Below are 57538 nucleotides of genomic sequence, written 5' to 3'. Positions count from 1 at the left end.
GCCCTTGAGGCATCGGTGGGCTCGGCGCTGATCAGTGCGGTGGGGTCCGAGACCAGGGCGTCGGGGGCGGTTTCGCGCCGAGCGAGCAGTTCGCCCTGGGAGAGGGGCCGCATCGTGGCGACGTGGGCGCGTCCGGTCAGGGACTGGCCGGTCGCGGGCAAGGTCTCGTATCGGGTGGACCCCGTCAGCAGGTAGCGGCGGAGCTCACGACGATCAGGAGTCATGACGCCCGATCGGCCGCCCCGGAAATGCCACAATCGTCGGGCCTGTTTTGCTCAATCGGCCGGACGTTCGTACGCCGGATCGGCTGGTAGCCCGGGTGCCCGGAGGCGACGGCGGACACGGACGCGACCGGCCGCGCCGCCGCCTTCGACAGTGCCGCACGCATCCCGCCAAGGGTGGCTTCGTCCGCCTCCCGGTACCGGAACGCCGGGCCGCCCAGGACGGGCGCCGACCGGCTGTGCTGGAGTCGGTGGCCGGCATGGCCGCGCGTGGCCGTCGTCGTACGCTGCCGCAACTGCATCACGTCGCTCGTCGGTTGGGAGTGCCCGCGTGAGTGTTTCGCCAGAGGGACCGTTCCTGTACGTCGTGGTGTGCGCGGCGGGCGTGGCCCCGGATGTGGGGACGCTCATCTCGGCTGCTCAGGAACAGGGTTGGGGCGTGGGCGTGGTGGCCACGCCGTTGGGGCTGGGCTTCATCGACGAGGCGGCGGTGGAGGCGCGGACGGGGTATCCGGTGCGTTCGGCGTGGCGCCGGCCGGGTGACGTGCGCCCGCTGCCGCCCGCGGACGCGATCGCGGTGGCGCCGGCGACGTTCAACACGATCAACAAGTGGGCGGCGGGGATCTCGGACACGCTGGCGCTGGGCATCCTGTGCGAGGCGTACGGCCTCGGTATCCCGACGGCCGTACTGCCGTACGTGAACAGCGCGATGGCCGCCCACCCGGCGTACGCCGAGAGCCTGGCGCGCCTGCGGTCGATGGGCGTACGGATCAGCAGCTACGAGCCGCACCCTCCGAAGTCGGGAGGCGGGGCGGACCGCTTCCGATGGGAAGAGGCCCTGGAGTTGCTGGCCCCGAACCTCCGTCCCGATGCCTGACCCTCCCAGCGCTCCGTTCCGCCCGCTCCGCGGCTTCAGTCGTCGGCTGCGACGAGGAGGGTGATGCGGGCGGCTCGGCGGCTGACGAGGATGAATTCGTGAAATTGGTCGTGTACGCCTCCCCAGTCGTGGAATTCCGCGTCGTCCAGCTCGCGCAGGTAGTAGACGCGGTCCGCGACGGATATGGGGGTGAACACGTCGCGGCGGAAGTCTGCGTTGAGTTCTGCCGGGATATCCGGTCCGAGCCACGCCCGGGTTTCACTGGCATCCACCGCTGGTCAGTGGCGCGTTTCGCTCCGAGGAGCGCATGTGCGCCGGTTCCGTTGCCGACCGCGGCTGACCGCCCCGTACCGCTGCACCTGGTGCGGATGTGGCGCGGCGGCCGCGCCCTACCGGTCGTGGAGGACGGTGGGCCGGGTGACGGGAACGACGGTGAGGAGGCCGTCGAGGCCCTTGTAGTCGTCGGGGTTGGTGGTGAAAAGGGGCAGCTCTTCGGCGATGGCGATGGAGGCGATCATGAGGTCGGCGACCCGGCGCCGTGGCTTGCGTCCGGCTCCGATCACGGCTGCGCAGACCCTGCCGTATATGCGGGCGGCTTCGGCGTCGAAGGGGATGGGATCGAACTCGTTCTCGGCGCGCTGGAGGATGTCCAGGCGTCGGCCCCTTTCCGCGTGCTCGTCGTAGTCGCTCTGTTCCTCGTTCCTGCGCACCTCGTGGGGCCCCGCGGAGAGTTCGGCGAGGGTGATGGCGCTGATCGCCACCTCGGCGGGGAGTTCCGCGGGGTCGAGCCACTTGCGCAGGATCACGGTGTTGGTGTCGAGCAGGCCCTGGGCGTACTCAGCGGGCATACGGGTCGTCCGTCCCCTGCTCGGCGGTGGCGTCCTGATCGGCCCGGAACGCCTCCAAGGAGACGTCCGACGCGGTGCGGGACATCGCGGCGAACTCCGAGCGCGGTACGAATCGCCGACGCCGACGGAGCGGGATCAGCTCCCCGATCTGGTGCCCGTCGCGGGTGACGGTGAAGGACTGACCGCCCTGGACGGCGTCCATGATCTCTTTTGAACGGCTGCGCAGGTCGCGCTGCGTGATCTCGGGTTGCGCTGGCATTTCTTCAGCGTAGCACCCGGTAGCACCATGTGATCCGCGGTGCGGATGCGAGCACTGTCAGACCCCTTCGGCCGGATTCCCCGCGACAGGCGGGCCGCAAGCACGGGACCAGCGCCCGGAGGCCGAACAAGCCCGGCGCCCCACGGGAAAACCCCACCGCCGCCCGGTGGGGTGTCCACTGTGGACTGAAACCCCTTGCCGGCAAGGGCCCGGTTCGGTGGGATGCAGGGGTTTCGACGGCGGGATGGGGCAGCTTGGCGGTGTTCGGGTGTGCGGCGTGTGGGGGCGTACTGACGGCGGGGGTGTCGCAGGTGACACTGCCGGTGCACCTGCGCGACACCTACTGGGAACAACTGCACCCGCCGCTCCTGGAGGCGGGGGCCTACGCCGTCGACCCCGAGCCCTACGGGCCGCCCTGGCGGCTGTGGGAGGAGGTCGGAGCGCTGGAGGCCGCCGGGCGTGGGGTCTTCGCGCCGGTCGCCTGCCTGTCCTACGGGCCGCGGGGCACCGTTGTGCTTGCGCCCGGCGACATGTGCGGCACCGGGCTGATCGCGGAGCGGACCGAGGGCTACTGCAGGGGGATCAACGGCAGCGGCGGCCCGAACCTCGCCTGCCTGGGCTGTGGAGTGCCGGTGGGGACCCGGATCGACGACTGCGGCCAGTGGCAGGTGGTCCGGCTCCTCCCGCAGGCGGTGCTCCGCCTGCCCGGGCCGCCGGAGCGGCCGGTCATGGACTGGGCCGAGCTGCCGGCCGAGGGTGCGCTGTGGCAGGGGCTGAGCGGGTATCGGGACATCCCGGCGGGCGTGGCTCTCGCCCATGTGGTCGTGGCCGCCCGGGGCGAACCGGTCCAGGCGGCAGCTGGTCCGGTCGCAGAGATCTTCGGCCGGGCACTGGCGGCGCTGCTGCCCGGCAGGGAGTGCGCCAAGCGGCTGGATCTGGCGGGGCCGGGGCTCGGCGAGCCGGCTGCCGAGTTGGCGTTGGTACCGGTCCATCCGCAGACCGGAGAGGTCTGGCAGCCGAGTGGCGGCGCCGAGGCCGTGCCCGTCGAGGCGGCACTCTGGGCCGAGTTGGCCTTCCCGCCCCATCGGACGCGGCTCCCGGTGGTCGGCGGTCTGCCGGAGGGTGAGGAGCGGGACGATCCGCTGCCCCCGCACCCGCCGACGGCGTTCCGGCCGTCCGGCGCTGCGTTCCGTTACACCCTCGCGCGCATGCCGGCCGTCCGCGAACCGTGGCTGCGTGCGATCCACGACCGCGACTACTGATTTGTCGGCGGGCCTGTCCGACCAGGCGTCGAGTCCGACGTATCCGAGGCGCCGGGTGTGCGCGCCAATTGACCGCCAGATGTGGTGCCGTAATGGTGCTGGTTCTTCAATTAGTCGGACAACAAAAAGGCCCCAAGTCCATGACCTGGGGCTTAAGAATGGAGCGGATGACGGGAATCGAACCCGCGCTCTGAGCTTGGGAATCACAGGGGCTCTGCCGAGGTACCTGCTGTTCAGATGCCCGCGTGCTGTCCGGCGCGTCCGCGCGCCCGTGTCGGCCCGTGGCTGTCCGCAGCATGCCGCTGGAGCTGGTGCGGAAGTGGTGCGGGTGGCGCCTGCGCGAGCGCTGCAGCCATCTGGGCGGTCGTCACCCGGCGTTCCATGTGGCCGCCGTACTGTGTTCGTTGGGGACGTGGGTGATGATGCCGCGGACGGAATGTCCTTTTTATCGCTTTCTCTGAAGTTGGTTCCATGCGGGTCCACCCGGTAGCAAACTCGCAGGTCAGTCAGACTGCTCCCCGCACCCGCGGGGATGGACCCATCAGGCAAGGCCTAGCCGTCCCCAGTGCGACGCGCCGGATGTTCGTCTCCGGCGCCCTGTGTGCCACAAGCGCCTGTTCTTACTGCGACGACTCGCCTGACACAGTGTCGTTCTTCACCTAGCCTTAAGGTCGACAAGGCTGAGGGGGTCCCTTGCTTCACACTCGCATGACGCGTGCACGGCTCTATGTACTCGTGGACTCGTTCGAATCTGATGTACGGCAAATGATTCTGCGGTTCATCCTCGACCACATGGGTGAGGCCGAGGCATTGGGTGATTGCTTCACGCGGGCGGCTGATCGCCGTCGTGCCGACGCCAGCGACGACGAGCTCTCTATTGTCGAATATCTCGACATGCGTGAAGCGTACGACATTCTAAACCGTCATCGAGAAGCGCTCCCGGTGGAGCTGGCACGGGAACTGCGTCTCGGCACGCCGCGGATGGACACTCTCGTACCGATTCGTAATCGTGTCATGCATGGGCGCCCACTGCAGGCTGGAGATGCAGAGAAGGCGGTAAGTTCATGCCGAGAATTCAAAAGCCGATTTTGGCCAACAGTGCGCGACATCTTGGACAGGTTGAGTGCTGAGCCGGAATGGGAGCCGGCGTTCAATGGCGTAGATCGGCGCCATTCTGACCGGATTCTCCATAACCTTCCGCCGTTCGATTATGACGACACTGGCCTCATCGGAAGGTCTCAGTCGTGCAATGCCATAGTGAAACACCTCTTGAGGCGCCGTGAGCCAATGATCACTATCACGGGAGAGGGTGGAATCGGTAAGACGGCGCTCGCTTCCGATGTGGCTTACTCGCTCCTGGACAACCCCGACTCTCCTTATGAGTGCATTCTGTGGACATCTTTGAAGACCGAGCGACTAACGGCCAACGGGGTCGTTGAAATTGCTGGTGCTGTACGCGATATCACAGGCGCGACTCAGAGCTTGGGTAAGGTCCTAGCGGATGACTTCAAGGGCGGCGCTGAAGAGCTAGCCGAAGCATTGCAGGGAATTGAGACCCTCCTTATCATCGACAACCTCGAAACTGTTAGCGGTAGCGAGATCGTGACGCTTTATGAAACACTTCCAGATAATGTCACGTATCTTATGACTAGCAGGATCGGCGTGGGGCAAATTGAGCGCAGAATCCCACTTCCACCGTTGGAGAAAAAAGACGCGCAGACGCTTTTTCGTTCTTTCGCTAGAGTGCGCGGAGGGCGGGCGGAGTTTTTGGCAAGCCTGAAGCAGGAAACTGTGGAGCAGATTGTCGCTCGTCTTCGCTTCAGCCCCTTGGCCATCCGATGGTACATCCTTTCTGTTGAATCTGGGCGAGAACCGCACCCCACTTTGACTGATCAGGACGAGTTGATTGACTTCTGTGTGCGGTCGGTATTTGATGCCCTGAGTGAAACGCCCAAAGCTATCCTATCCGTCCTTTATGCTCTTGATCGATCTTCGACATTCGACGAACTAGCAGTCCTGACCGACTCGCCAATCGATTCCTTGAATCTAGCAGTCAAGGAACTAAGCGCAGGCTCGCTCGTAAGTCAGAAGCCTGACCCGACTGACGAGTTGATCTGGAGAGTTCAGATAACTGAGGCAGCCCGACACTTCTTGCGTCGAGTTGCGCCGCCGCCCAAAGCAGACATCAATAGGACGCTGCTGCGAGAGCAAGAATTCAAGCGCTCAGAGGAGCAGCGTCGCGCTGATGAGAGCAAGCGTCAACTCGCCCCCAACGTTGTCAGGGTTCGTTCTCCGCATGATGAGCCCACGGCGCATCTCCTGCGGCTAGCTTTGGCGCAATCGCGGGCAGGAGAAATTGAGCGTGCTCAAGGCTATCTGACGCGTGCTCGGGCACTGAATCCCGATTTCTGGGAGGTCGACCGGGTGGAAGCGTTTATTCTTTCCCAGAATGATCAGATCGACCAGGCTAGCTCTCTTTACCGCGCGGCTTTGCGCAAAGCTGACGATGCCGGTAAAGCCGTGATCTCCTACTATTTTGCTGGGCACCTTGCTGGTCGCGGTCACGACGTAGATTCCGCTCTGCCTTTGGCTAAGTCGGCACATGAGCACTTTCAGACTGCTGACACTGCCCAACTGCTTGGGAAAATCAATCTATGGGCGCGTAACTATGAAGAGTCCCAGATTTACCTTGAGTGGGCTCTAGAGAACATGACTGGTAGAGGGCGACTCCGACTGATTATTCTGACCAGCCTGGTCGATTCTTGGCGTCGGTGGTCTGAGTCACTGCTTGACGACGACCGACGTCCGATAGAGGCTGCCCACAAAGCATCAGCGGGGTTCTCTCAAGGAATCAAAGAGCTCGACTTGGGGGCATGGGATCAAAGGCTAGCTGAAATACTTCTTGAGAGCGCGAATGCTTTCCTGCGAGCGATTGGCGAGCCCGGTTTGTTTTCTCCTGTATTCGAGAACGATGCAGTCCGCATTCTGAAGGGAGTGAAACGGCATGCTGTCCTTTTTGAGCGCTGCATTGCGTGGCGTCACTTCCCCGGGCGGGTTGGCAGGTTGTATCGCTTGACAGGCATTAGTGAGGAAGTTTCAAGCCTTTGTGAGAGCTTGGTTACTGTGGCTAAGCCGAGACAAGGTGGTAGCTCAGATGCGTCGCCTAGGGGCATAGTCAAGGCCTGGCGCGGAACGTTCGGTTTCATCTCGCACCCCGACTATCCCAGTGATGTCTTCTTTCCTGGGTCGGCGGTGAAAGAAGGGCGCGGCGTGAGATGGGACTCCATTAATCCTGTCGGCATGCACGTGGTTTTTGAAGTTGACGAGCACGGTAAAGGTGATCGCCCGCGTGCCAACTATGTATCTCCCATATTCGGGGATGAGTAGGAGATCAACGCAAGGAGGAAGAAGCAGACTTGGGTTGGAGCTGCTTCGGCGCGAGTCATTATGGTTCCGTAAACGTTCGGCGCGCGTCGGGCCTCTGCGGACCGGCCTGCTGCAAATAAGAGGTTAGGGCCGTGATCTGAGAGGCTCGCGTCATGGGGGCTAGATCGTCTTGCAGTGAACACGGACCCGCTTCCTGTGGGTATTAAATTGCTCACAGGTCGGGGCTTGGGCACGAGGTGGGCTGGGGAGGCCACCTACTGACACTGGCCATAAGAAGGTTTCTATTTGAATGCCGTCATATACACGCTCGCCCACTCCCGCTTCGGGTTGGCGATCGTCGCGTCGAAGGGCCACGGCTCGATGTGGGTGAAGCCGGCCTCCGTGAAGAGCTGGGTCAGCTTCTCCGCGTCGTAGGCCCAGTAGTGGGGGTTGTAGGTGGGGTCGTCGTCCTGGTCGCGGAAGACGTAGTTGATCAGGTCGAGGTAGGTGGTGATGTCTGCGCGGCACGTGCGGCTGGCGTACCAGCGGTCGATCATCTCGACTGCCTCAGCCAGTGGGGCCGGGTAGGGGGTCAGGACGTGAGCGGCGTCGGGGACGCCGGTGATCACCTGGCCGCCGGGGGCCAGGACGCGGTGGGCCTCGCGGGCGAAGTGCTTGGCCGAGCGCGGGTAGTCGATGTGCTCCAGGAAGTGCTCGGAGAAGAGGACCTGGGCGGTGGCGTCCTGGAGGGGGATGCCTTCGCGGACGTCCCAGAGGAGGTCGGCCGGCGGGACGGCGTCGATGTTGAAGAAGCCGTCGATGCGGTGGGCGCCGCCGCCGATCTGGACGTGGGTGGGGGTGTCGTCGATGCGGCCGTTCGGCGAGGCCCTCTGGCTGGCGTGGTGGTGACGGGCGAGGTTGATCTCCTTGGCTGTGGCGCGGAGAGTGCGGGCCAGGCCGTGGGGGGTGGACGGGTCCGCCAGCAGGGCGGTGACGTGATCGGCGAAGGTGTCGAGCTGAGGGCGGCTCGCCTCGGAAATGGGCATGGCGGGGCTCCGTACGTGAGGGGTGCGGGAGGTGGAGCGGGGCGCGCGGTCGCAGGCCGCAGGGGTCGTTCGGGGGGGACCTCAGGCCGGAGTCGGGGTCGTCGAGGGCTCGGCCCATTTGTTGTTGCGCATGAGCGTGTACTTGATGTCGACCAGCCGCGGCGCGATCGTCAGGTTCAGCTCCTCGGCGCGGTGGAGGAGGCCGGAGGCGTCGCGCTCGGCTCGCCACACGCGGTACTTCAGGTCGGGGTAGGCGGGGTTGATGCCCACCTCGCCCTTCGGGAAGGTGCCGTTGAAGGGGACCACGATGTCCATGTGGTTCCAGTAGTTCCAGGCCTGAAGCGCCTTGTGCTGGTCGTAGTAGAAGTAGAAGTCGGGGTAGCGGCCGAAGGTGCGCAGTTCGCGGTGGATGAGGTGGCCGAGGAGCGGGCCCAGCTCCTTGGTGAGGCTGTCGAACTCCCACCGCCGGTGGTGCCAGGCCGAGGGCGTCTGGCCCGGGGTGAAGAGCCGGGACGCTACGAGGTGGCTGATCCGCTCCACGAGGTACGTGCGCGTGTGTTCCGGGTCGACGGTGGTGTCGATGCGGGTGAGGAGCACGTCCAGCTCCGCGGGCGACGGGCGGAACTTCGCGAGGTCGAAGCGGCCGGCCATGTGCGGGAAGGTCGCGAAGAGCATCTCCTTGTAGAGCCAGTTGTTGAACTCGCCGGCCGCGGCCCGCTCGCGGGTGGGCGTGCTCGTCGAGTGCAGCATCAGGTACTCCGCCAGCGACTCGAAGTAGAGGTAGCCGAGGATGGGCAGGCGGGGGATGGCCTCGTCCAGCAGGCGCAGGAAGGGCTCGGGCCGCACGCGGGTGCCCTCGAAGGCGACGCTGGCGGCGAGGGCGAGGAAGGCCGTGGAGTTCTTGGCGCGGCTGACGACGGTCTCCCGCAGGCGGTGGCGCTCGGCCTTGGAGAGCAGGTATTCGAGCCGGCTGTGGATCTGGAGGTGGATCGACCCGAGGCGCAGGTAGTCGATCCCCGCCAGGCCCCGGTAGGCCTGGGCGGGGAGGGTCACCTCGAAGATGAGGGGAGTCGGCCTGTGCCCGGCCAGGTTCATCCGGGCGACGAAGGCCGGCGCCTCCTTGTCGAGCACGTACGCGCCCAGGTTGTGCATGCGGAACCCGCTGCCCGTCGCGGTGAGCGGCGTGCAGTAGATCGCTCCGACGAGGCAGCCGCCGGAGGGGTAGAGAACACCGTGCTCGGTGATCTGTTCCAGTGCGTGGGTGACGTGCAGCAGGTGCAGGGTGTCGCCGCTGCCGAGGGAGTCGAAGAGGGCGTTGCCGCGCAGCAGCGCACCGTTGGGGGTGCCCTGAGAGAGGCGGACCTCCCACGCCCGGCTCTGCTCGTCGAGCGGGTCGGCCGACCGGCGATCCGGCGGGCCGGGTATGAGCGCGGTGTCGAAGAAGGCATGCGCGTCGGCCCACTCCTCGTAGGTGTCGAGGAAGTCCATCAGGACAGCAGCCCCTTCTGGCGTAAGGCCTCGTGCACGGACTCCCCGCCACCGCGCCCGTCGAGGTGCGCGTTCTCTGACCGCAGCACCAGGTCGAAAGCCGTCGCCCGGAAGCGGTCGAAGGCGCTCACGCGGACGTGGGCCGTGTCGGGCCACCAGTTGACCTTCGGCAGCCGGTAACGGTCGAGGGCGTCCGCTGCCTTGACCAGGTCGCAGAGCTGCCGCGCCTGGTCGTAGGCCGTGTGTTCATCCGCGGTGAAGGAGCTGTACGGCACGTCGTGCAGCCCCACGGCGACGGCTGCCCGGTGCGTACGGCCCGCTGACGGGACGAGTCCGAAGTGCCGCCAGACCATGTCCGCGTTCTGGACCAGCCAGGCGGCGGCACGGGCACCGTGACCCCGGTCGTCCTGGTCGTGGACCCGGCGGCAGTCGTGTACCGCCGCGGCCACGACGAGGTCGCCGGTGTCGGCCGCGTCCAGCCCGGCCGCCCGCGCCAGCAGTGCCGCGAGGGCGGCCGTACGCAGCGCGTGCCGGACGCCGTGCAGGGAGTCGGCGACGCGGCCCTCAAGCCACCACTCGGCCGGGACCGCGGCCCGGTGAAGGAGCCGCCGCGTCGCCTCCGGCAAGGGCGCCAGCGGGATTTCCCGCAGGTCCGGCCGGTTCGCGGCGATCCATCGCACCGTGGCGCGGTCCATGTGCTGGTGCCGCGGAAGCTGCTTTCGAGCGGCCAGTTCGACCAGGCTCTCCGCCTGCGGCGTCGTGTCCGTCACGTCGTCCCCCCTCTGTACGGCGGCGGATCAGCGGGCGGCGGCGGCCGGCTGAGCGGCGGACTTTCGCTCGCGCTCCGCCGCCTCGAACGCCGCGGTGAAGTCGGCGAGCTCCTGCTCGCTCATCAGCGGTACGTCCAGTTCCTCGGCCACCGCCCAGATGCGTGCCTCGGCCTCCTCGTGCTCCGCCTCCGTCGGCCGGTCGCCGAGCAGGATCTCGAACTCGGCGTGGTGCCCCCACGCCTCGCTCCACTTCACGGCGATCTCGACGCCGCGGAAACGGAAGTTGTGGCGGCGGTTGAACGCCTCGTGCCTGACGCCGTCGAAGCCGAGCTGGTCGAAGATCCGCACCGCCGCCGCGACGTCCTGCCGGACGATCTGGACCTCCGTCTCGGGGAAGGCGGAGCCCTGGCCGATCCTGCTGTCCTTCAGCGTGATCTTCGCCGTGCCCGCAGCGGTGTTGTCGGTGACCTTCAGGAGCTTGTCGGGCAGCACGTAGAAGTGGATGAGCTTGTCGTCGCAGCCCAGGTCCTCGCCCTCGGCTCCGAGGCGGGAGAGGAGCCGGTCGTGCGCCGCCTCGTCGAAGCGGGCGCGCATCTCGATCTCGATGGCCACGGTCTCGTTCCTTTCGGGAGTGGGGTGCTGACCGGAACAGGCGAAGTGATCCTCGGCTGTTCCGGGAAGGGTGGGGCCCCGGGGCTGCCGGTCTCGCGGCGAGCAGCACGGGACGGAGGGCGGCAGGCAGCCGCCGCAGTAAGTCAGACGAGCTGTCCGAAGCGGTCGCGGACGACGCCTTCGTGCAGGTAGCCGGGGAGCAGTACCCCGCCCACCGACACGCGGCTGGTGGCGACCTGCTCCTCGCTCTCGCCGGGGAATCTGTCAAGCAGATGCAGGCATTGCGCGACCCAGCCGCGGGAGTTGTCCCACTCGCCGGCCTCGCGCGTCCGCACCGCGAGCGCGTACGCCGTCTCCGCCGCGGCCCAGCGGTCCGTCGCCAGCTCCCGCCGGAAGCTCGTCTCCAGCTCGGAGACGGAGGCGGCGCGGGTCGGGTCGGTCATCGTGCTCTCTCTCGTCGGTGGTGGTGATCGGCGGGCACACCCGGTCGGGCTCAGTACGTGAAGGTCTCGGTGAGCGTGCGGTAGTCGTGGAGTTCGCCCTCGTCGAACCACAGGTCGACCTCGTGAGCCGCCTCCTCCTTGTTGCCGGAGGCGTGCACGAGGTTCGCGACCGCTTTGCCGGTGGCCGCGCTCGCGCTCCGGCTGTAGTGGGAGAGGTCGCCGCGGATCGTCCCGGCCGCCGCCTCGTCGGGGTACGTGCTCCCGACGATCTTGCGGACGGTCGCCACGGCGTCGAAGCCTTCCAGGACCATCGCGATCACGGGCCCCTGCCGCATGAAGGTGGCGGTGAGGTCGTAGACCTCGGAGCCGAGGCGCTCTTCCAGGTCGAAGTAGTGCCGCCGGGCGAGGTCGGCGTCCATCTGCCGCATCTTCACGCCGATGATCTTGAGGGCCGCGTCCTCGAACCGGGTGATGATCTTCCCGGCGACACCGCGGACGACGGCGTCGGGCTTGAGGAGAACGAGCGTGCGCTCCACCGTCGGTACCTGGCCCTGCGGCATGATCTCCCTTTCGATCTCCAGGCGGAGGGGTGTGACGAGCAGCCATCTCCGCGTTTCGCCGAGAAGAAGCCGCCCGCGCGGCGGGGCGAGCCCGTGCATGCGACTTCCGGCGCGTGATTGACCCGTCCGGTCGGATCACGTGCCGTCGAGTACCTGCCCGGCCCGGCGCTCGGAGCGTCCGGCGAGGGGCTGCTCCGATGGCAGCGGAGCCATCCTGACCGTGTCCGCGGCGCCTTTCGAGGACTTCCACAGGTCGCCGGGAGGACTTTCGGACGCCGCGGGTTCCCGTTTCCGGCTGAGAGGAACATTGAGGGTCCTCCGGCGGGGCGTGGCGGTTACGCTGCCTCGCATGATTCGCGCAGTGGTGTTCGACGTCGGTGAGTGCCTGGTCGACGAGACCAGGGAGTACGGCACGTGGGCGGACTGGCTGGGCGTGCCCCGGCACACCTTCGCCGCGGTGTTCGGCGCCGTCATCGCGCAGGGGCGGGATTACCGCGAGACCTTCCAGGTCTTCCGGCCCGGCTTCGACCTCACCGCGGAGCGCGAGCGCCGGGCGCAGGCCGGGAAGCCCGAGTGGTTCGGTGAGGACGACCTGTACCCGGACGTACGGCCCGCCTTGTCGGCCCTGCGCGAGGCTGGGTTGTGGGTGGGCATCGCCGGCAACCAGACGGTGCGCGCCGGCGGCCTCCTCCGCGGGCTCGACCTGCCCGCCGATCTCATCGCGACCAGCGACGACTGGGGCGCGTCGAAGCCGGACATCGCCTTCTTCGAGCACGTCATCGAGGCGGCGCCGGCCGCCCCGGGCGAGATCCTCTACGTCGGCGACCGGCTGGACAACGACATCCGCCCGGCAGCGCGGGCCGGGATGCTGACCGCGCTCATCCGCCGCGGGCCGTGGGGGACCATCCAGCAGAACGATCCCGACGCGGCGGCGGTCGCGACCGTACGGATCGACTCCCTCGCCGAGCTGCCGGACGTCGTCGCCAAGCTCAACGCTGAAGGGCGCTGACGGTCGTCCCCCAGGCGTAGAGGCGGTCGTCGAGGTCGCGCACGCAGTCCTCGTTCTGCCACTTGGCCAGTGCGCGGCGGACTTCCCGTACCCGCTCCATGCCGGTGGCATACCAGGTCAGAGCGAGCTGCTCCAGGGCGCGGGCCGCGTAGGCGCAGGCAGCCTGCGGGTCGTTCGCCGCCGCCTCGACAGCGGCCAGATCGCCCAGCAGGACGCTGCGCTGCTTCTCGGCCTCGGGGAGCAGGTCGTCGAGCGCGGCGCTGAGGGTGGCTCGGGCCTGGGGGAGGTGGCCCGCCTTCAGCTGGACGTTGCCCTTGAAAGCGGCCAGCCGGGCGGGGCTGAACCAGTCCATCCAGGGCGGCGTGACGTGCTCGGAGCCGGTGGCGAGGATGTCCTCGGCGTGGTTGACGAAGTTGAGGGCGGCCCGGGTGTCCCCGCAGCGGGTCGCGCACTCGGCCTCCACCGCGTCCAGCCACGCCAGGAACTCCGCCGACACGGGGCCGCGGCGCGCGTACGTCCGTGCCGCTATCATCCGCTCGGTGGCGCCGTCGCGGTCTCCGGCCCAGCCCGGGATGAAGGCGGTGTGCGCCAGGATCGCCGCGCCGAGCAGCGGGTCGTCCGCCTCGCCCGCTGCTTGCAGCGCCCGCAGGAGCGTCTCGCCTGCGCGGTCGGGCCGGCGCAGGTCGAAGAACTCGATGCGGCCGGCCAGGAGATACGACTCGGCCAGTGCGGCGGCGAGGGTGCGCCGGGCGGGCTCGGCGAGAGCCGGGAGCAGCGCGCAGCCCAGGCGGGCGTGTTCGAGGATGGCGGGATGCAGGTCGGCGGGCGCGACCGACCAGTACAGATGCCGATGGGCTCGCGTCACGGCCTCGAAGTCGCGGCCGACGCTGGCGGGCTGCGTCGTGGCGACGACCTGGTTCGGGACGTTGGCCAGCCGGGCGGTCGCCGCCGGAGCACGCCGCGGGGTGCCGGTGGACTCCCCGCCCGTCTCCCACGGCGGAGTGAACCCCAGCTCCTCCATGGACTGCCCGAGCAGATGCGTGAGGACGCGGTGGACGTCGGGCTGAGGCCACGGGGGATTCGCCGACTCCCACCGCCTGACCTGCCGGACGCCGACGGCCAGTCCCCGTATTCCGAACCGGGGCGCCGCGGCGGTGACGGCGTCCGCCAACGCCTGCTGCGAGTTGTAACCGGCTGCGACTCGTGCGGACTTCAGCCGGGTGTTTCCTGCGGGACGCGACATTGTTGCCTCCGGAGGTAGCGCTCGTCCGTGAGCCTGCCAGGGGTGTCCCCCTTGCGGCACGACTTCACGCGCAATCAGTCATCTGAGCCCTCTCCGCGACCTGTTGGCGTCCCCTCTGAGTCCTCGAAACAGCCCTTGGGAGTGGCCATCATTGCTGCTCCACTGCCCCCAACGGCAAGGAGCCGTTGCCATGTCCGTCGACGCTCTCCGAGGACCCGCGACCGAGACCATCGCCGGCTACCGGATCCACGCCGCCGGACACGCATGGGACGCCGTCCGCGTGGACGCCCCCTTGGCCCGGAAGGCCCTGCTCGCCCTCGGCGACCGCAGCGGCGCTGTCATCGAGGACTCCCGCGAGCCCGCCCTCTACTGGTTCGTCACCCCGGGAGCCACGGCCGACTGGGACGTCCCGGGAACCCGTTCCCTGGGCCTGGACCAGCACTTGGTCGTCCCCGCCCCGTGCCGCAGGGGCGGCCCCGGCCCGTGGTGGCGCATCCAGCCGAAGGAGGGTGCGCTGCTGACGGACGCGGGTGCGCTGCTTCGGGCTTTACGGATGGCGGCGAGGTGTAGTGGTAGTGGCGGCGAGGGGGGGGAGGGACGTGACCGGCTGATTGTGGGCATCGGTGGAGCCATACGTGCCGATCGGCAGACCCTGGTGGGCCGATGAGGACGCCCGCCGAGCCGGACGACCAGGGTGGCGGCAACAAGTTGCGAACCTTCCCGGGCTGATGAGGACCCGCGTTCAACCGGCACGCCCGCGAGCTCGTGAAGATGTTCCGAACCCTCCGGGCTGATGAAAACTACCTCGACTACTCGCCTCGTGGCGGTTGCCAGGCTGTTGCGAGCCCCCCCCAGGGGCTGATTAGGACGGTAGACCCGGTGCCAGCGGAAGGACCACCGGACGGGTTGCGAGCCCTCTCGGGTTGATGAGGACCGACTACGGGCCGCAGGTCGCCACCAGCATCCACATGGTGTGAACTCTCCCGGGCTGATGAGGACCGGAACGGTCCGTGCTGCGGCGCGCGCTGGTGCTGTGATTGCGAACCCTCCCGGGCTGATGAGGACGGGGATCAGGTCCCCGCCCAGGCGCGCGTTGACCTGTTGCGAACTCTTCCGAGCTGATGAGGACTCCAGATGAGGCGCCTGACCGCCTCCCAGATCGCGGGTTGCGAGTTCTCCCGGGCTGATGAGGACCTGGACGGTGCGCTGTCTGCGGCGTCGGGTGGCGGGTTGCGAACCCTCCCGGGCTGATGAGGACCCCCGACGTGGCCCGCTGCCACCTGTACGGGGGCACGTTGCGAGCCCTCCCGGGCTGATGAGGACCCCGCACCGGCCTCGACTGGCGCACTGTCCAGCGCATATTGCGAGCCCCCCCGGCCTGATGAGGACCGACACGGTCGTCCTGCGCGTCCTCGACCCGCAGTAGTTGCGAGCCCTCCCAAACTGATGAGGACGGCACGGCTCGGCCGCTGCGCAGTCGACGGCGTCGCGTTGCAAGCCCTCCCGGGCTGATGAGGACCTGGCAGGCCGCGCTCGCGGTGCAGCTCGGGGTGACGTTGCAAGCCCTCTGGGGCTGATGAGGACCGGGAGGAGGTAGACGCGGCCCGTACCGCCGAGCTGCCGTTGCGAGCCCTCCCGGGCTGATGAGGACCGCTGTCGGTCGGCGAGCTGGTCGCCACGGTGGACCTGTTGCGAGCCCTCCCGGGCTGATGAGGACGGCCGCCCCGGAGCCGACCGGCCAGTGGGGGCCGGCGTTGCGAGCCCTCCCGGGCTGATGAGGACGCTGGTACAGCCGTACCGCCGACACCTCACCGGCCAGGTTGCGAGTCCTCCCGGGCTGATGAGGAGGTACGCGAGCACGGTCCGGATTAACGGCGTGACCTGATTGCGAGCCCTCCCGGGCTGATGAGGACCTCGCACCAGCCGTAGGCGTCCTGTGGCTCGGCCTGTTGCGAACCCTTCCGGGCTGATGAGGACCCGGCCGCGCAGCCGTCCCCGGGAGATCGTGGTCTCGGGTTGCGAACCCTCTCGGGCTGATGAGGACGCGTCGTCGGCGTCTCCAACACCAACACCCTGCACGCGTTGCGAACCCTCCCGGGCTGATGAGGACGCTCGCCCGGCGCATCGTCGTACGCACGACCGGCGTGTTGCGAGCCCTCCCGGGCTGATGAGGACCTGCGGGCCTAGCAGCCCCTCGAACACCCAGACCCCCACGTTGCGAGCCCTCCCGGGCTGATGAGGACCTGATGAGGACCCCGGCACGTCCACTACCTGGTGCGGGCGCTGTAGTTGCGAGCCCTTCCGGGCTGATGAGGACCCACTGCCCGCCGGACAGGTCCCGGCCTCCCCACTGGTTGCGAGCCCTCCCGGGCTGATGAGGACCGGAGTCGAACCAGGCGCCACACTCGGCGCACTGCCAGTTGCGAACCCTCCCGGGCTGATGAGGACGGGAGTCCGGCGTCGGCGAGCGCGGCCAGCAGCGCCGGTTGCGAACCCTCCCGGGCTGATGAGGACTCTGGTCCAGGATCACCAGGTCCAGCGGTGCCTCGTGTTGCGAACCCTCCCGGGCTGATGAGGACTGGGCCGGCGCCATCGTCCACCAGACGAAGCGCATGTTGCGAACCCTCCCGGGCTGATGAGGACTCCGGGTCTCGATGCGCCCGTGGTCGCGTTCCTTCGGTTGCGAACCCTCCCGGGCTGATGAGGACCCGAGGGTAAAGGCGCAGGTCAGTACCTGTCCACGAGGCCACACGCGGAGCGATTCTGCAGCGGCTCGGCGGTAATGCATCACTGCAGGTCAGAGCGTTTTGGGGTGGCCGCACCGTGTGCCTCAGCCTAGTGGTCGTCAGTGCAAGGGAGCTGTGGTCGGGGTCGGTTGTCAGTGGGAGCGGCTAGCTTGCCGTCTTCGACGTGACTCCCGGCTGCGCCGCTACATCCCTCCTGGGATGCATAGCATAAATAGGGAGTCATCATGATCTTTCATATGAAAATGCCCTCTAGGGGCATTCCCAATGCTAGGTTGCTCGCCATGGATGTCGCCTTAACCCCGTTCGTCGGGCACGGCCGGGAGCACAACGGCAGGTGGCCATGCGTTTGAGAGTTGATGTCGCGTCGGACGCGAAGTCCCTCGCCTGGGATGACCTGCACGGCCCCGCCCGCGGCGTGGTTTACGGTCTGCTCCGTGAGCACGACCCCGTGCTCGCCCAGTCGTTGCACGACGACGGATGGCGCGGACAGCCGATGAAGCCGGTCGGTGTGGCGTGCCCGCGGTTTCGGGGGGCGCGGCGGAAGAAGGGGGTCTACACGACCTCGCCTGAGGGGTCGGTGTGGTTCGCCTCGCCCGTTCCGGAGATCGCCTCGGCGCTGGTGGCCGCGTTGGCTCGGCGGACGGAGATCGAGTGGGGTGCCGTCAAGCTGCGGGTGCGCGGCTTCACCGTCGACATCGGGGACGGGATCGCGGCTGACGGGCCCGTGGAGGTGGCCACCGCGACGCCGGTCGTGGTCCGGCATGACGGGCAGGACCTCCTGCCCGGTGACGACTTCTACCTGGAGCGCGTGACGCACAACCTCGCACACAAGGCGGACGTGCTCGGCCTGCCTGCTCCGCGCGGGCTCCGGGTGTTGGAGTCCGGGCCGCGACGGCGGTTCGCGGTGCGGGGGGCGCCCAGGATCGGGGCTCGGGTCCGGCTCGCGATGGAGGCCGACGCCCGGTTCGTGGACGCCCTGCGCTCATGGGGTGTCGGGCTGGACACGATCCAGGGGTTCGGGTGGGTGGAGTGACGGCGGCTTCGGCGCTGGTCGCCACGAGCCATCCGCTGCAACGAGCCGGTGCCTGGGCGACGGCGGTCATGGCAGGGCGGGGCCGGCCGGCGGACGTGACGGCCGACGACCTCGACGCGGTGGCGTCGCGTCTCGTGGACGACATCTGCGAGGCGGCGACCGCTCCGAAGGACAAGCCGGCCTACGACTGGTGGAAGGTCCTGTTCGCGCTGTATCCGAACTCGAAGGCCACGCACAGCAAGCGTCCTTCGGATCGGGACGTGCTGCGTCCGGACATCGAGAATCTCTTCGCCCCCGACGCATCGGAGGCGCCCTGCCACCCGTGCACCTTCTGCGGCGCGGACGCCGGCGCGGTGTGGGCGAAGTCCAACCTGCCGCTGTTCGACACGAGCAAGGCGCTCAACACCCTGCCGCCCGGCGTTCGCGGCTGGCCGGTGTGCCGCGGCTGCCGGATCGCGATGTGGGCTCTGCCCTACGGCTCGTGGGTCACCGCTGGCTCGGCGACCGTGCTGTCGTGTGAGAAGGACATGGCGGAGCTGGAGTTCGCCCGCCGCAACGTCCAGCGGGCCCGGCGCATCATGCATGCGGGGTTCAGCGGTCTCGCGGCCGGCGCGCGCGCCGAGCTGGTCGCGGTCACCGCTCTGCGCGACGCGGCAGCTTCGGAGCTGTGCGCCACGACGCTGTGGGCGTTCAAGAACGACAACCAGGAGCCGTGGCTGCGGGTTACCCGCACCCGCCGCGCCGTCTCCGTCTTCCTTGCGACGGTCGACGGTAACGCCTCGCTGCGGCGCGGCTGGAATGTGCTGCGGCGCGCGCTCACGCGGTACGACGCCGAGGGCGGCGTCACCGCGGGCGGGGCGGGGGAGGCCGCGCGGCTGCTGTTCGAGGCCGAGGACGGCCGGAGCCGGTCCCTGCTGCTGCAACTGCACTACCTGCTGCGGGAGACGGACGACTCCTGGCACCTCGGCGACCGGGACGCCCTGACCCGACTCGCCTACACCTACGCCGAAGAGGTCTACGGAATGACAACAGACCTGGAGCCCGTGGCCGTCCTACTCGCCGAGTGGATCGCTCGGGGCAGCAGCCCGCGCGGGCGGCTTGCCGAGTACAAGAAGGCCGCCCTGAGCGACTACAACCTCGGGCAGCTCCTGATGCAGGCGTCCGTGCGCCTGCAGATGGACGACACCGGTACGCCCGTGGCCGGGCCCGAATACTGGGCGCCGCTGATCGGGCGTCGCCCCCGGGCGTGGGAGCAGCGGATGCTGCTCTTCGCGCGGGTGCTGGTACTCCTCCAGCAGCGTGGTGTCGCGGTCGGTGCGAAGGTGGCCGACCCCGAACAGGAGAGGCAGATCGAGGCCGAACTGGATAGGCCGCCCTTCGACGAGAACCACGACCAGGACTTCGAGGCAAGCGACTACAGCATGGGACCGGCGTAATGAGCTATCTGGCAGGAACCGTTGTCCTCGCTGTCCAGGCGGGCGCCCCCAACAACGGCAAGAGTGAGGACACCACCGCGCGGGTGAAGTACGCCCAGGTGCGGGGGCGCAGGCATCCGTACGTCTCCGCGCAGGCGGTACGCCGCTGGATCCGGGACGGCATGGTCGAACTCGGTTCCGTGCCCTCCCCGGTGACCAGGGTCGGCAAGGCGCAGGGCAAGGCTCAGAAGGCCAACACCGAGGCCGATCCCGTCAGGTTCGCCGACGACGACCTGTTCGGCTACATGCGGGCTGGCGCCAAGCGGGACGACTCGGCGACGACGTTGCGCGACAGCCCGTTCCTGCTCGGAACGCTGATGTCCGTCGAACCGGTCTACCCGGCGGTGGACTTCGGGGTGATGTCGCGTGGGGTGACCGAACCGGTCCTGCACGGGCACGAGTTCTACACCGCGGACCTTGCGGCGCCGTTCCTACTGGACCTACCGCGGATCGGTACGTTCACGCTGCCCGACGCCGGCGGGGTGGGACGCCCCAACTATCTTTCCGAGGAGGAGGCGCTCCAGGTGGCGGAGGCCACGGCCCTCGGCGCGAGCACGCTGCGCTTCCGGGGCCAGCCGGCCGTGCGGCTCCCGCTGAAGGAGCGCGCCCGGCGGGCCGCGTTGCTTCTGGAGGCAATGGCCCACCTCAGCGGCGGTGCCAAGCAGGCGCTGCACTACGGCGACCGGGTGCCGTCACTGCTGGTCCTCGTGCCGTTCAAGGGCGGTACCAACCCGCTGGCCAACGTCATCGACAGCGACATGGACACCGGCGTGCGGCTGCGCGGCGACGTCCTGCGCCAGGAGCTGGAGGCGTGGCAGGGGGAGTGGGAGACGCCGGTCCGCATCGGGTGGCGCCCTGGCTTCCGCGACCAGGCCCGCGAGGACTTCGAGAAGCAGTGCGCCAAGGAGATCGCCGACGGCACCATCGTGATCGGCCACCCCCGGACCGTGCTGCTGAAGCTGGCGGAGGAGTTGCGTGACGGCGCGCTCAACGCCTGGTTCGACGATCCCGTACGGCACGCGGTCCGGTGATCCCGTCCCAGCGGACATCGCCCGCACCCGTCCCGGCCTGGCGCGCGGAGTTCTACGCGCCGGTGGCGTCCTTCCGTGACCCGCTCTTCCCTGGTCTCACCCGCGGGCTGCCCGCGCCGCCGCCGTCGACCGTGCGCGGTCTGCTGGCCGCGGCGACCGGGGAGCCGCAGGAGCCGGTCGTCCTGGGGATGGCCGCCTGGTCCGAGGGCGGCGGCGTCGACACCGAGACGTACCACCCCATCTCGGCCGACGGCACCAACCCGTCCTCGGGCGGCCGGGTACGCGCGGGCAAAGGCGGGATGACGATCAGGGACCGCCCCTTCCTCGTCGGCGTGCACCTGACTGTGTGGCTTCCCGAGCCGGACGGGGAGCGCATCGCCCGCGCGCTTCGCCGCCCGCGCTGGCCGCTGCGTCTGGGCCGCTCGCAGGACGTCGTCCACCTGAAAGAGCTGGACCGGGTGGACCTGGAGTCGGCCACGGCCGCGGTCGTGGACCATGCCCTCGCGCCGCAGGACGGGCACGGGGTGGGTACGGCGTTTTCGTACCGCATGGCGAGCCGCGTGTCCCTCGACCGGCTGACGACGTCGTGGTCGGACTACCTGTGGTGCGACGAACCCACCGGCGAGCGTCCGGTGTTCGGCGCTCTCCGTGACCCGGACGGAGGCCGGGCCGTATGGCTGCTGGCCCCCTGACACCGGGCGCACAGCACCGCAGCCTCGCCGACCTGCGTGCCAAGTCCCGCCCGGTCCAGGATCCGGAGCGGCTGACCACGCACCTGCGGGCGGTGCACGACGCCGTGGCGCAGATCGAGGCGCGCATCGCCGCTCCCGGGCCGATCGGGACGTATCCCGGCTTCTGGGCGGCCGTACGCCGTGCGGCGCTCCTGCACGACGCGGGCAAGATCGCCGAGGGGTTCCAGCGGCAGGTCGAGACCGGCGGGACGGTGTGGGGCGAGCGGCACGAAGTCCTCTCGCTCGCCTACGTCGACCTGCTCGCGCCGGTCGCGGGATGGAGCGCCACCGAACGGCTGCTGATCGCCACCCTGGTCGCGTCCCACCACCGCGCGCTGCACGCAGCGTCCTCGCTCGGCGGCGGGAAGCCGGCGCTGTCGCGCGTGTACAACGAACGGACGCGGTGGGACGAGGCATTCGGCGCCACGCCCGGACCGGGCGGCACCGTGGTGCAGGTACCCCGCTACCTGCACCAGCAGCTCCTCGCGTGGCTCACCGGCTTCCTCGCGATCGACCCACTACCGGCCAGTCGCGAGGACCCGCCGCTGGCGCACCGCGCCAACTGGACCCTCACCGACATCCTCGACGCCTGGCGCGGCCCGGTGAAGCCCCACGCGGGACTGCTGGCCGTCCTCGCGCAAGGAGCCCTCACCCTCGCCGATCACGCAGGCTCCGCCCACGAGGCATTGCAGACGCACATGCCGCTGCTGCCCGACTACCTCGACCGGCTCCCGTACCCCGCCCACAGGCACCAGCGCGAGGCGGGATCGACGCTCGGCCACCTCGTCCTCGTCGCGCCCACCGGCAGCGGCAAGACCGAAGCCGGCCTCGCGTGGGCGGCCAGGCAGACCACCACCATGCCCGGCCAGCCCCGCGTCGTGTGGACCCTGCCTTACCGCGCCTCGCTCAGCGCCATCCGTCGCCGCTTCGAGAAGGGACTCGCCCCCGCGCCCGGCGAGCGCACGGCCGACATCGGCCTACTCCACGGTGCGGTGGCACGCACCCTCCTCTACCAGGCCGTCGAGGAGGACTGCGGTGCGGAAACCCCCGCGCGTGCTCCGGACAGGAGCGATGCCGTCAAGGCGAAGGTCCGTGCCAACGCCATGCGCCTGTTCACCGAGCGGGTACGCGTCGCCACGCCGCACCAGCTCCTCAGCGGCGCCATCGCAGGGCCCTCGCACTCCTCCGTGCTGCTGGAGCAGGCCAACTGCCTGTTCGTGATGGACGAGCTGCACGCCTACGAGCCGGAGATCCTGGGACGGGTCTGCGCCGCCGCCCGGTTGTGGGAGCAGCTCGGCAGCCGCTTCGCCGTGCTGTCCGCCACGCTCGCACCGCAGCTGCTCACCCTGATCGACGAGAGCGTCGAGCAGCACGTCACCCTTCACAAGGCGCCGCCCGGCACCGCACCAGTCAGGCACAGGCTTGTCCTCGACGACCGTCCGATCGGTGACCCCGACAGTGTCGGGAGGTTGGGGGACTGGCTCGACGAGGGCCACAGCGTGCTCGCCGTCGTCAACACCGTCGACGCCGCACAGAAGCTGTTCGCCGCACTCGCCGATCAGGCCCGCGATGCCCGCCCCGGCGACCCGCACGCCGCGCTGCTGCTCCACTCGCGCTTCAAGAATCGCGACCGGGACGCCATCGAGCGCCAACTGCTGCGCCGGCACCCCGAGCGGCGGGAAGGCGATCCGGAGTCCCGCGGCGGACTGGTCGTGGCCACGCAGGCGGTCGAGGTCTCCCTGACGCTGGACTTCGACCGCGGTGCGGTGCAAAACGCGCCGGTCGAGGCTGTTGCCCAGCGGGCCGGACGAGTCAATCGGCGGGGACTCCATCCGCAGGGCCCGGTGGAATTCCGCGTCCACCGTGGGTCCGGTTTCCGCCCGTACGAGCAGGGTGCCGTCGAGGCCGCCTGGTCCGCGCTGAGTGCACTCGTCGCGGAAGGCGCCGACACCCTCGGCGAGCAGGACATCGACCGGCTGCTGGCCCTCGCGTACGACACCGAGTGGGGGGAGAAGTGGCTCAAGCGGGCTCGCGACGCACGGGACGCCTTCGCGGCGGAGTTCCTGACCTTCACCGACCCCTTCCACGACCGAAGCGAGTACGCCAAGGCGCTCAGCGAACGCTTCGACACCGCCGAGGTGCTGCTCCGTGACGACCTCGTCGAATACCGCCGGCTCGTGTCCGCCCGGCACGGTGACCCCCTCCTCGCCTCCGGGCTGCTCATCCCGCTGCGATACGGCCAGCTCAAGCTCTACGACGCCGAATTCGACCGGCACCTGGGGATGTTCCTCATTGAGGGCGCCTACGACCCGGTGCTCGGCCTGCGCCCACCGCCCGAGCCGGAGACCATCCTGTGAACGCGATGCCGCTCGACCCCGCCGAGGACGACCAGTCGCTCGGCGGCGTCCACATCAAGTACCTGCACCACTGCCCGCGCCAGCTCTGGCTGTACATGCGCGGCTACCGCCCCGAGGCCCGCAGCGACCTTGTCGCCTTCGGTGAGGTCGTGGACGAGACCACCTTCACCCGCCGCCGCGACATCGACCTCGGCGAAGCCCGCATCGACTGGGTGACCACCGGGGCGATCGTCCACGAGACGAAGTCCTCTCGCACCCCGTCGGCTGCCCACGACGCCCAGGTCCGCCACTACTGCCTGCTTCTGGAGCGCCGCGGCATCAACGTCCGCGGCGGCATCGTCCACTACCCGCTGATTCGCCGTACTACGGACGTTCCGTGGGACGACGAGGCACGCGACCTCGCCGAGGCCGCGGAAGAAGAAGCACGCGCTGTCATCATCGCCGACGCCCCGCCGGACCGCCTCGCCCGGGGGAAGTGCCGCGGGTGCTCGTACACCGACTACTGCTGGGGAGACTGACCCATGGCCGCCGTCGGCCGAACCTACTGGCTGACCGAACCCTGCCGCATCCGCCGCGAGGACAACAGTGTCCGCGTCGAACGCCCCGACGGCAGCCCGGTACGCATCCCGATCACCGACATCCGCGATCTCATCGCCTTCGACCACGTCGACGTCAACACCTCTGCGATGTCGCTCCTGAGCCGCAACGGCGTCACCCTCCACGTCCTCGACCACTACGGCAACCACGCCGGCCACTTCGCGCCCGCGGAGTCCATGGCCTCCGCAGGCGTCGTACGCCGCCAGGTCGAACTCACCGCCGACCCGGTCGCGCGCCTCGGTGTCGCTCGCTCCCTCGTCCTGACCACCGCCGAGAACCTGCGTTGGGCCCTGGACACCGACCTCCTCGACCCGGCGCTCGAAGCCCTGCGCACCGCGGTCCCCGCCTGCGAGGACACCGACGCGCTCATGGGACAGGAGGGCAACTACCGCCGTACCGCGTGGGCCGTCCTGGACACCCAACTTCCCCCGTGGCTGCGCCTCAACGGCCGTAGCCGCCGACCGCCGACGAACGCGGGCAACGCGTTCGTCAGCTACCTCAACTCCCTGGTCTACGCCCGGGTCCTGACCGCGCTGCGCAGCACGCCCCTCCACCCGGCCATCGGCTTCCTGCACGCCGACACCGACCGCCGCCGCAACACCCTCGCCCTCGACCTGGCCGAGCCGTTCAAGCCCCTCTTCGCCGAGCGCCTTCTGAAGCGCACGGCAGCGCAGAAGCACCTCAAACAGAGCGACTTCGAGACGGACGTCGGCCGCGCCTCGCTGAGCAAGGACGGCCGCAAGAAGATCGCCGCCCTCGTCCGCGAGGAGCTGGCGGCGACCGTCCAGCACCGCACCCTGAAGCGCCAGGTCTCCTACGAGGAACTCATCCACCTGGAGGCCCTCAAGCTCGTCCGCCTCTGCCTGGAGGGCACGCCGTACAAGCCCTTCCGGCCGTGGTGGTGAGCCGGTCGTGTTCGTGATCCTCGTCTACGACACCGCCGTCGAACGCAATCCGAAGGTCCTCAAGACCTGCCGCAAATACCTTCACTGGACCCAGCGCAGCGTCTTCCAGGGCGAGCTCACCGCCGCCCAGTACCGCGCCCTGATGGCGGCCCTCGGCGTCGTGATCGACCCTGACCACGACAGCATCGTGACCTACACGGCCCGATCCCCCGAGTTCGTCCAGTCCACGACCCTCGGCGTCCCGCTGGGCGGGCCCGGCGACATCCTCTGACCTGCGACGATGCATTACCGATGCATTGCTGCAGAATGGCACCTTCGGATGCGCGTAGAGGGCCTTCTGACCTGCGACTTTACCGTCGGGCCGTCATCAGCCCTGGAGGGCTCGCAACACGCGCTCGGCTCCTGCGGCGGCAACTCGGGCACCGAGCCGTCATCAGCCCTGGAGGGCTCGCAACTCTGGGGGCACGGATGACCGTGTGGCGGGCTGGCGGGCCGTCATCAGCCCTGGAGGGCTCGCAACGCGTGAGGGTGGCGCCACGGTGTGGGGTGAGCTGCCGCCGTCATCAGCCCTGGAGGGCTCGCAACGTTGGCGGCTCCATGCTCGTCCACGGCTTTGTCAAGGCCGTCATCAGCCCTGGAGGGCTCGCAACCTGACGTCTATGCCCCGGACGGTGGTCACTTGCCACCCCCGCCGTCATCAGCCCTGGAGGGCTCGCAACAAGGCCAGGACGACGTCACGGCCCCGCAGGTGGGAGCCGTCATCAGCCCTGGAGGGCTCGCAACCGGAACTCCGTGGCGGCGGCAGCGACGCCAGGTCCGGCCGTCATCAGCCCTGGAGGGCTCGCAACCATCTGGCTGCGCACCAGGTACGGGGAGACGACGGCGCCGTCATCAGCCCTGGAGGGCTCGCAACCCCTGGGCGACCAGCTGCGGACCTTCGGACTCTGCGAGCCGTCATCAGCCCTGGAGGGCTCGCAACGAGAGCCCACCCCAGACACCGGAGTCCTCACCGGATGCCGTCATCAGCCCTGGAGGGCTCGCAACGGCCGCTGCTGCACGACAACGGAATGGCGACTTCTGTGCCGTCATCAGCCCTGGAGGGCTCGCAACGCCATGGTGATGTTCAGCGGGCGGTCGTTGCTGCCCGCCGTCATCAGCCCTGGAGGGCTCGCAACGGGCGGCCCGGGCCGAGGAACACCTCGCCGAACGGTGCCGTCATCAGCCCTGGAGGGCTCGCAACACGAGCCCGTGGCGGCTCGCGACCCGGACCCGGTGCCGTCATCAGCCCTGGAGGGCTCGCAACCCCGTACGGACACCGCCCCCGGCGACGAACTACTGCGCCGTCATCAGCCCTGGAAGGCTCGCAACGCCTTGGTGTAGGTGATGGTGACGGGGTGGTGGCGGGCCGTCATCAGCCCTGGAGGGCTCGCAACCCAAGGCCGGAGTGGACGGCAACGATCCGGTCGGTGGCCGTCATCAGCCCTGGAGGGCTCGCAACCGACAGGTGACGGTGGGCAGCGAGGTTTGTCCGGGGCCGTGATCAGCCCTGGAGGGCTCGTAACCCCTTACGCAGGATGACGACGTAGCCCTCCGCGCGCGCCGTCATCAGCCCTGGAGGGCTCGCAACCTCGGGGAGATCTCGCCGAGGCGCCGCCGAGCCGCGCGCCGAGATCAGCCCGCAGAACCGAGGTTTCGACGGAGGGCCCGATCAGGTTGTCGTCAACCCGGGTGGGCTGACGACAACCTGATCGGTGTGGCCGGAGCCGGTCGAATGGTGGCCCCTAACCTGAGCGCGGCAAGATGCTGTGGGCCGGGATCTGGTGGATCTTGCCCAGGCCTCCGCTCAATTTCTCGGCTCTGCTGTTGCGACGGGGGGTGGACGTGTGATCACCGCTTGCTGCCGGTCGTTCCGGAGGCGCTGAGTGGGTCTTGCCCTGGTGGGTGAGTGTGGTGCGGGCCATCGCTGCTCGGGCCCTGGGGCTGGGGGCGGGGCGGTGGGTGAGGCGTTGGAGGCGCCAGGCGAGGACTTGGGCGGGGGAGCGGGCGTCGTCGAGGGCTCGTTGGTCGGCTGCTTGGTGGAGGAGACGGGTGGGGCCGTGGCCGGCAGCTTGAGCTTCGGCGAGGGTGGTGGCGAGGGCGGGCCAGGCGGGGTCGTTGAGGATGTGGTCGGCGTGGTCCGGGAGGGCCTCGCGCAGGAGGTTGGCGTGATGTTCGGCAGTCGCTCGGCTGGGGCGGCGGTCGGCGAGGGTTGCCAAGGGTGCGGCGGCTGCCTGGTCGTAGGCGGCTTGGAGGTTGGCGAGCGTGCGGCGGGCGGCTTCGACCTGCTGGTCGTGGTGGTGGGCGGCGTGCCAGCGGCGGATGGCGATGACGGTGAGGATGGCTGCGTCGAGGAACATGGCGATGGCTGCGCCGTCGCCGCCGACTGGTTGGCGGGCGACGGTGTGGATGGCGCTGCGGAGGGCTCGGGCGTGGTGGTGGTCGGCTTGGATGCGGGAGCGGCTGGCGCGTTCGAAGGTGATGGCTGCTTGGCGGAGTTGGGGTCGTAGGTTCTCGGGGGCGTAGAGGGGGAGGGCGTCAAGGGCTTCGGCGAACGCGGTGATGTGGGCTTGGGAGGCTGCCTCGTCTGTGCCGGCGAGGTGGTGGGGGATGCGTTCGGTGGCGGCGGTGGCCTGGTGCCAGGGGTTGGGGTGGTGGGTGCTGACCGCTGGAAGCTCCGCGGCGGTCAGGCGCGCGCGTATCTGGGGGTAGGACAGGTCGGGGCGAGGGTGGAACCGGAGAACCAGATGGGCTGGTTTCGGCGTTGGTGTCGCCTTCGAGGGCGACCTTGTAGCCGCGGATGTCGCCGGAAGGGAAGCGGAGGACGTCGACCTTCATGCCGCTGCTGGCGAGGTAGTGGAAGAACTCCTCGGGGGTGGTGGCCACGGCCACGACGGTGCGGATCGTGGTACGGAGCTGCTCGCGCGGGGTGCGCTGGCGGCCGGTGCGGTGGGCCTTCTCGGCTTCGGCTCGACTCGGGCGTTTGGCGGCGGTGCGGTCGCCGCGTACGACGGCGCGCAGGTGGTAGTCGGCCTCGACGGCTTGGAGTTCCTTGTCGGCGCGGAGGAAGTCGTTCCAGTGGCGGGCGGTGCGCAGGTCGCCTCGGACGGTGGTGGCGGCGATGTGAATGTGGTCGTCGGCGTGGCGGACGGCGACCCAGCGGCATCCGTCCGGGTCACCGTCGGGCGCGATGCCGGTTGCCGCGACGATGCGGCGGGCGATGTCGGCCCACTGGTCATCGGTGAGGACCGGATCTTCGGGGGCGGCGCGGACCGAGCACTGCCACACCGGCCGCTCGGGGACGTTTTCGCCTTTGCCTCGTGCTTGGTTCAGACGTAGTTCGAGGGCGCCGGTGAGCTGCTTCATGGCCGCCTTCGGATCCTGGTCGCGGCCGGGATCGGACGCGAAGCCGTCCCAGGAGGCGACGAGGTGCGGGTCGGCGTGGTGCTTGGCCTTCACCGTGTCGTAGAGGTAGCCGAGCAGGCGTCGGATGGCCTTGCCGCGGGTGATCTTCGCGATCAATCAGGCCGCCTTCCGGCCGGCCGCGTGGTGGGCGGCCGTTTCGATGGCGGCGATGGCGTCGCGGACACTGCGTACGGTGTGCTCGGCCTGGGCCAGGACCGCGGTGTCGGCCGGATAGGGGGCGCCGCCGGAGTTGAGGCGGTGGGCGATCTGGTTGACGTTGCCGCCGATCCTGGCGACTTGGGCTCGCAGGGCGACGAGTTCGTCGATGAGGTCATCGCTGGCGGTGCGCCCGCCGGGCAGGGGCTGGGCGCCTTCGACGAATGCCATGACCACCGCGCCGACGAGGTGGGCGCCCGCGATCTCCATGGCCTTCGCCTTGGCCTTGATGGCGTCGTGCCCGGCCCGGCTGTAGCGGACGTCGACGCGGAAGGTGCGCTGCGTGCCGTCGCGGCGGCGACGGCGGGCGACGCGGTGAACGGCGGCTTCGGCGGCGGCACGCATCAGGCTCGGCGGCTCGGCGGGCTCGCCGTCGGCTTCCTCCTCCGGCGCCCCCTGGCGTCGGAGCCCCTCCGCCACCCCCGGGGCGGAGGGATCAGTGTGGGACCGGCCGTTGGACGGTCCAGCGCCATACCTTGCTCCGCCGGGGGCTGGGGTCGTCTGTATGGGGTCGGAGTGGGTGGGGGCGGTGTGGCGTTGGTCGTGCACGGGTCGCGGTTCCGTTCGGAGGTGGGGCGTTGGTAGGGCGGGGCGTTGTCGGTGGTGTCGGTTACGGTGCGGGGTAGTGGGCCGGACGGAGATCGTGAGGGACTCGCGGCCATAAGGGGGTGGGTGGGAAGGTCCCCGGCAGCCAGCTCGGGACTGGATTTAGGTATCCGTGACCCCACCCCCTTTTCCTCAGTCCGGTGACTCCGCGTGTGGCCTGGCGGCTGCGTTTTCGTGGGGATGGTCCGCGCTGGCTGCGGGGGTGACCGGAGGGGCGGACCAGGATGGGTGGTCCGCCCGTGGCCGGGGGTGACTTCCGGTCAGTGGCCGCCTTGGTCGCGGCGCAAGGTGGTCATGATCTGGGTGAGGCGGTCTTCCGCGATGGTGTGGCCGGCGGCGCGGATTTGGTCGCGGACCGCGTTCCGGGTGGGGTTTTCGTGCGCGGTGAAGGCGGGGCGGACCAGGGTGAGGAGTTCGTCGAGTTCGGCGCTGGGCGGGCGGCCGATCCGGCGGACCGGCTCGACGGGTACTCCGGCGGCGTGGTCCCGGACCGGGCCACCGGCGACCCGAAATCACGGGCAGGAAAGCGTACGGTCGTCCTTCCCGCAATTCCTTACGGTCGACGTCGGACGGCACCTCGACTGGTTCGCCGCCAAGGAACCGGGCGGCCTGCTTTTCGTCGGGGAACGCGGGGCGCCGTTCCGCCGATCCACCTTCGGCCGTAAATGGCGCAAAGCCCGTGCAGAGGTCGGCCTGCCCGTCAATTTCCGCTTCTACGACCTCCGGCACACCGGCAACACCCTCGTCACCCAGTCGGGCGGCACCCTCAAGGACGTCATGGTCCGCTCCGGCCAGTCCTCGGAGCGGGCTGCCCTGATCTACCAGCACTCGCCGCTGGAGCGGCAGAGGGAGGTCGCGGCCGGGCTGGATGAACGTGTCCGCGCCGAGCGCCGCGACAGCGCGGGCGAGGGCCCATCTGGTGCGGAAGTGGTGCGGCGGGTCTGACGGGTGCCTGACCGCCGGTTCGGGGGCCGACCCGCACTCGGGGTCGGCCCCCGAACCGTGCCCGCCGCCACGCTCCGTGGCGGCCTGGCCCTCCTCCGCGTGGATGAAGTCCCCCTGTGAGCAGCGGCGTTGCTGCTGCGGCGGTGGGATGTGTGGAGGAGAGGGCTCAACCGTCCGTAGCGGGCGCCCACTTCCCTGTGTGGTGCAGGTCACTTAAAATCCGTCTCGGAATTCGAGACGGATAAGGGGTCGGTGCCTGTCTGTTTCTCTGCCCCTGCCCGGTGGCCCTTATTGACCGCCGGATTTGGTGCGCAAGTGGTGCGTGACTGGGTAATTGGTCTAGGTGACAATAAAGCCCCAAGTCCATGACCTGGGGCTTAAGAATGGAGCGGATGACGGGAATCGAACCCGCGCTCTGAGCTTGGGAAGCTCATGTTCTACCATTAAACTACATCCGCCGGAAAGCACCCCTGAAGGGGGCTCCGCGGATACTCTACCGCATCGGGGTGGGGTGCGGGTGGAGGTGGGGGGAAGGGGTAGGTTGGGCGGGCGGTGTGGCTCTCCTGTGGGGGGTCGGGGGATCCCCTAATGTGTGGGTTTGTCGGCCACGCGGAGTTGGGGAAGGGGCTACATGGAGCGCACGGTTCGTTGTGCGGAGGGGCATGTGTTCACCACCGGGTCGTTTCCGTTGCAGCAGTTGGGGGCTGAGCGGCTCGGGCCGGGGCGGCTGGTGAGGTGTCCGCGGTGTGCGCGGCTGCGGCATGCGGTGCCGGTCGGAGAGGGTGCGCGCGGGGAGAAGTGAGGCGGACGCGTTAGGGTCGGTCTGTGCTTCTCTCAGACAGTGACATCCGGAAAGAGATCGACAGCGGGCGCGTGCGGGTCGACCCGTTCGAGCCGTCGATGGTGCAGCCGTCGAGTATCGACGTGCGGCTGGACCGCTTCTTCCGGGTGTTCGAGAACCACCGGTACCCGCACATCGATCCGGCGGTCGAGCAGCCGGATCTGACGCGGCTGGTGGAGCCGGAGGGGGACGACGCCTTCATCCTGCACCCCGGGGAATTCGTGCTGGCCTCGACGTACGAGGTCATCACGCTCCCGGACGACGTCGCCTCGCGGCTGGAGGGGAAGTCGAGCCTGGGGCGGCTGGGGCTGCTCACGCACTCCACCGCCGGGTTCATCGACCCCGGCTTCTCCGGGCACGTGACCCTGGAGCTGTCGAATGTCGCGACGCTGCCGATCAAGCTCTGGCCGGGGATGAAGATCGGGCAGCTGTGCCTGTTCCGGCTGACGTCCCCGGCCGAGTTCCCGTACGGCTCGCAGCAGTACGGCTCGCGCTACCAGGGGCAGCGCGGGCCGACCGCCTCCCGGTCGTACCTGAACTTCCACCGCACGCAGGTGTGATCTCCCCCGGGCCGGGGGACTCCCCCTAGATCAGGGGGAGTTTGAACAGCATCAGCAGCGCGACGAGCTGGATCGCCGACGCGCCCAGCGCCTTCGGCCAGGGCAGGTCGTGGGATTTCGCGACCATCGACGTCATGAGCGCCGCGCAGGCGAGCCAGGTGAGCCAGCCCAGCAGCTGGACGAAGCTGTTGGCGCCGCCCAGGAAGAGGGCGAAGAACAGGCGCGGGGCGTCGGTCACGGACGTGACGAGCAGGGCCAGGCCCACGGTCGGGGCCCAGGCGCCGTCGCCGCCGAGCTGCCGGGCCATGGTGGTGGTCACCGCGCCGAGTACGAGGCCGCTCAGGGTGACGGCGACGGCCGTCATCAGCACCAGGGGGATGCTCGCGGACAGCGTCGCGTCCAGGACGTCGTGCCGGGCGCTGTCGAAGCCGAAGACGGCGAGCAGGCCGTAAAGGAAGGTCACGGTGAGGGCGGGGGCCCACATCGTGTGGTCGCGCATCTGCCAGAACGTCCGGCCGGGACGCAGCGCGATGCCGCTGATCAGCTGCTTCCAGTGCAGCCGGGGGCCCACGGGCGGGGCCGCGCTCTGGCCGGCCCGGTAGGTGGCCACGTTGTCGTCGGAGTAGCCGCCGGCCGGGGGGCTGTACGCGTACGGGTCCGCGAGCTGCGCCGGCTCGCCCATCGTGAACGCCCGTGTGTGGCCGGGGGCGTCGTCGTAGGACGGGGCCGGCTCGAAGTACTCCGGCTCGCCCGGCGCGGCGTACGGCCCCTGGGGCCCGCGGTAGCCGCCACCGCCGTGCGGCGCACCGTGCGCGGCCCCGCCGTGCGGCGCACCGTGCGCGGCCCCGCCGTGCGGCGCCCCGTACGCACCCCGGCCGTAGGGCCCGCGGCCTCCGGACGGCGGAGGCGGCGGATGGCCCGGCGCGTTCGGGTCCTGCCCTCGTCGGTCGCGGTTCTCGTATCCAGCCACGATTCGAACGTACCCGCTGCCGTGAAAGGCCGGGCCCGGTGTCCTGCCGGGCCCGGCCTTTGCTGCCAAGCTGTGACACGCGCGGCGGCGCGCCGCCCGGGCCCGCCCGGGTCCGCGGCGGCGACGGCGCCTCAGCCCGCCGCGGAGTCCGCCCCCGCGGCCGCCGCGGAGGGCGCCGGCGTGGTCCTGACGGAGTCGAGCAGCAGCTGCGCGACGTCCACGACCTGCACGGACTCCTTCGCCTTGCCCTCGTTCTTCTTCCCGTTGACGGAGTCGGTGAGCATCACCAGGCAGAACGGGCAGGCCGTCGAGACGATGTCCGGGTCGAGGGACAGCGCCTCGTCGACGCGCTCGTTGTTGATGCGCTTGCCGATCCGCTCCTCCATCCACATCCGGGCGCCGCCCGCGCCGCAGCAGAAGCCGCGGTCCTTGTGGCGGTGCATCTCCTCGCTGCGCAGGCCGGGCACCTTGGCGATGATCTCGCGCGGCGGTGTGTAGACCTTGTTGTGCCGGCCCAGGTAGCAGGGGTCGTGGTAGGTGATGAGGCCCTCGACCGGGGTGACGGGGACGAGCCGGCCCTCGTCGACGAGGGTCTGCAGCAGCTGCGTGTGGTGGATGACCTCGTACTCGCCGCCGAGCTGCGGGTACTCGTTGGCGATGGTGTTGAAGCAGTGCGGGCAGGTGGCGACGATCTTCTTCGCCGAGCGCGGCTTGCGGCTCGCGGCGACGGTCTTGCCGTCGTCGTCCAGCTCCTCGCCGAAGGCCGTGTTGAGCATGGCGACGTTCTCGGCGCCGAGCTGCTGGAAGAGGAACTCGTTGCCGAGGCGGCGCGGCGAGTCGCCGGTGCAGTTCTCCTCGCCGCCCATGATCGCGAAGTTGACGCCCGCGATGTGCAGCAGCTCGGCGAAGGCCTTGGTGGTCTTCTTGGCGCGGTCCTCCAGGGCGCCGGCGCAGCCGACCCAGTACAGGTAGTCGACCGACGTGAGGTCCTCGACGTCCTCGCCCACGACGGGCACGGGGAAGTCGACCTCCTTGACCCACGCCAGGCGCTGCTTCTTCGGCAGGCCCCAGGGGTTGCCCTTCTTCTCCAGGTTCTTGAGCATCGTGCCCGCCTCGGACGGGAAGGACGACTCGATCATCACCTGGTAGCGGCGCATGTCGATGATGTGGTCGATGTGCTCGATGTCGACGGGGCACTGCTCGACGCACGCGCCGCAGGTGGTGCAGGACCACAGCACGTCGGGGTCGATGACGCCGTTCTCCTCGGCGGTGCCGATCAGCGGGCGCTCGGCCTCGGCGAGCGCGGCGGCGGGCACGCCGGCCAGCTGCCCGGGGGTGGCGCGCTCCTCGCCCTCCGCGTCCTTGCCGCCGCCGGCCAGCAGGTAGGGGGCCTTGGCGTTGGCGTGGTCGCGCAGCGACATGACGAGCAGCTTGGGCGACAGCGGCTTGCCGGTGTTCCAGGCCGGGCACTGCGACTGGCAGCGGCCGCACTCGGTGCAGGTGGAGAAGTCGAGGATGCCCTTCCAGGAGAATTCCTCGATCTTGGAGACGCCGAAGACGTCGTCCTCGCCCGGGTCCTCGAAGTCGATCGGCCTGCCCTCGCTGGTCATGGGCTGGAGCGCCCCCAGCGAGACCTCGCCGTGCGCGTTGCGCTTGAACCAGATGTTGAAGAAGGCCAGGAAGCGGTGCCAGGCCACGGACATGTCGGTGTTGAGGCCGACGACGATCGCCCACGTCATGGTGACGGCGAGCTTGACCATGGCGACGGCGTAGACGAGGTTCTGCAGCGTCTGCGTGCTCAGTCCGCGGAAGCCCGCGACGAGCGGGTACGAGGCGAAGTACGCGGCCTCGTAGCCGTCCACGCCGTGCAGCGCGCCCTCCAGGCCGCGCAGTGTCAGGATCGCCAGGCCGATGACGAGGATGACGTACTCGACGAAGTACGCCTGCCAGGCGGTGGAACCGGCGAAGCGGGACTTGCGGCCGGCGCGCGAGGGCAGGCTCAGCAGCCGGATCACGATGAGGGTGATGATGCCGAGCGTGGTGAGCAGGGCGATGAATTCGGTGTAGAGCTCGTACGGCAGCCAGTCGCCGACCACCGGCAGTATCCAGTCGGCCTTGAAGAGCTGGCCGTAGGCGTTGACGATCGTCAGGCCCAGGGTCAGGAAGCCGACCGCCACGAACCAGTGGGCGACGCCGATGACGCCCCACTTGTTCATCCGGGTGTGCCCGACGAACTCCCGCAGCATCGTCGTCGTACGGGCCTTCGGGTCGTTCGTGCGGCTGCCGGCCGGTACGGGCTTGCCCAGCCGGATGAACCGGTAGATCTGCGCGACGGCGAGGCTGAACAGCGCGACGCCGACCGCGGTGAGGACCAGCGACACGATGATCGCGGCGAGTTGCATGAGGGCTCCTCGGGCCTGCGCACGGTACGAACGGTGGGAACGGGTACGGGCTACGCGTAGGGGGCGGTGTTCCCGTACCCGGGTACAGGGGCACTCACTCTACTAAGCGGTAACTTACTGCGGTCCTGGCTGAGGTTACCCGGGATCGGGGGACCCATAAAGCCGCACCACTGGTGATCTGTGTCGCGCGTCGCAGGTGGGCCGGGCGGGCACCCCGCGGGGGTCGGGTGCGCGGGATGCGCGCCGCTAAGTTGAGTCGACGCGACTCACCTCTGTTGACACAGTTGCGGCCGTCGTGCACTCTTGAGTCAGTTCCACTCAAGTAGGCAGCAGGAGGAATCCACCATGGCACGTGCGGTCGGCATCGACCTGGGCACGACAAACTCCGTCGTCAGCGTTCTCGAAGGCGGCGAGCCCACCGTCATCACCAACGCAGAGGGTGCCCGGACCACGCCGTCCGTCGTCGCCTTCGCCAAGAACGGCGAGGTGCTGGTCGGAGAGGTGGCCAAGCGCCAGGCCGTCACCAACGTCGACAGGACCATCCGGTCGGTCAAGCGCCACATGGGCACCGACTGGAAGATCAACCTCGACGGCAAGGACTTCAACCCGCAGCAGATCTCCGCCTTCATCCTGCAGAAGCTCAAGCGGGACGCGGAGGCCTACCTCGGCGAGAAGGTCACCGACGCGGTCATCACCGTGCCGGCGTACTTCAACGACTCCGAGCGGCAGGCCACCAAGGAGGCCGGCGAGATCGCGGGCCTGAACGTGCTGCGCATCGTCAACGAGCCGACCGCGGCCGCGCTCGCGTACGGCCTGGACAAGGACGACCAGACGATCCTGGTCTTCGACCTCGGCGGCGGCACCTTCGACGTCTCGCTGCTGGAGATCGGCGACGGCGTGGTGGAGGTCAAGGCCACCAACGGCGACAACCACCTCGGTGGTGACGACTGGGACCAGCGCGTCGTCGACTACCTGGTCAAGCAGTTCCAGTCCGGCCACGGCGTGGACCTGGGCAAGGACAAGATGGCCCTCCAGCGCCTGCGCGAGGCGGCGGAGAAGGCGAAGATCGAGCTGTCCAGCTCGACCGAGACCTCCATCAACCTGCCCTACATCACGGCGTCCGCCGAGGGCCCGCTGCACCTGGACGAGAAGCTCACCCGGGCGCAGTTCCAGCAGCTGACCAGCGATCTGCTGGAGCGCTGCAAGACGCCGTTCCACAACGTGATCAAGGACGCCGGCATCCAGCTGTCCGAGATCGACCACGTCGTCCTCGTCGGCGGCTCCACCCGTATGCCCGCCGTCGCCGAGCTGGTGCGCGAGCTGACCGGCGGCAAGGAGGCCAACAAGGGCGTCAACCCGGACGAGGTCGTCGCCATCGGCGCGTCCCTCCAGGCCGGCGTGCTCAAGGGCGAGGTCAAGGACGTCCTGCTGCTCGACGTCACCCCGCTGTCCCTCGGTATCGAGACCAAGGGCGGCATCATGACGAAGCTGATCGAGCGCAACACCACGATCCCGACCAAGCGCTCGGAGATCTTCACGACGGCCGAGGACAACCAGCCGTCCGTGCAGATCCAGGTCTACCAGGGCGAGCGCGAGATCGCCGCGTACAACAAGAAGCTCGGCATGTTCGAGCTGACCGGTCTGCCGCCGGCCCCGCGCGGCATGCCCCAGATCGAGGTCACCTTCGACATCGACGCGAACGGCATCATGCACGTCGGCGCGAAGGACCTGGGCACGGGCAAGGAGCAGCGGATGACCGTCACCGGCGGCTCCTCGCTGCCGAAGGACGAGGTCGACCGCATGCGGTCCGAGGCCGAGCAGTACGCGGAGGAGGACCACCGCCGCCGCGAGGCCGCCGAGACCCGCAACCAGGGCGAGCAGCTGGCCTACCAGACCGAGAAGTTCATCGCGGACAACAAGGACAAGCTCCCCGACGACGTGAAGTCCGAGGTCGAGACCGCCATCGCGGATCTCAAGGAGAAGCTGAAGAACGAGTCGACCGACGCCGAGAACACCGCGTCGATCCGCGAGGCCACCGAGAAGGTCGCCGCCGTCAGCCAGAAGCTCGGCCAGGCGCTGTACGCGAACGCGCCCGGTGACGGCGCCGCCCAGGCGGGCGCCGGTGCGGCCGGGGGCGAGCAGGCCGCCGCGGACGACGACGTGGTGGACGCGGAGATCGTCGACGACGACAAGAGGGACGGTGCCGCGTGACGGAGGAGCCGAAGGGCTTCGAGCCGGAGCCCGACGTCCCTTCCGAGTCCGGTGACGCCAAGCCCGCCAAGGGCTCGGCGTCCGGCAAGGACTCCGGGACCGCCGACGAGGCGGCCCCGGGGGCCGGCGGCGGGGACTCCCAGGAGCTGACCGCGCTGCGGGCGCAGCTGGACCAGGTGCGCACCGCGCTCAGCGAGCGCACCGCGGACCTCCAGCGCCTGCAGGCCGAGTACCAGAACTACCGCCGGAGGGTGGAGCGCGACCGCGTCGCCGTCAAGGAGATCGCGGTGGCCAACCTGCTCACCGAGCTGCTCCCGGTGCTCGACGACATCGGCCGGGCGCGCGAGCACGGTGAGCTGGTCGGCGGCTTCAAGTCGGTGGCCGAGTCGCTGGAGACGGTCGCGGCGAAGCTGGGGCTGCAGCAGTTCGGCAAGGAGGGCGAGGCCTTCGACCCGCTGGTGCACGAGGCCCTGATGCACAGCTACTCGCCGGATGTCACGCAGACGACATGCGTGCAGATCCTCCAGCCCGGGTACCGCCTCGGTGAGCGCAATCTGCGGCCCGCCCGGGTCGCGGTCGCCGAACCGCAGCCGGGATCCGGGAAGGCCGCCGACGAGTCGGCGGACGACCGCGGCAAGGCGGCGGACACGGCGGACGACGAGGAGAACGGTGGCCCGGACCAGGGCTGACGGTGTAGAGAGAGCCTTCAGGGCCGGAAGGAGGGACGCCGGGGATGAGCATCAGTAGGGACCTGCTCGAAAAGGACCTGTACAAGGTCCTCGGCGTCCCCAAGGACGCCACGGATGCCGAGATCAAGAAGGCGTACCGGAAGCTCGCCCGCGAGTTCCACCCGGACGCCAACAAGGGCGACGCGAAGGCGGAGGAGCGCTTCAAGGAGATCTCCGAGGCCAACGACGTCCTCTCGGACGCCAAACGGCGCAAGGAGTACGACGAGGGCCGCGCGCTGTTCGGGAACGGCGGCTTCCGCCCCGGCCCGGGCGCGGGCGGCGCCGGCGGCTTCAACTTCGACCTCGGCGACCTCTTCGGCGGCGGCGCCGGCGGCCAGGCCCCCGGCGGGGGTCAGGGCGGCGGCTTCGGCGGCGGGCTCGGGGACGTCTTCGGCGGGCTCTTCAACCGCGGCGGCGGCACCCGGGTGCAGCCCCGGCGCGGCCAGGACATCGAGTCCGAGGTCACGCTCAGCTTCACCGAGGCCGTCGACGGGGCGACCGTCCCGCTGCGGATGTCCTCGCAGGCGCCCTGCAAGGCCTGCTCCGGCACCGGCGACAAGAACGGCACGCCCCGGGTGTGCCCGACCTGCGTCGGCACGGGCCAGGTCTCGCGCGGCGGCGGGGGCGGCTTCTCGCTCACCGACCCCTGCGTGGACTGCAAGGGCCGCGGCCTGATCGCGGAGAACCCCTGCGAGGTCTGCCACGGCAGCGGGCGCGCCAAGAGCTCGCGCACCATGCAGGTCCGCATCCCGGCGGGTGTCACCGACGGGCAGCGCATCCGGCTGCGCGGCAAGGGCGCCCCCGGCGAGCGCGGCGGCCCGGCGGGCGACCTCTACGTGGTCGTGCACGTCGGCCGGCACCCGGTCTTCGGCCGCAAGGACGCCAACCTCACGGTGACCGTACCGGTCACCTTCGTGGAGGCGGCGCTCGGCGGCGAGGTCAAGGTGCCCACGCTCGGCGGCCCGCCGGTCACCCTCAAGCTCCCGCCGGGCACCCCCAACGGCCGTACGCTGCGCGCCCGCGGCAAGGGCGCCGTCCGCAAGGACGGCACGCGCGGCGACCTGCTCGTCATCGTCGAGGTGGCGGTGCCGGACAGGAGCGAGGGCAAGGCGCTCGACGCACTGGAGGCCTACCGGGAGGCGACCGCGGACTTCGATCCGCGGGCCGAGCTGTTCAAGGCGGCAGAGGGAGCGTGAACGGATGAGCATCGACGGCCGGACGGACGGTACGGCGCCGGGCCCGCGCGGCACCGGCACCGGGCGCGCGGGCGCTCCGCGGGGTACGGGCGGTGCCCCGCGCGGGCGCAACCCGTACCAGCTCACCGAGGAGACCCCGGTCTACGTGATCTCCGTGGCGGCCGAGCTGTCCGGGCTGCACCCGCAGACCCTGCGGCAGTACGACCGCCTGGGCCTGGTCTCGCCCGACCGCACGGCCGGGCGGGGCCGCCGCTACTCCGCGCGCGACATCGAGCAGCTGCGCGAGGTGCAGCGGCTCTCCCAGGACGACGGCATCAACCTCGCGGGCATCAAGCGCATCATCGAACTGGAGAACCAGGTCGCCGCGCTCCAGGCGCGCGTCGCCGAGCTCACCGCCACGGTGGAGGGCGCGGCGGCCCTCATCCAGCAGCGCGAGGCGGCGGTCCACGCGTCGTACCGCCGTGACCTCGTCCCCTACCAGGACGTGCAGCACACCAGCGCCCTGGTGGTCTGGCGCCCCAAGCGCGACGGCGCCTAGGCGCCCGGGGCACCGTACGACGCAGGGCCCCGCCCCTCTCCCCGCCCGCCCCGGCCGGAGCCGCGGCCGCGCGGGCGGACAGCCCCGAGCGGGCTCGTAGGACCGCCCGCCCGGCCGGACGGCGCCGCACTCCGCCCCCGCCCGAGGGGCGGTCCGGCCCTCCCGGCGTTTTCGCCGGGGAGGGCGCCCGCAGAAACCACCGGCCGGCGAGCGGTGCGGGACGCCGGCGTGCCGCGCGGCCCTGCCGCGCCCCCGGAAACGCCCGCCCCGCGGCCCCGCGCCCCGGGCAGCCACGCCGTCGCGCTGCCGCGCCCCGGCCGGCCGGGCGGGCCAGAATTGAACCAGCACCCCGAGGAGGATCCGCTCCGTGGACGCCGAGCTGACGAACAAGAGCCGGGAAGCGCTCAACGCCGCCAACACCCGGGCGGTCTCCGAGGGCAACCCGGACCTGACCCCCGCGCACCTGCTGCTCGCGCTGCTGAGCGGCACGGACAACGAGAACGTGCTGGACCTGCTCAGCGCCGTCGGGGCCGACCCGGCGGGCCTGCGCGCGGAGGCCGGGCGGCTCGTCGGGCAACTGCCCAAGGTGCAGGGCTCGACCGTGGCGCCGCCGCAGGCCAACCGCGAGCTGCTCGCGGTCATCGCGGACGCCGCGGAGCGGGCGAAGGAGCTGGGGGACGCATACCTTTCCACCGAGCACCTGCTCATCGGCATCGCCGTCAAGGGCGGCGCGGCCGGCGAGCTGCTCACCCGCCAGGGGGCCGGCGGCAAGGAGCTGCTGGCCGCCTTCGAGACCGCCCGTGGGGGGCAGCGCGTGACCAGCCAGGACCCGGAAGGCACGTACAAGGCGCTGGAGAAGTACGGCACCGACTTCACCGCGGCGGCACGCGAGGGCCGCCTCGACCCGGTCATCGGACGCGACCAGGAGATCCGCCGGGTCGTGCAGGTGCTCTCCCGGCGTACGAAGAACAACCCCGTGCTGATCGGCGAGCCCGGCGTCGGCAAGACCGCCGTCGTCGAGGGCCTGGCGCAGCGCATCGTCAAGGGCGACGTGCCCGAGTCGCTGCGCAACAAGCGGCTGGTCTCGCTCGACCTCGGCGCGATGGTCGCGGGCGCGAAGTACCGCGGGGAGTTCGAGGAGCGGCTGAAGGCCGTGCTCGCCGAGATCAAGGACAGCGACGGGCAGATCGTCACCTTCATCGACGAGCTGCACACCGTCGTCGGCACGGGCGCCGGCGGCGACTCGGCGATGGACGCCGGCAACATGCTCAAGCCGATGCTGGCGCGCGGCGAGCTGCGCATGGTCGGCGCGACGACGCTGGACGAGTACCGCGAGCGGATCGAGAAGGACCCGGCGCTGGAGCGCCGCTTCCAGCAGGTGCTGGTCGCCGAGCCGACCGTGGAGGACACGGTCGCGATCCTGCGCGGCCTCAAGGGACGCTACGAGGCGCACCACAAGGTGCAGATCGCCGACTCCGCGCTCGTCGCCGCGGCGACCCTGTCCGACCGCTACATCACCTCGCGCTTCCTGCCGGACAAGGCGATCGACCTGGTCGACGAGTCCGCCTCGCGGCTGCGGATGGAGATCGACTCCTCGCCCGTCGAGATCGACGAGCTGCAGCGCTCCGTCGACCGGCTGCGCATGGAGGAGATGGCGCTGCGCAACGAGACGGACCCGGCGTCCGTGCAGCGGCTGGACAAGCTGCGCAGGGACCTCGCCGACCGTGAGGAGGAGCTGCGCGGCCTGACCGCCCGCTGGGAGAAGGAGAAGCAGGGCCTCAACCGGGTCGGCGAGCTCAAGGAGCACCTCGACGACATCGACACCCGTATCGAGCGCGCCCAGCGCGACGGCGACTTCGAGACCGCCTCCAAGCTGCTCTACGCCGAGAAGCCCAAGCTGGAGGCCGAGCTGGAGGAGGCCACCAGGGAGGAGCAGGAGGCCGCGGCGCAGGGCCCCTCGACCAACATGGTCAAGGAGGAGGTCGGCCCGGACGACATCGCCGACGTCGTCGCCGCCTGGACCGGCATCCCGGCCGGCCGCCTGCTGGAGGGCGAGACGCAGAAGCTGCTGCGCATGGAGGACGAGCTCGGCCGCCGGCTCATCGGCCAGACCGAGGCGGTGCGCGCGGTGTCCGACGCGGTGCGCCGCTCCCGCTCCGGCATCGCCGACCCCGACCGCCCGACCGGCTCCTTCCTCTTCCTGGGCCCGACCGGCGTCGGCAAGACCGAGCTGGCCAAGGCGCTCGCCGACTTCCTCTTCGACGACGAGCGGGCCATGGTCCGCATCGACATGAGCGAGTACGGCGAGAAGCACTCGGTCGCGCGGCTCGTCGGCGCCCCGCCCGGATACGTCGGCTACGAGGAGGGCGGCCAGCTCACCGAGGCCGTCCGCCGCCGCCCGTACAGCGTCGTGCTGCTCGACGAGGTCGAGAAGGCGCATCCGGAGGTCTTCGACGTCCTGCTCCAGGTGCTCGACGACGGCCGGCTCACCGACGGCCAGGGCCGCACGGTCGACTTCCGGAACGTGATCCTCGTCCTGACGTCCAACCTGGGCAGCCAGTACCTGGTGGACCCGGCGCTCACCGAGGAGCAGAAGCGGGAGAACGTGCTGGCCACGGTGCGTGCGTCGTTCAAGCCCGAATTCCTCAACCGGCTCGACGACACCGTGGTCTTCTCCGCGCTCACCAAGGACGAGCTGCGCAGGATCGCCAGGCTCCAGACCGGCCGGCTCGCGGCCCGCCTCAAGGACCGCAGGCTCGGCCTGGAGGTCACCGACGCCGCCCTGGACTGGCTGGCCGAGGAGGGCAACGACCCGGCGTACGGCGCCCGGCCGCTGCGCCGCCTGGTGCAGACCGCCATCGGCGACCCGCTGGCCCGCGAGCTGCTCGCGGGAGAGATCACGGACGGCCAGACCGTCCGCGTCGACCGCGCCGCGGACGGCCTGATCGTCGGCGCGGCCACCGGCCCCGCCGGGCCCGACCTCAGCAAGTGACGGCCGCTGCCGCCCCGTGAGCGGCGCCGGGCGCGCACGCCCCGGGGTTTCCCCCTGGGGGTGCGGATGAGGGAGGATGGCAGTCAGACGTCACGAAGGGACTTCACGGTGAGCATCGACCCGTCCTCGATTCCTGATTTCGGGGGCCAGCCGGGCCCCCCGTCCGCCGGCAACAGCGGTGTGGTCATCCCCGACCAGGACCTGGTCAAGCAGCTGCTCGACCAGATGGAGCTGAAGTACCTGGTCGACGAGGAGGGTGACCTCGTCGCGCCCTGGGAGGACTTCCGCACGTACTTCATGTTCCGCGGCGAGGGCGAGCAGGCGGTCTTCGCCGTCCGGACCTTCTACGACCGTCCGTTCGAGGTCGACGACAAGGCGCAGCTGCACGAGGTCATCGACGACTGGAACCGCCGCACGCTGTGGCCGAAGGTCTACACCCACACCAACGACGACGGCGGCGTCCGCCTCGTCGGCGAGGCCCAGCTGATGATCGGCCTGGGCGTCGGCCTGGAGCACTTCGTGTCCAGCACGGTGAGCTGGGTGCGCGCGTCGATCGAGTTCGACAAGTGGGCCGTGGACACGCTGGGCCTGGCGAAGGACGCCGACGAGGCCGGCGACGGCGGCGAGGACTCCGCCGAGGACTGACCCCCGCCGCTCCGGGCACCGGCCCGTGCCCGCGGCACCGACGCAAGAGCCCGGCCCCCGTGCGGCCGGGCTCTTCCGCTCTCCCGCGCCGGTCCGCTCTCCCGCGCCGGCCGCGGGGTGACTCAGTCGGACTCCTCCAGCACGGAGAGCACGTTCCCCGCGGGGTCGGTGAACCAGGCGATGAGCGGGCCGCCGCCGCGGAAGATCCCCCGCTCGTCCGTCGGCAGCTGCTCGTACCGCGCGAAGCGCACTCCGCGCCGCCCCAGCTCGTCGACCGCCGCCTCGATGTCCGGGACGGGGAAGTTGAGGACGGTGAACGTCGCCGGCCGGTGGTCCGGCTTCGGATAGACCAGGACGTCCCGGCCGCCCGCGATGTGCAGTCTCAGCAGCCCGTTCTGCCGTGACACCTTCAGGCCCAGCGTGTCCCCGTAGAACGCCGCCGCGGCCTCGACGTCGTCCACCGAGAAGCCGCTGAAGGCCTTCGTCGACTCGAACATTTTCGCCTCCTGTAGATCGTGCCCACGAGTGCAGACCGGTCCCGGGCCGCGAAGTCATCGGTGCGGGCGCGAACGGGTGCGCGCCGGGCGCCGGGCAGGAGGAGAATCCCGGCTCATGGCCATCGACTACCGCAAGCCGCCCCGGATCGACTACCGCAAGCCGCCCCGCGCGGAGCGCGCCGGCGCAGGTCCCGCCGTCAGTCTGGAGAAGGTCGCCGCGAGCGCCCCCGGGCTCGTCAGCCTCTACAAGAGTGCGGCCGTCTCGCTGGACAAGCACCGGGTCGGCGGCGAGCGGGCGGCCGTGTACCTCGTGCTGGACCGCTCCGGCAGCATGCGGCCCTACTACCGCGACGGCTCCGTGCAGCACCTCGCCGAGCAGACCCTCGCGCTCGCCGCCAACCTCGACGACGACGGGGTGGTGCCGGTCGTCTTCTTCTCGACCGAGGTCGACGGCACCGCGGAGATAGGCCTCGGCGACTACCGGGACCGCATCGGCCCGCTGCACGAGTCGATGGGCCACATGGGCCGCACCAACTACCACCTCGCGATGCAGAAGGTGATCGACCACTACGAGGCCTGCGGGGCGGCCGACCCGGCGTTCGTCGTCTTCCAGACCGACGGCTCGCCGACGTCGAAGGCCGCCGCCGAGCATGTGCTGTGCGTGTCCGCGCGGCTGCCGATCTTCTGGCAGTTCGTCGGCTTCGGGGACGACGACTTCCGCTTCCTGCGCAAGCTCGACGACCTGCCGGTGCCGGACCGCCGGCCCGTCGACAACGCCGGGTTCTTCGCCGCGGGCAGCACCCCGAAGGCGCTCTCCGACGCGGAGCTGTACGACAGCCTGCTCCGCGAATTCCCCGACTGGCTCGCCGCCGCCCGCGCGGCGGGCATCCTGGCTCCCCGGGGATGACGGCGGCCGGGGGCTCCCGGGGGCTCCGCCGTCCCCCGAACGAGGGGCTTTGCATGAGCATGCGTTGGTGTGCATAATATTTCCATGTCCAAGGTCCTCACCTCCCTCCCTGTCGGCGAGCGCGTCGGCATCGCCTTCTCCGGTGGCCTCGACACGTCGGTCGCGGTCGCGTGGATGCGCGACAAAGGCGCTGTCCCCTGCACCTACACCGCTGACATAGGCCAGTACGACGAGCCCGACATCGCGTCGGTGCCCGGCCGTGCGAAGGCCTACGGCGCCGAGGTCGCGCGACTGGTCGACTGCCGTGCGGCGCTGGTCGAGGAGGGCCTGGCGGCGCTCACCTGCGGGGCGTTCCACATCCGCTCCGGCGGGCGGGCGTACTTCAACACCACGCCGCTCGGGCGCGCCGTCACCGGCACGCTGCTGGTGCGGGCGATGCTCGAGGACGACGTCCAGATCTGGGGCGACGGCTCCACCTTCAAGGGCAACGACATCGAGCGGTTCTACCGCTACGGCCTGCTCGCCAACCCGCACCTGCGGATCTACAAGCCCTGGCTCGACGCGGACTTCGTGACCGAACTCGGCGGCCGCAAGGAGATGTCGGAGTGGCTGCTCGCCCACGGGCTGCCCTACCGCGACAGCACGGAGAAGGCGTATTCCACCGACGCCAACATCTGGGGCGCCACCCACGAGGCGAAGACCCTGGAGCACCTGAACACCGGCGTCGAGACCGTCGACCCGATCATGGGCGTGCGGTTCTGGGACCCGTCGGTCGAGATCGCCGCCGAGGACGTGACGATCGGCTTCGACCAGGGCCGCCCCGTCAGCGTCAACGGCAAGGAGTTCGCGAGCGCCGTCGACCTGGTGGCCGAGGCGAACGCGATCGGCGGCCGGCACGGCCTGGGCATGTCCGACCAGATCGAGAACCGGATCATCGAGGCCAAGAGCCGCGGCATCTACGAGGCCCCCGGCATGGCGCTGCTGCACGCGGCCTACGAGCGCCTCGTCAACGCGATCCACAACGAGGACACCCTCGCGCAGTACCACACCGAGGGCCGCCGCCTCGGACGGCTGATGTACGAGGGCCGCTGGCTGGACCCGCAGGCGCTGATGATCCGCGAGTCCCTGCAGCGCTGGGTCGGCGCCGCCGTCACCGGCGAGGTGACCCTGCGGCTGCGGCGCGGCGAGGACTACTCCGTCCTCGACACGACGGGCCCGGCCTTCAGCTACCACCCGGACAAGCTGTCCATGGAGCGCACCGAGGACTCCGCGTTCGGCCCGGTGGACCGGATCGGCCAGCTCACCATGCGCAACCTGGACATCGCCGACTCCCGCGCCAAGCTGGAGCAGTACGCCCAGCTCGGCCTCGTCGGCTCCGGCAGCCTGGCCCTCGGCCCGGCGCAGGAGCCCGCGACGGGCCTCATCGAGACCATGCCCGAGCTGTCCGAGGGTGGCGCGGAGGTCATCGCCTCCCGCGGCGAGGCGGAGCCCGACGACGCGCTGCTGGACCGCGCGGCGATGGAGTCCGGCACCGACTGACCGTCGTCCCCGGGGATCCTGCCGGGCCGGCCCCCCGCGCGGAGCACCGCGCGCGGGGCCGGCCCGTGCCCGTTCAGCGCCCGATCTGCACGGTGACGCTCGCGGCGGACGCCGCCAGGTGCGCGTTCCCGGCGTACGCCAGCTGGTAGGTGACCGTTCCGTCGGTCGGCGGGGTGTCCGTCACGGTGAACGTGCCGTTCGCGCCCGTCGTCACGGCGGGCAGCGCGGTGCCGGCCGGGTTCGCCCGGTCGACCCGGGTGACCTGCACCGTCTGCCCAGCGACGTACACCGACGGGCCGCCGAGCGAGCCGGTCAGGGTGACCGTCCCGTGCCGGTGGACGCTCGCGGGCCCGGAGACGGTCAGGCTGGAGGCCGCCTGCGCCGGGTTCGCTATGACGTGCAGCACCGGATCCGCCCCGTACGGGTCGGCGCTTATGGCGAACAGCGTGCTGTTGTCGGGGGTGACGGCCAGACCCGCGTCCGCCTCGAACTCGTTGGGGGCGACCGGGTACGACACGACCGGGCTCGTGCTGCCGGGGGCGAAGACGAAGACCTGGTCGCCGTACAGGTTCTCCGACCCGGCGAACACGGTGCCGTCCGCGCCCATCGCGACCGCGTTGGGGTAGGTCGCCGTGGGGTACGCCCCGTCCGGGCTGAGGTCGGCCACCTTGAACACCTGGTGCTCGTACGGCGCGCCGCACGCCGTCACCACGTCCTTGCCGTCCGGGGTGATCGCCAGGTCCGCCAGATTGCTGCTGACCGTCGGCGACGTCAGGTAGAGCGGGCCGTGCAGCACCCGCGCGCTTCCGCCGGACACGTCGTAGCTGGCCAGCTCGGCCGGGCTCTGCCCGGGCTCGCCCGCCACCAGCTCGCCGCCCGGCGTGGCGGCGAGGATCGGGGCGCTGTACCAGCTGTCGCCCGTCGCCCTGAGGGTCACGGCGGCGGGGTCGGCGGCCGGGTCGACCGAGCCGATCCCGCCCTGCGCGGCACCGCCGTACCCGAACCACAGCCTGCCGGCACTCCACACCACCGACTGCGGGCCGGTGCCCGCGCCCGTGCCGTAGCGCGCCGTCTCGGTCAGCGTTCCGGTGTCGACGGCCGAGATCGCGTCCGCGCCGCCGAGCGCGGCGTACACCGTGCTCCCGTCCGGCGACAGCGCCAGCCCGTTCGCCCCCGTCTCCCCGTCGATCGTGGCGACCGTCCGCCCCGCGTAGTCGGTGACCAGGATGCTGCTGGACCCCTCCCCGCCGCTGATGAAGAGGTGCTGGTGAGCGGGGTCGACGAGCATGTGCGCGTAGTGGGGGATCGGCAGCACGACCGCCGTGGGAGCAGTCTGTGCGGAGGCGGTCGACAGGCCGAGCGACGCCAGCCCGGTCGCGACAGCGACGGCTGCGGCCTGTGAAGCACGCTTGGTGCGCATGGGACTCCTGACTTTCCGTTCGGTGATGGGCACTCAGGTTCGAGTGCAAGCCGAGTAGATCACCCACCACTGACAGCACCCCTGACACACCGGTGACACCGCCCCGGACCGGGCCCGGTCGCCGGGTCACCGGCGACGCCGGCGCGGGCAGGGCGGCGGCACACCCCGAAACGGGCGTCAGCTGCTGCCCGGCGGGTCCGCCAGGTCCCGGGCGAGACCGAGGAGATCGGGCAGGCGGAGGACCCGCTCGCCGGCGCCGGGGAGGGGGACGTGCAGGGGAGCGGTCCAGCGGGCGGGGATCGCGTCGAAGCCGTGGACGGCTCCGGCGAGGCCGACGGTGACCGCGGCCACGGTGTCGGTGTCGCCGCCGAGGTCGACGGCCGCGCGTACGGCGTCCTCGTACGAGGCGGTGGTGCGGACCGCCCACACCGCGGAGCCGAGGCAGGGCCAGACGGCACCGTTGAACTCGGTGGCCCGGTCCGGGTGCCAGTCCGGGCGCAGGACGACGGCGTAACGGTCCCGGTGCTCCGGACGGACGTGCGCGAGCGTGGACGGGACGGCGGCGAGCGGGTCGCCGCCCTCCAGCGCCACGCGCACGAGGTCGTGGAAGATCGCGGTGCCTTCCCAGGCGGCAGGGTCTCCGTGGGTGAGCGCGGAGATCTCGCGCGCGGCGCCCATGGTCACGTGCCGGCCGCGGCGTGCGAAGTAGACCGCGGACGTCGTGGCACGCATGAGGGCGCCGTTCCCGGCGGCCCGGTGGTTGCTCGCGAAGTGCGCAGCCGCTGCCGCGTCCCACGGCTTGCCGTTGCCCAGGACGTCCTCCGTCTGGAGGCCGATGTCCTTCGGCTCTGCGGCCGCCCACCGCTGGAAGCGGGCGAAGATGTCCGGGAGGTCGAGTCCGCGGCGTTTCAGCAGCGACTGGCCGAGGTGCACGGCCATCTGCGTGTCGTCGGTGGCCTCGCCCGGATCCCAGCCGCCGCCCCCGCACATCTCACCGCCCCCCGCGGGCGTCGGGAAGCGCGCGGAGAACGCCCCCGCGGGCCCGAACTCGAACGGCGCGCCCAGGGCGTCCCCGACCGCCGACCCGACGACGGCCCCTACGGCACGTTCCCTGCGGTCCATCAGCGCAGGCTACGCCGGAACTTCAGCCGCCGAACGCCTTGCGCAGACGCTGCGCGGCCTCGGTCAGGACGTCCTCGCGTTTGCAGAGGGCGAAGCGGACCTGGGTGCGGTCGGCGACGGGGTCGTCGTAGAAGACGGAGTTGGGGGATCGCGGTGATGAGCGCAGGGGGAGCCGGTCACCCGGGCCCACACTCCTCCTTCACGCACTCATGCGGTCACAGGGGCAGGTCGTCCGGCAGGAGGCGGAAGCACTTATGACGGCCCAGCGGGCGTAGGGCGCGGAAGTCGCGACGGTCCAGAGTGAGGATGGCATCGGTGTCGTAGTCCGCAGCCAGCGCGACGTTGACGGCGTCGGCCAGATCGAGGTCGAGCGACGCGTACCTGGCACGCAGGGATTGGGCGGTCGCCAGGTGAATCTCGGTGATCTCCGGCACGACGATGCGGCTCACCCGCATCCAGCGCCGGATGTCGTCGACGGCGCTGAGCGCGGCCTGCCGTCCCAACTCACGGGTGGCGACGTGGTCGATCTCAGCGAGAAGCAGCGGGGACATGACAAGGAGGCCGGCGGCTGCGAGGGCTTCACCGGCGCCTCGGTGTTCCGGATGGGCGGAGTCGAGCGCGGCCAGTAGCCCCGACGTGTCGGCAACGACGATGATCACTCGGCGGGCCTGGATTCCGTCTCGCGCCGAACGGCGTCCGCCACGGCGTCACGTACATCGCCCCCGGTCGGTGTGCGGCCGGAGCCCTCGAAGGTGCGCGAGAACAACGGCTCCTCCCAGACGCGGTTTGCCATGGCTGCCAAATGGATCCCTTGGCGGATGATCTCGGCTTCGCTGATCCCGCGACGGGCCGCCGCCTCCTTGATGATCGCGAGATCCTCGGGGTCCGCGTAGACGTTGGTGCGCTTCATGGACATGTACTAATGATAGTCCATGTACCAGGGGGCGTACATGGTGCAGCGCGTTGGCCGTCAGGGAGCTGCTCCTCGCCCCCAGGCTCGGATGACGACGGCGCTGTCGAGCAGCGGAGCCCGAACAGCCATCGCTGCCCCGGGGGGGTGCTGACACAGCACGACCCCACCGGTGGGCATGACCACACCACCCCGGACCCCTCCTTGGAAGACAAGATGCCGATCGTGCAGTTGCCTGTAATCCCTGGGGTCCATGAGGCGGAGTTCGCAGTCGAGAGCGACTATCTCCCTCACTTCGGACTCTTCGATCCGCCAATGGTCGACTTTTGATACCAGGGCCTTGATGCGTGTCCCGCATTGCTTCCGCGCATCCTGCAGGAAGCTGATGAGGGTACGCGGGACATACGCTCAGGCGGGCGTTATGTCACAGTCGGATCATCAGCCGCTCCAGGGCCGCCCGCAGGACGTCCTCGCGTTTGCAGAAGGCGAAGCGGACCTGGGTGCGGCCGGCGACGGGGTCGTCGTAGAAGACGGAGTTGGGGACGGCGACCACGCCGCAGCGTTCCGGGAGGGCGCGGCAGAAGACGAGGGCGTCGGTCTCGCCGAGGGGTGCGATGTCGGTCGTGATGAAGTACGTGCCCTGGGGGCGGTAGACCTCGAAGCCGGCCGCGGTGAGGCCGTCGGCGAGCAGGTCGCGCTTGGTCTGGAGGTCGTCGCGGAAAGCGGTGTAGTACGTGTCGGGGAGGGCCAGGGCCTCGGCGACGGCGTACTGGAAGGGGCCCGAGGCGACGTAGGTGAGGAACTGCTTGGCCGTCCGGACGGCGGCGACGAGCGCGGGGGAGCCGGTCACCCAGCCGACCTTCCAGCCGGTGAACGAGAAGGTCTTGCCCGCGGAGGAGATGGAGACTGTGCGGTCGCGCATGCCGGGGAGGGTGATCAGGGGGGTGTGGCGGGCGCCGTCGAAGGTGAGGTGCTCGTAGACCTCGTCGGTGACCACGATGAGGTCGCGCTCCACGGCGAGTTCGGCGATTGCCGTCAGCTCGTCCCGCGTGAGGACGGTGCCGGTCGGGTTGTGCGGGCTGTTGAGGAGGAGGACGCGGGTGCGCGGGGTGACCAGGTCGCGCAGCCGGTCCAGGTCGGGGCGGAAGTCGGGAGCGTGCAGGGTCAGCGGGACGCGGACTCCGCCGGCCATCGCGACGCACGCCGCGTAGGAGTCGTAGAAGGGCTCGAACGCGATGACCTCGTCGCCGGGTTCGAGCAGGGCGAGCATCGCCGCCGCGATGGCCTCGGTCGCGCCGGCCGTCACCAGGACCTCGGTGTCGGGGTCGAACTCCAGCCCGTAGAAGCGGCGTTGGTGGCCGACGATCGCCTGACGCAGCTCCGGAACGCCCGGCCCCGGCGGGTACTGGTTGCCGCGTCCGTCGCGCAGTGCCCTTACGGCGGCCTCCCGGACGGACTCCGGCCCGTCGGTGTCCGGGAAGCCCTGGCCGAGGTTGATCGCCCCGGTGGCGGCCGCGAGCGCGGACATCTCGGCGAAGATCGTCGTCCCGAGGCCTTCCAGCCTGCGGTTCAGCAGCGGCCTGCCGTTCATGTGTGCACCGTCCTCGGAAGTGATGCCGTGCGGGTGACGCCCCGCGCCAGACGATACGGGGCCGGTCCCGCGCCGTGCTGCTGCGCCGCTTGCCGGGGCAGCGGTGTATACCCCAAGTTTCTTGATCCTGTGCCTGGTTGGCCGTACCCGCCGCGAGCGGGGACCGGGGGCGTCAGGGTGGGCCCGGGTGAACACCTGACCCCGTGGGCGCTCCAAGGGATGGAAAGTGCGTACAGATCGGTAAAAACGCTGAATGTGACGAGCGATTCATGATTCCGTAGTTCCCGGACCCATTTCGAGGGCTTCGGCGGGGACCATTCGGAGGCTGCGCAGACTCCTTCCCTGGCCTCGCCGGCTCCTCGCGCCGCCGGGTCCAGGACCCCACGTGGGCACGAGCCGACGCGCGCCCGCCCCGTTGCCGGGCGCGACCGGCCCATGACATTCCACTGCGTGCTTGCGGAGCCGACCCATGCTCACCACCCTGCAAACCTCGTACACCGACACCCGCGCGGGCGACCTCGCGTGGTGTCTGGGCAAAGACCCGCTGCCCGCGCTCGCCGTGCTGAACGTCGAGGTCGGGGACGGCCGCCGGCTGCGCGCCAAGGTCGAATTACGCCTGCTGGGCGCCTCCCACCAGGTCCTGGTGGACGCGGCCGGCGGGGCCTGCTCGGAGACCGTGGCGTGCATGGCCGGCAGCCAGGCGCCGCTGCCCTTCGGCGTCGCCCGCCGGGTGGGGGCCTGGGACTACGAGTTCGCCGCGCGCATCGAGACGCTGTCGCAGGGCTCGTTCGCCGGCCGCGCCCAGGAGCTGCTCGCGCTGGTCGCCGACCACCCGCACGGCCTGGCCGGGACCTTCCCCGGCGACCCGCACGCGTTCACCGCGATGCTCGTGCAGTACGCGGAGGGGGGCGTGCGCTGGCGCACCTGGCACGCCTATCCGCAGGAGGGGCGGCTCGTCACCACCAGGACCCGGGTGAATGCGCTGGCCTGACCCGAATACCGCCCCGCCACGCCCGCGGCCGCCGATTTTGCACTCCTGTGGGTGACCGGCGAAGGCTCCACACTGACATAGCGTGCACTCATGATCGACCAGCGTCACCGTAGTGAACTCCCGTGCCTCACCCCGCGGTTACCAGTGACGGCACAGGCGGCTCGGGCGCTGGTGCTCACCGCCGTCTTCGTGTGCGCCGCCTGCGGGCTGGTGTACGAGCTCGAACTCGTCGCGCTCGCCTCCTCCCTGGTGGGCGACTCGGTCACGCAGGCGTCGGTGATCCTGTCGGTGATGGTCTTCGCGATGGGCTGCGGATCGCTGCTCGCAAAACGGTGGCGCGGCCGCGCCGCCGCCGCGTTCGCCGCCGTCGAGACCGGGCTGGCCCTCGTCGGCGGGCTGTCGGTGATGGTGCTCTACGCGTCCTTCGCGTGGTTCGGGCACGCCGGCGCGCCCATAGTGGGCTGCGCCTTCGCCATCGGCGTCCTCACCGGCGCCGAGGTGCCGCTGCTGATGACGCTGGTGCAGCGGGTACGGCGGCAGGACGCGGGCGGCGCGGTCGCCGACCTCTTCGCCGCCGACTACGTGGGGGCGCTCGTCGGCGGTCTCGCCTTCCCCTTCCTGCTGCTGCCGCACGCCGGTCAGCTCAGCGGCGCCCTCGCCACCGGCGCCGTCAACGCCGTGGCCGGCGGGGCGACCGTGCTGTGGCTCTTCCGCGGTGACCTGACCCGGCGCGCCCGCGGCTGGCTGCTGCTCGCGAACGTGCTGGTCCTCGCGCTGCTGGCGGGCGCCGCCGCCGTGGCCGGCCCCTTCGAGCGGGCCGCCCGCCGCGAGGTCTACGGCGGGGACGTGCGGGTCGCCGAGCAGTCCGGCGTCGAGGAGATCGTCCTCACGGGCGGCGAGACCCCCGGCGATCCGCTGCGGCTCTACCTCGACGGCCGCCTGCGGGTCTCCGGCGCCACCACCGCCCGCTACGCCCAGGCCCTCGTCCACCCGGCGATGAACGGCACCCGGGCCCGCGTGCTGCTGCTCGGCGGCGGCGACGGCCAGGCCCTGCACGAGGTGCTGCGCTATGCCGACGTCGGCGCCGTCACCGTCGTCCAGCCCGACGCCGAACTGCTCCGGCTGGCCCGCACCGACCCGGGCCTCAGCCGCGTCAACGGCCACGCCTTCGCCGATCTGCGGGTCCGCGCCGTCACCGCCGACCCCTTCGACTGGCTGCGCCGCGGCCGCACGGCGCCGTACGACGTGATCGTCGCCGACCTGCCGGGCCCGGGGACGACGGCCGGCGCCAAGCTCTACTCGCAGGAGTTCTTCGGGCTCGCCGCCCGTGTGCTCGCCCCCGGCGGGCGGCTCGCCGTGCACGCCGGGACGGCGGCGGGCGCGGCGCACACCTTCTGGACGATCGAGGCGACCGTGTCCGCGGTGGGGCTGCGCACCTCGCCGTACTGGCTGCCCGCGGCCCCGGGCGGCGCCCCCCTCGCCCCCGCCACCGCCGCCCCGCCGGACCAGGCCTACCTGCTCGCCGCGCGCACCGCCCCGCCCGTGCTGCGGCTGCCGCCCGGCACGCCGGCCACGCTCACCCCGCGCGCGCTGCGGCAGGCCGCCCGTGCCCCGCTCCCCACCCGCCCCGGCCGCGCCCTCCCGCCCTCGACCCTGCTGCGGCCGCGCGTCCCGGCGGGCTGAGGCGGGCGGCCCGACGCGTGCAGAAAGTGCCGGGCGCGGGAGCGTCATGCGCCCGGCGGGGTGGGTAGGCTCCGCCGCATGGAGCATGAGTCGTTCGTTCCGGGGATGACCACGGCGCGCATGGTGCAGGCCCTGCGCACGCCGGAGGTGGTGTCGGCCTGCCTGCCCGGCTGGCAGCCGGACGCCGCCGCGGGCGAGGGCGACGCGGGCGCCGCGGGTGCCGCCGCGGGGCGGCTGCGGCTGCGGGTGGGCGGGTCCACGATCACCTACCGGGGCACGGTCGCGGTGGACGGCACGGGGCCGGGCTTCACCCTGACGGCCGCCGGCACGGAGGTGCGCGGCGGGGGCGGCGTGACGGTGGCCGCCGAGCTGGGCGTCGTCGCGGCCGTGCAGCCCGAGCCCGGGGTGACGGTCGTGTGGCGGGGCGAGGCGGCAGGGCAGGGACGCATCACGACCTACGAGCCGGCGCTGGTGGAGGCGGCCGTACGGCGGCTCATGGACCGTTTCTGCGCGGATCTGGCAGCTCACGCGCCCGAGGCGGGACCGGACGCCGGGCCGGGCGCCGACCTGGAGGCCGGGGCGGCCGCGGCCGGGCCGGAGCTGGACGCGGACGCGAAGGCCGATGTCGTCGACGACGACGGCGAGCCGCTGCCGGCCGCCGAGCTGGAGGACTGCGACCTGGTCGAGGTCGAGGTGGAGGTCCCGGAGAGCGCGGCGGCGCTCGACGACCTCGTCCCGCCCGCCGAGGCCGCGCACGCCCGCCGGACGATGATCGGGCGCAGCGCGGAGGAGGTCGACCACGCCCCGCCGCGCGGGCGGTACGCGCCCGTGCCCGCACCGGACAGCCCTTCGGCCGCGGCCACCCTGCGCTGGGCGGCTCCGGTCGCGGCGGCGATCGTCGCGTCCGCGGTGGTGGTGGGGCGGGTGCTGCGGCGCCGCGGCTGAGGGCGGCTCGGGAGGGCGTACGGGGGCGTCAGTCCGCCGGCACCACCCGCCTGCGGGACCATAAGTGAACGTCAGAGGGCCCGCCCGCTAGGCTCGTGACGTGGAGAATGAGACGAAGCTGACGGCGGGCGACGCCGAATTGACCTTGGAGCCCGGGAACGGCTGCCGTATCGCCTCCCTCAAGGTCGCCGGGACGGAACTCCTGCGTCAGGGCGACCGGTTCGGCGCCTTTCTTATGGTGCCGTGGGCCGGCCGGACCGAGAACGGGACCTTCCGCAACGGCGGCGTCACCCACCAGCTCCCGGTGGACGCTCCGCCGCACGCCATCCATGGCACCGTGCGGCACCGCGCCTGGGAGGAGGCGGCCCCGGCCACCGCGACCACCGCCTCGTACCACGTCGAGCTGACCGAGCCGTGGCCCTACCCCGGCCGGGTCACCCACACCGTGGAGCTCGCCCCGCACTCGGTGAAGCTCACGCTGAGCGTCGAGGTGGCGCCGGGCGGCGACTCCTTCCCGGCGCAGGCGGGCTGGCACCCCTGGTGGAACCGCAACCTGGGCAAGGGCGGCCAGGACGTCGAGCTGGCCTTCCGCGCGGACTGGCAGGAGGAGCGCGGCGACAACCACCTCCCCAACGGCAACCGCGTCACCCCCCGCCCCGGCCCCTGGGACGACTGCTTCGGGATGCCCGACGGCGTCGACGTGACGCTGACCTGGCCCGGCGAGCTGCGGCTGGAGGTGCGGAGCCCGGCGCAGTGGGTCGTGGTCTACGACGAGCAGCCCGAGGCGGTGTGCGTCGAGCCGCAGTCCGGCCCGCCGAACGGCCTCAACACCGCGCCGCGCCTGGTCACCCCGATCGACCCGCTGGAGATCACCACCACCTGGAGCTGGCACCGCATCGGCTGACCTGCGGGGCGGGGCCGGGGGGCGGTGTGCGGCGGCCCCGGCCGGCGGGCCGGATACTGGTCGTCATGAGTGACGACGTACGCAGTGCACTGCTGCAGCAGATCCAGGACAAGGCCGTGGTGCACGGCAAGGTGACCCTCTCCTCCGGGCTGGAGGCCGACTTCTACATCGACCTGCGCCGCATCACCCTGGACGGCCAGGCCGCGCCGCTGGTCGGCCAGGCGATGCTGGACATGACCGCCGAGCTGGACTACGACGCGGTCGGCGGGCTGACGCTCGGCGCGGACCCGGTGGCCGGGGCGATGCTGCACGCCGCCGCAGCGCGCGGGAAGCGGCTGGACGCCTTCGTGGTGCGCAAGGCCACCAAGGCGCACGGCATGCAGCGCAGGATCGAGGGCCCGGACATCGCGGGCCGCCGCGTGCTGGTGGTCGAGGACACCTCGACGACCGGCGGCTCGCCGCTGACCGCCGTCGAGGCGGCGCGCGAGGCGGGGGCCCAGGTCGTCGCCGTCGCGGTCATCGTCGACCGCGGCGCCGAGCCGAAGATTACGGAGGCGGGTCTGCCGTATCTCGCGGTGTATTCGCTGGCCGACCTCGGACTGGACTGAGCGATCGCCGCCGCCGACCCGTGAAAGGGCCCGGCGGCGGCCAGGCCCGGCTGCGTACACCTCTCGAAAGCGCTGTGACCTGCGGTTTCGCCGGGCTTGGGGTGTTTCACGTGAAACACCCGGCCGTTCGCGGCGGATGACCCCGGCACCGAGGTGGTGTATCCGTTCGAGAATGGGAAGATAGGGCCGACGATGACGTCGCCACGCCTAGCACCACCACCCCGCGGAATCTGAGGAGCGGACACGATGCCCATCGCTACCCCCGAGGTCTACAACGACATGCTCGACCGGGCGAAGGCGGGGAAGTTCGCCTACCCGGCCATCAACGTCACGTCGTCGCAGACGCTGCACGCCGCCCTGCGCGGCCTGGCCGAGGCGGAGAGCGACGGCATCATCCAGATCTCCACGGGCGGTGCGGAGTTCCTCGGCGGCCAGTACCAGAAGGACATGGTGACGGGCGCGGTCGCGCTCGCCGAGTTCGCGCACGTCGTCGCCGAGAAGTACCCGGTCACCGTCGCCCTGCACACCGACCACTGTCCCAAGGACAAGCTGGACGGCTACGTCCGCCCGCTGCTCGCCATCTCCCAGGAGCGCGTGGCGGCCGGCCGCAACCCGCTCTTCCAGTCGCACATGTGGGACGGCTCCGCCGAGACGCTGGACGACAACCTCGCCATCGCCAAGGAGCTGCTGGCCCAGGCGGTCAAGGCCAAGATCATCCTGGAGATGGAGATCACCCCGACCGGCGGCGAGGAGGACGGCGTCTCGCACGAGATCAACGAGAGCCTCTACACCACCGTCGACGACGCCTACCGCACCGTCGAGGCCGTGGGCCTGGGCGAGCAGGGCCGCTACCTGCTGGCCGCCTCCTTCGGCAACGTGCACGGCGTCTACAAGCCGGGCAACGTCGTGCTGCGCCCCGGCATCCTCCGGGAGCTGCAGGACGCGGTCGCGCAGAAGTACGGCAAGGCCAACGCCTTCGACTTCGTCTTCCACGGCGGCTCCGGCTCCACGCAGGAGGAGATCGACGAGGCGCTGGAGAACGGCGTCGTCAAGATGAACATCGACACCGACCTGCAGTACGCCTTCACCCGGCCCGTCGCCGGCCACATGTTCCAGAACTACGACGGCGTGCTCAAGATCGACGGCGAGGTCGGCAACAAGAAGGCCTACGACCCGCGCGTGTGGGGCAAGGCCGCCGAGGCGGGCATGGCCGCGCGTGTCGTCGTCGCCGCCGAGAACCTGCGGTCGGC

The 57538-nt window shown here is 70.5% G+C and carries 48 protein-coding genes, 1 tRNA gene, 3 pseudogenes and 1 CRISPR repeat array (1 of these 53 running past the window's edge); of the genes and pseudogenes, 30 read left to right on the top strand and 22 right to left on the bottom strand.

Annotation, left to right across the window (positions count from 1 at the left end):
• Positions 1–424: 424 nt before the first annotated feature.
• Positions 425–556: pseudogene (locus tag ACH4SE_RS12360) on the top strand (transcriptional regulator); the annotation flags it as partial.
• Positions 553–1098, top strand: coding sequence for a flavoprotein (locus tag ACH4SE_RS12355; protein ID WP_398543292.1), 546 nt, complete (start codon positions 553–555; stop codon positions 1096–1098). The pseudogene ACH4SE_RS12360 and the gene ACH4SE_RS12355, both read left to right, overlap by 4 nt.
• Positions 1099–1133: 35 nt before the next feature.
• Here the strand turns inward: ACH4SE_RS12355 and ACH4SE_RS12350 are convergent, their stop codons facing one another.
• From ACH4SE_RS12350 to ACH4SE_RS12340, 3 genes are all read right to left on the bottom strand, one after another.
• The gene (locus ACH4SE_RS12350) at positions 1134–1370 is read right to left on the bottom strand and encodes a hypothetical protein (RefSeq protein ID WP_398543291.1); all 237 of its coding nucleotides are present in this window, start codon (positions 1368–1370) and stop codon (positions 1134–1136) included.
• A 117-nt stretch (positions 1371–1487) separates the two neighbouring features.
• Positions 1488–1946 (bottom strand): type II toxin-antitoxin system VapC family toxin, encoded by a 459-nt coding sequence (locus ACH4SE_RS12345; protein WP_398543290.1) that lies wholly within the window; start codon positions 1944–1946, stop codon positions 1488–1490.
• Complete coding sequence (locus ACH4SE_RS12340; protein WP_398543289.1) at positions 1936–2205, bottom strand: type II toxin-antitoxin system Phd/YefM family antitoxin; 270 nt, start codon at positions 2203–2205, stop codon at positions 1936–1938. Before ACH4SE_RS12340 ends, ACH4SE_RS12345 begins: the two co-directional genes overlap by 11 nt.
• Before the next feature lie 311 nt (positions 2206–2516).
• On the opposite strand from ACH4SE_RS12340, the gene ACH4SE_RS12335 reads away from it, so the two are divergent.
• On the top strand, positions 2517–3467 hold the full coding sequence (locus ACH4SE_RS12335) for a hypothetical protein (RefSeq protein ID WP_398543288.1): 951 nt from the start codon (positions 2517–2519) through the stop codon (positions 3465–3467).
• Positions 3468–4202: 735 nt separating this feature from the next.
• Entirely contained in the window at positions 4203–6854 is a 2652-nt protein-coding gene (locus tag ACH4SE_RS12330; protein WP_398543287.1) for an NB-ARC domain-containing protein, read from the top strand.
• Between the two features lie 281 nt (positions 6855–7135).
• Here ACH4SE_RS12330 and ACH4SE_RS12325 read toward each other — a convergent pair whose 3' ends face one another.
• From ACH4SE_RS12325 to ACH4SE_RS12300, 6 genes are all read right to left on the bottom strand, one after another.
• On the bottom strand, positions 7136–7879 hold the full coding sequence (locus ACH4SE_RS12325; RefSeq protein ID WP_398543286.1) for a class I SAM-dependent methyltransferase: 744 nt from the start codon (positions 7877–7879) through the stop codon (positions 7136–7138).
• Positions 7880–7960: 81 nt separating this feature from the next.
• Positions 7961–9367, bottom strand: coding sequence for a hypothetical protein (locus ACH4SE_RS12320; RefSeq protein WP_398543285.1), 1407 nt, complete (start codon positions 9365–9367; stop codon positions 7961–7963).
• Positions 9367–10137: a hypothetical protein gene (locus ACH4SE_RS12315; RefSeq protein WP_398543284.1), complete on the bottom strand. Its 771-nt coding sequence runs from the start codon at positions 10135–10137 to the stop codon at positions 9367–9369. The genes ACH4SE_RS12320 and ACH4SE_RS12315 overlap by 1 nt, the downstream gene beginning before the upstream one ends.
• Positions 10138–10164: 27 nt before the next feature.
• Positions 10165–10749 carry a hypothetical protein gene (locus ACH4SE_RS12310; protein ID WP_398543283.1) on the bottom strand — a complete coding sequence of 195 codons (585 nt, stop codon included), beginning with the start codon at positions 10747–10749 and terminating at the stop codon, positions 10165–10167.
• A 143-nt stretch (positions 10750–10892) separates the two neighbouring features.
• Positions 10893–11192 (bottom strand): hypothetical protein, encoded by a 300-nt coding sequence (locus ACH4SE_RS12305; RefSeq protein WP_398543282.1) that lies wholly within the window; start codon positions 11190–11192, stop codon positions 10893–10895.
• 50 nt (positions 11193–11242) lie between these two features.
• Complete coding sequence (locus tag ACH4SE_RS12300) at positions 11243–11752, bottom strand: nucleoside-diphosphate kinase (protein ID WP_398543281.1); 510 nt, start codon at positions 11750–11752, stop codon at positions 11243–11245.
• Positions 11753–12101: 349 nt separating this feature from the next.
• On the opposite strand from ACH4SE_RS12300, the gene ACH4SE_RS12295 reads away from it, so the two are divergent.
• Entirely contained in the window at positions 12102–12761 is a 660-nt protein-coding gene (locus ACH4SE_RS12295) for an HAD family hydrolase (RefSeq protein ID WP_398543280.1), read from the top strand.
• On the opposite strand, the gene ACH4SE_RS12290 is transcribed toward ACH4SE_RS12295, so the two are convergent.
• The gene (locus tag ACH4SE_RS12290) at positions 12742–14004 is read right to left on the bottom strand and encodes a transcriptional regulator (protein ID WP_398543279.1); all 1263 of its coding nucleotides are present in this window, start codon (positions 14002–14004) and stop codon (positions 12742–12744) included. The genes ACH4SE_RS12295 and ACH4SE_RS12290 overlap by 20 nt on opposite strands.
• 190 nt (positions 14005–14194) lie before the next feature.
• Here ACH4SE_RS12290 and ACH4SE_RS12285 point away from each other — a divergent pair, with 190 nt between their 5' ends.
• From ACH4SE_RS12285 to cas2, 9 genes are all read left to right on the top strand, one after another.
• Positions 14195–14671, top strand: coding sequence for a hypothetical protein (locus ACH4SE_RS12285; protein WP_398543278.1), 477 nt, complete (start codon positions 14195–14197; stop codon positions 14669–14671).
• Positions 14672–17091: 2420 nt separating this feature from the next.
• Positions 17092–17784, top strand: a complete 693-nt coding sequence (gene cas6 / locus ACH4SE_RS12280; protein ID WP_398543277.1) for a CRISPR-associated endoribonuclease Cas6 — start codon at positions 17092–17094, stop codon at positions 17782–17784.
• Entirely contained in the window at positions 17781–19220 is a 1440-nt protein-coding gene (locus ACH4SE_RS12275; protein WP_398543276.1) for a hypothetical protein, read from the top strand. The genes cas6 and ACH4SE_RS12275 overlap by 4 nt, the downstream gene beginning before the upstream one ends.
• Positions 19220–20290, top strand: coding sequence for a type I-B CRISPR-associated protein Cas7/Cst2/DevR (gene cas7i / locus ACH4SE_RS12270; RefSeq protein WP_398543275.1), 1071 nt, complete (start codon positions 19220–19222; stop codon positions 20288–20290). The genes ACH4SE_RS12275 and cas7i overlap by 1 nt, the downstream gene beginning before the upstream one ends.
• The gene (cas5, locus tag ACH4SE_RS12265) at positions 20287–20982 is read left to right on the top strand and encodes a CRISPR-associated protein Cas5 (protein ID WP_398543274.1); all 696 of its coding nucleotides are present in this window, start codon (positions 20287–20289) and stop codon (positions 20980–20982) included. The genes cas7i and cas5 overlap by 4 nt, the downstream gene beginning before the upstream one ends.
• Positions 20964–23378 carry a CRISPR-associated helicase Cas3' gene (cas3, locus tag ACH4SE_RS12260; protein WP_398543273.1) on the top strand — a complete coding sequence of 805 codons (2415 nt, stop codon included), beginning with the start codon at positions 20964–20966 and terminating at the stop codon, positions 23376–23378. Before cas5 ends, cas3 begins: the two co-directional genes overlap by 19 nt.
• Positions 23379–23383: 5 nt before the next feature.
• A complete protein-coding gene (locus tag ACH4SE_RS12255) occupies positions 23384–23896 on the top strand; it encodes a CRISPR-associated protein Cas4 (protein ID WP_398543664.1) in 513 nt (170 codons plus the stop codon).
• A gap of 3 nt (positions 23897–23899) precedes the next feature.
• Positions 23900–24880: a type I-B CRISPR-associated endonuclease Cas1b gene (cas1b, locus tag ACH4SE_RS12250; protein ID WP_398543272.1), complete on the top strand. Its 981-nt coding sequence runs from the start codon at positions 23900–23902 to the stop codon at positions 24878–24880.
• Positions 24881–24887: 7 nt separating this feature from the next.
• Positions 24888–25151: a CRISPR-associated endonuclease Cas2 gene (gene cas2 / locus ACH4SE_RS12245; protein WP_398543271.1), complete on the top strand. Its 264-nt coding sequence runs from the start codon at positions 24888–24890 to the stop codon at positions 25149–25151.
• Positions 25152–25240: 89 nt separating this feature from the next.
• Positions 25241–26507: a CRISPR direct-repeat array (repeat unit 29 nt; unit sequence GCCGTCATCAGCCCTGGAGGGCTCGCAAC).
• Between the two features lie 154 nt (positions 26508–26661).
• Here cas2 and ACH4SE_RS12240 read toward each other — a convergent pair.
• A pseudogene (locus ACH4SE_RS12240) lies at positions 26662–28438 on the bottom strand (mobilization protein).
• The gene (locus ACH4SE_RS12235; protein WP_398543270.1) at positions 28439–28957 is read right to left on the bottom strand and encodes a MobC family plasmid mobilization relaxosome protein; all 519 of its coding nucleotides are present in this window, start codon (positions 28955–28957) and stop codon (positions 28439–28441) included.
• Positions 28958–29634: 677 nt separating this feature from the next.
• Between ACH4SE_RS12235 and ACH4SE_RS12230 the strand changes: the two are divergent.
• Positions 29635–30088, top strand: a pseudogene (locus ACH4SE_RS12230) (tyrosine-type recombinase/integrase); the annotation flags it as partial.
• A 384-nt stretch (positions 30089–30472) separates the two neighbouring features.
• On the opposite strand, the gene ACH4SE_RS12225 reads toward ACH4SE_RS12230, so the two are convergent.
• Positions 30473–30546, bottom strand: a tRNA-Gly gene (locus ACH4SE_RS12225).
• Positions 30547–30913: 367 nt separating this feature from the next.
• Here ACH4SE_RS12225 and dcd point away from each other — a divergent pair.
• The gene (dcd, locus tag ACH4SE_RS12220) at positions 30914–31489 is read left to right on the top strand and encodes a dCTP deaminase (RefSeq protein ID WP_398543269.1); all 576 of its coding nucleotides are present in this window, start codon (positions 30914–30916) and stop codon (positions 31487–31489) included.
• Positions 31490–31514: 25 nt separating this feature from the next.
• Here dcd and ACH4SE_RS12215 read toward each other — a convergent pair whose 3' ends face one another.
• Together ACH4SE_RS12215 and ACH4SE_RS12210 are read right to left on the bottom strand one after the other, a co-directional pair.
• Entirely contained in the window at positions 31515–32459 is a 945-nt protein-coding gene (locus tag ACH4SE_RS12215) for a Yip1 family protein (RefSeq protein WP_398543268.1), read from the bottom strand.
• A 131-nt stretch (positions 32460–32590) separates the two neighbouring features.
• Positions 32591–34861, bottom strand: a complete 2271-nt coding sequence (locus ACH4SE_RS12210) for a heterodisulfide reductase-related iron-sulfur binding cluster (RefSeq protein WP_398543267.1) — start codon at positions 34859–34861, stop codon at positions 32591–32593.
• A 345-nt stretch (positions 34862–35206) separates the two neighbouring features.
• Here ACH4SE_RS12210 and dnaK point away from each other — a divergent pair, with 345 nt between their 5' ends.
• From dnaK to ACH4SE_RS12180, 6 genes are all read left to right on the top strand, one after another.
• A complete protein-coding gene (gene dnaK / locus ACH4SE_RS12205) occupies positions 35207–37072 on the top strand; it encodes a molecular chaperone DnaK (protein ID WP_398543266.1) in 1866 nt (621 codons plus the stop codon).
• Positions 37069–37761 carry a nucleotide exchange factor GrpE gene (gene grpE / locus ACH4SE_RS12200; protein WP_398543265.1) on the top strand — a complete coding sequence of 231 codons (693 nt, stop codon included), beginning with the start codon at positions 37069–37071 and terminating at the stop codon, positions 37759–37761. Before dnaK ends, grpE begins: the two co-directional genes overlap by 4 nt.
• Before the next feature lie 44 nt (positions 37762–37805).
• The gene (dnaJ, locus tag ACH4SE_RS12195; RefSeq protein ID WP_398543264.1) at positions 37806–38996 is read left to right on the top strand and encodes a molecular chaperone DnaJ; all 1191 of its coding nucleotides are present in this window, start codon (positions 37806–37808) and stop codon (positions 38994–38996) included.
• Positions 38997–39000: 4 nt separating this feature from the next.
• The gene (locus ACH4SE_RS12190; RefSeq protein WP_398543263.1) at positions 39001–39534 is read left to right on the top strand and encodes a heat shock protein transcriptional repressor HspR; all 534 of its coding nucleotides are present in this window, start codon (positions 39001–39003) and stop codon (positions 39532–39534) included.
• Between the two features lie 367 nt (positions 39535–39901).
• The gene (gene clpB, locus ACH4SE_RS12185; protein WP_398543262.1) at positions 39902–42526 is read left to right on the top strand and encodes an ATP-dependent chaperone ClpB; all 2625 of its coding nucleotides are present in this window, start codon (positions 39902–39904) and stop codon (positions 42524–42526) included.
• 108 nt (positions 42527–42634) lie between these two features.
• Entirely contained in the window at positions 42635–43171 is a 537-nt protein-coding gene (locus tag ACH4SE_RS12180) for a YbjN domain-containing protein (RefSeq protein ID WP_398543261.1), read from the top strand.
• 122 nt (positions 43172–43293) lie between these two features.
• Here the strand turns inward: ACH4SE_RS12180 and ACH4SE_RS12175 are convergent, their stop codons facing one another.
• On the bottom strand, positions 43294–43668 hold the full coding sequence (locus ACH4SE_RS12175; RefSeq protein ID WP_398543260.1) for a VOC family protein: 375 nt from the start codon (positions 43666–43668) through the stop codon (positions 43294–43296).
• A 115-nt stretch (positions 43669–43783) separates the two neighbouring features.
• Here ACH4SE_RS12175 and ACH4SE_RS12170 point away from each other — a divergent pair, with 115 nt between their 5' ends.
• The gene (locus ACH4SE_RS12170) at positions 43784–44575 is read left to right on the top strand and encodes a vWA domain-containing protein (RefSeq protein ID WP_398543259.1); all 792 of its coding nucleotides are present in this window, start codon (positions 43784–43786) and stop codon (positions 44573–44575) included.
• An 84-nt stretch (positions 44576–44659) separates the two neighbouring features.
• Positions 44660–46114 carry an argininosuccinate synthase gene (argG, locus tag ACH4SE_RS12165; RefSeq protein WP_398543258.1) on the top strand — a complete coding sequence of 485 codons (1455 nt, stop codon included), beginning with the start codon at positions 44660–44662 and terminating at the stop codon, positions 46112–46114.
• Positions 46115–46187: 73 nt separating this feature from the next.
• Here the strand turns inward: argG and ACH4SE_RS12160 are convergent, their stop codons facing one another.
• The 6 genes from ACH4SE_RS12160 to ACH4SE_RS12135 all read right to left on the bottom strand — a co-directional run bounded on the left by ACH4SE_RS12160 (position 46188) and on the right by ACH4SE_RS12135 (position 51157).
• Positions 46188–47534: a hypothetical protein gene (locus ACH4SE_RS12160; protein WP_398543257.1), complete on the bottom strand. Its 1347-nt coding sequence runs from the start codon at positions 47532–47534 to the stop codon at positions 46188–46190.
• A 177-nt stretch (positions 47535–47711) separates the two neighbouring features.
• Positions 47712–48656 (bottom strand): ADP-ribosylglycohydrolase family protein, encoded by a 945-nt coding sequence (locus ACH4SE_RS12155; RefSeq protein ID WP_398543256.1) that lies wholly within the window; start codon positions 48654–48656, stop codon positions 47712–47714.
• Between the two features lie 22 nt (positions 48657–48678).
• Positions 48679–48846 carry a hypothetical protein gene (locus tag ACH4SE_RS12150; protein ID WP_398543682.1) on the bottom strand — a complete coding sequence of 56 codons (168 nt, stop codon included), beginning with the start codon at positions 48844–48846 and terminating at the stop codon, positions 48679–48681.
• Positions 48847–48871: 25 nt separating this feature from the next.
• Entirely contained in the window at positions 48872–49315 is a 444-nt protein-coding gene (locus ACH4SE_RS12145) for a PIN domain-containing protein (protein ID WP_398543255.1), read from the bottom strand.
• Positions 49312–49572, bottom strand: a complete 261-nt coding sequence (locus tag ACH4SE_RS12140; RefSeq protein ID WP_398543254.1) for a CopG family transcriptional regulator — start codon at positions 49570–49572, stop codon at positions 49312–49314. The genes ACH4SE_RS12145 and ACH4SE_RS12140 overlap by 4 nt, the downstream gene beginning before the upstream one ends.
• Positions 49573–49990: 418 nt before the next feature.
• Positions 49991–51157, bottom strand: a complete 1167-nt coding sequence (locus tag ACH4SE_RS12135; protein ID WP_398543253.1) for a pyridoxal phosphate-dependent aminotransferase — start codon at positions 51155–51157, stop codon at positions 49991–49993.
• Positions 51158–51626: 469 nt separating this feature from the next.
• Between ACH4SE_RS12135 and ACH4SE_RS12130 the strand changes: the two genes are divergently transcribed.
• From ACH4SE_RS12130 to fbaA, 6 genes are all read left to right on the top strand, one after another.
• Entirely contained in the window at positions 51627–52148 is a 522-nt protein-coding gene (locus ACH4SE_RS12130) for a DUF2617 family protein (protein ID WP_398543252.1), read from the top strand.
• A gap of 90 nt (positions 52149–52238) precedes the next feature.
• Positions 52239–53831, top strand: a complete 1593-nt coding sequence (locus ACH4SE_RS12125) for a polyamine aminopropyltransferase (RefSeq protein WP_398543251.1) — start codon at positions 52239–52241, stop codon at positions 53829–53831.
• 78 nt (positions 53832–53909) lie between these two features.
• Complete coding sequence (locus ACH4SE_RS12120) at positions 53910–54776, top strand: SRPBCC domain-containing protein (RefSeq protein ID WP_398543250.1); 867 nt, start codon at positions 53910–53912, stop codon at positions 54774–54776.
• A 100-nt stretch (positions 54777–54876) separates the two neighbouring features.
• The gene (locus ACH4SE_RS12115; protein ID WP_398543249.1) at positions 54877–55680 is read left to right on the top strand and encodes an aldose 1-epimerase; all 804 of its coding nucleotides are present in this window, start codon (positions 54877–54879) and stop codon (positions 55678–55680) included.
• A gap of 65 nt (positions 55681–55745) precedes the next feature.
• The gene (pyrE, locus tag ACH4SE_RS12110) at positions 55746–56288 is read left to right on the top strand and encodes an orotate phosphoribosyltransferase (RefSeq protein WP_398543248.1); all 543 of its coding nucleotides are present in this window, start codon (positions 55746–55748) and stop codon (positions 56286–56288) included.
• 246 nt (positions 56289–56534) lie between these two features.
• On the top strand, positions 56535–57538 hold the 5' portion of the coding sequence (gene fbaA, locus ACH4SE_RS12105) for a class II fructose-bisphosphate aldolase (protein WP_398543247.1). The gene runs 19 nt beyond the window's last position; 1004 of the gene's 1023 nt are visible here — the first part of the coding sequence; the start codon lies at positions 56535–56537; its stop codon lies beyond the right edge, outside the window.

Source organism: Streptomyces sp. NPDC020983 (assembly GCF_044333485.1).
Lineage (GTDB): Bacteria > Actinomycetota > Actinomycetes > Streptomycetales > Streptomycetaceae > Actinacidiphila.
The sequence above is the reverse complement of the archived record's forward strand: the minus strand, read 5'-3'. Positions and strand labels throughout refer to the sequence as shown.

Coding starts and splice junctions, on each gene's coding strand:
- ACH4SE_RS12130 (WP_398543252.1), top strand. CDS start 51,627: ATGCTCACCACCCTGCAAACCTCGTACACCGACACCCGCGCGGGCGAC.
- ACH4SE_RS12345 (WP_398543290.1), bottom strand. CDS start 1,946: ATGCCCGCTGAGTACGCCCAGGGCCTGCTCGACACCAACACCGTGATC.
- ACH4SE_RS12255 (WP_398543664.1), top strand. CDS start 23,384: ATGCCGCTCGACCCCGCCGAGGACGACCAGTCGCTCGGCGGCGTCCAC.
- ACH4SE_RS12135 (WP_398543253.1), bottom strand. CDS start 51,157: ATGAACGGCAGGCCGCTGCTGAACCGCAGGCTGGAAGGCCTCGGGACG.
- ACH4SE_RS12285 (WP_398543278.1), top strand. CDS start 14,195: ATGTCCGTCGACGCTCTCCGAGGACCCGCGACCGAGACCATCGCCGGC.
- ACH4SE_RS12175 (WP_398543260.1), bottom strand. CDS start 43,668: ATGTTCGAGTCGACGAAGGCCTTCAGCGGCTTCTCGGTGGACGACGTC.
- cas7i (WP_398543275.1), top strand. CDS start 19,220: ATGAGCTATCTGGCAGGAACCGTTGTCCTCGCTGTCCAGGCGGGCGCC.
- ACH4SE_RS12295 (WP_398543280.1), top strand. CDS start 12,102: ATGATTCGCGCAGTGGTGTTCGACGTCGGTGAGTGCCTGGTCGACGAG.
- ACH4SE_RS12305 (WP_398543282.1), bottom strand. CDS start 11,192: ATGACCGACCCGACCCGCGCCGCCTCCGTCTCCGAGCTGGAGACGAGC.
- ACH4SE_RS12160 (WP_398543257.1), bottom strand. CDS start 47,534: ATGCGCACCAAGCGTGCTTCACAGGCCGCAGCCGTCGCTGTCGCGACC.
- ACH4SE_RS12120 (WP_398543250.1), top strand. CDS start 53,910: ATGGAGCATGAGTCGTTCGTTCCGGGGATGACCACGGCGCGCATGGTG.
- ACH4SE_RS12320 (WP_398543285.1), bottom strand. CDS start 9,367: ATGGACTTCCTCGACACCTACGAGGAGTGGGCCGACGCGCATGCCTTC.
- ACH4SE_RS12140 (WP_398543254.1), bottom strand. CDS start 49,572: ATGTCCATGAAGCGCACCAACGTCTACGCGGACCCCGAGGATCTCGCG.
- dnaJ (WP_398543264.1), top strand. CDS start 37,806: ATGAGCATCAGTAGGGACCTGCTCGAAAAGGACCTGTACAAGGTCCTC.
- cas1b (WP_398543272.1), top strand. CDS start 23,900: ATGGCCGCCGTCGGCCGAACCTACTGGCTGACCGAACCCTGCCGCATC.
- cas3 (WP_398543273.1), top strand. CDS start 20,964: ATGGCTGCTGGCCCCCTGACACCGGGCGCACAGCACCGCAGCCTCGCC.
- ACH4SE_RS12190 (WP_398543263.1), top strand. CDS start 39,001: ATGAGCATCGACGGCCGGACGGACGGTACGGCGCCGGGCCCGCGCGGC.
- argG (WP_398543258.1), top strand. CDS start 44,660: ATGTCCAAGGTCCTCACCTCCCTCCCTGTCGGCGAGCGCGTCGGCATC.
- ACH4SE_RS12325 (WP_398543286.1), bottom strand. CDS start 7,879: ATGCCCATTTCCGAGGCGAGCCGCCCTCAGCTCGACACCTTCGCCGAT.
- ACH4SE_RS12170 (WP_398543259.1), top strand. CDS start 43,784: ATGGCCATCGACTACCGCAAGCCGCCCCGGATCGACTACCGCAAGCCG.
- dnaK (WP_398543266.1), top strand. CDS start 35,207: ATGGCACGTGCGGTCGGCATCGACCTGGGCACGACAAACTCCGTCGTC.
- ACH4SE_RS12210 (WP_398543267.1), bottom strand. CDS start 34,861: ATGCAACTCGCCGCGATCATCGTGTCGCTGGTCCTCACCGCGGTCGGC.
- pyrE (WP_398543248.1), top strand. CDS start 55,746: ATGAGTGACGACGTACGCAGTGCACTGCTGCAGCAGATCCAGGACAAG.
- ACH4SE_RS12340 (WP_398543289.1), bottom strand. CDS start 2,205: ATGCCAGCGCAACCCGAGATCACGCAGCGCGACCTGCGCAGCCGTTCA.
- ACH4SE_RS12125 (WP_398543251.1), top strand. CDS start 52,239: ATGATCGACCAGCGTCACCGTAGTGAACTCCCGTGCCTCACCCCGCGG.
- cas6 (WP_398543277.1), top strand. CDS start 17,092: ATGCGTTTGAGAGTTGATGTCGCGTCGGACGCGAAGTCCCTCGCCTGG.
- ACH4SE_RS12290 (WP_398543279.1), bottom strand. CDS start 14,004: ATGTCGCGTCCCGCAGGAAACACCCGGCTGAAGTCCGCACGAGTCGCA.
- ACH4SE_RS12155 (WP_398543256.1), bottom strand. CDS start 48,656: ATGGACCGCAGGGAACGTGCCGTAGGGGCCGTCGTCGGGTCGGCGGTC.
- ACH4SE_RS12300 (WP_398543281.1), bottom strand. CDS start 11,752: ATGCCGCAGGGCCAGGTACCGACGGTGGAGCGCACGCTCGTTCTCCTC.